Source organism: Rhodococcus sp. NPDC060086 (assembly GCF_042730275.1).
GTDB lineage: Bacteria > Actinomycetota > Actinomycetes > Mycobacteriales > Mycobacteriaceae > Rhodococcus.
Window position 1 is genome coordinate 1 of sequence record NZ_JBHWWZ010000038.1, and the last position, 46,383, is coordinate 46,383.

General features: G+C 66.6%; 45 protein-coding genes. 8 read left to right on the top strand and 37 right to left on the bottom strand.

The genetic code is table 11. The features are described 5' to 3' along the window. Positions 1 to 60: 60 nt before the first annotated feature. From ACFWB0_RS18795 to ACFWB0_RS18805, 3 genes are all read right to left on the bottom strand, one after another. Positions 61 to 1,107 carry an anti-sigma-D factor RsdA gene (locus tag ACFWB0_RS18795; RefSeq protein ID WP_378491978.1) on the bottom strand — a complete coding sequence of 349 codons (1,047 nt, stop codon included), beginning with the start codon at positions 1,105 to 1,107 and terminating at the stop codon, positions 61 to 63. Beyond that, positions 1,100 to 1,678, bottom strand: a complete 579-nt coding sequence (locus tag ACFWB0_RS18800) for a sigma-70 family RNA polymerase sigma factor (protein WP_378491979.1) — start codon at positions 1,676 to 1,678, stop codon at positions 1,100 to 1,102. The genes ACFWB0_RS18795 and ACFWB0_RS18800 overlap by 8 nt, the downstream gene beginning before the upstream one ends. A 122-nt stretch (positions 1,679 to 1,800) precedes the next feature. Then, the gene (locus ACFWB0_RS18805) at positions 1,801 to 2,742 is read right to left on the bottom strand and encodes a hypothetical protein (protein ID WP_378491980.1); all 942 of its coding nucleotides are present in this window, start codon (positions 2,740 to 2,742) and stop codon (positions 1,801 to 1,803) included. A gap of 524 nt (positions 2,743 to 3,266) precedes the next feature. Here ACFWB0_RS18805 and ACFWB0_RS18810 point away from each other — a divergent pair. Next, positions 3,267 to 3,560: a WhiB family transcriptional regulator gene (locus ACFWB0_RS18810; RefSeq protein WP_378491981.1), complete on the top strand. Its 294-nt coding sequence runs from the start codon at positions 3,267 to 3,269 to the stop codon at positions 3,558 to 3,560. Positions 3,561 to 3,705: 145 nt separating this feature from the next. Here the strand turns inward: ACFWB0_RS18810 and groL are convergent, their stop codons facing one another. Further along, entirely contained in the window at positions 3,706 to 5,322 is a 1,617-nt protein-coding gene (gene groL, locus ACFWB0_RS18815) for a chaperonin GroEL (protein WP_378491982.1), read from the bottom strand. A gap of 87 nt (positions 5,323 to 5,409) precedes the next feature. Continuing rightward, a complete protein-coding gene (groES, locus tag ACFWB0_RS18820; RefSeq protein WP_006550071.1) occupies positions 5,410 to 5,712 on the bottom strand; it encodes a co-chaperone GroES in 303 nt (100 codons plus the stop codon). Between the two features lie 316 nt (positions 5,713 to 6,028). On the opposite strand from groES, the gene ACFWB0_RS18825 reads away from it, so the two are divergent. Then, on the top strand, positions 6,029 to 7,696 hold the full coding sequence (locus tag ACFWB0_RS18825; RefSeq protein WP_378491983.1) for an Hsp70 family protein: 1,668 nt from the start codon (positions 6,029 to 6,031) through the stop codon (positions 7,694 to 7,696). A gap of 42 nt (positions 7,697 to 7,738) precedes the next feature. Here ACFWB0_RS18825 and tsaD read toward each other — a convergent pair whose 3' ends face one another. The 8 genes from tsaD to glmS form a co-directional block, all read right to left on the bottom strand. Next, on the bottom strand, positions 7,739 to 8,767 hold the full coding sequence (gene tsaD / locus ACFWB0_RS18830) for a tRNA (adenosine(37)-N6)-threonylcarbamoyltransferase complex transferase subunit TsaD (protein WP_378492017.1): 1,029 nt from the start codon (positions 8,765 to 8,767) through the stop codon (positions 7,739 to 7,741). Positions 8,768 to 8,781: 14 nt separating this feature from the next. Beyond that, on the bottom strand, positions 8,782 to 9,261 hold the full coding sequence (gene rimI, locus ACFWB0_RS18835) for a ribosomal protein S18-alanine N-acetyltransferase (protein WP_378491984.1): 480 nt from the start codon (positions 9,259 to 9,261) through the stop codon (positions 8,782 to 8,784). Continuing rightward, positions 9,258 to 9,929 (bottom strand): tRNA (adenosine(37)-N6)-threonylcarbamoyltransferase complex dimerization subunit type 1 TsaB, encoded by a 672-nt coding sequence (gene tsaB / locus ACFWB0_RS18840; protein WP_378491985.1) that lies wholly within the window; start codon positions 9,927 to 9,929, stop codon positions 9,258 to 9,260. Before tsaB ends, rimI begins: the two co-directional genes overlap by 4 nt. 32 nt (positions 9,930 to 9,961) lie before the next feature. Further along, positions 9,962 to 10,450 carry a tRNA (adenosine(37)-N6)-threonylcarbamoyltransferase complex ATPase subunit type 1 TsaE gene (gene tsaE, locus ACFWB0_RS18845; protein ID WP_378491986.1) on the bottom strand — a complete coding sequence of 163 codons (489 nt, stop codon included), beginning with the start codon at positions 10,448 to 10,450 and terminating at the stop codon, positions 9,962 to 9,964. Further along, positions 10,416 to 11,474 (bottom strand): alpha/beta fold hydrolase, encoded by a 1,059-nt coding sequence (locus ACFWB0_RS18850; RefSeq protein ID WP_378491987.1) that lies wholly within the window; start codon positions 11,472 to 11,474, stop codon positions 10,416 to 10,418. Before ACFWB0_RS18850 ends, tsaE begins: the two co-directional genes overlap by 35 nt. After that, a complete protein-coding gene (gene alr / locus ACFWB0_RS18855; RefSeq protein WP_378492018.1) occupies positions 11,471 to 12,592 on the bottom strand; it encodes an alanine racemase in 1,122 nt (373 codons plus the stop codon). Before alr ends, ACFWB0_RS18850 begins: the two co-directional genes overlap by 4 nt. Positions 12,593 to 12,710: 118 nt before the next feature. Beyond that, the gene (locus tag ACFWB0_RS18860) at positions 12,711 to 14,171 is read right to left on the bottom strand and encodes an NAD(P)H-hydrate dehydratase (protein WP_378491988.1); all 1,461 of its coding nucleotides are present in this window, start codon (positions 14,169 to 14,171) and stop codon (positions 12,711 to 12,713) included. 51 nt (positions 14,172 to 14,222) lie between these two features. Next, on the bottom strand, positions 14,223 to 16,088 hold the full coding sequence (gene glmS / locus ACFWB0_RS18865) for a glutamine--fructose-6-phosphate transaminase (isomerizing) (RefSeq protein WP_378491989.1): 1,866 nt from the start codon (positions 16,086 to 16,088) through the stop codon (positions 14,223 to 14,225). Between the two features lie 139 nt (positions 16,089 to 16,227). Between glmS and ACFWB0_RS18870 the strand changes: the two genes are divergently transcribed. After that, positions 16,228 to 17,076: a hypothetical protein gene (locus ACFWB0_RS18870; protein WP_378491990.1), complete on the top strand. Its 849-nt coding sequence runs from the start codon at positions 16,228 to 16,230 to the stop codon at positions 17,074 to 17,076. A gap of 10 nt (positions 17,077 to 17,086) precedes the next feature. Here ACFWB0_RS18870 and ACFWB0_RS18875 read toward each other — a convergent pair whose 3' ends face one another. From ACFWB0_RS18875 to eccCa, 9 genes are all read right to left on the bottom strand, one after another. Beyond that, positions 17,087 to 18,409, bottom strand: coding sequence for a hypothetical protein (locus ACFWB0_RS18875; protein ID WP_378491991.1), 1,323 nt, complete (start codon positions 18,407 to 18,409; stop codon positions 17,087 to 17,089). Beyond that, on the bottom strand, positions 18,406 to 18,753 hold the full coding sequence (locus ACFWB0_RS18880; RefSeq protein WP_378491992.1) for a hypothetical protein: 348 nt from the start codon (positions 18,751 to 18,753) through the stop codon (positions 18,406 to 18,408). Before ACFWB0_RS18880 ends, ACFWB0_RS18875 begins: the two co-directional genes overlap by 4 nt. Before the next feature lie 110 nt (positions 18,754 to 18,863). Then, complete coding sequence (gene glmM, locus ACFWB0_RS18885; protein ID WP_378491993.1) at positions 18,864 to 20,201, bottom strand: phosphoglucosamine mutase; 1,338 nt, start codon at positions 20,199 to 20,201, stop codon at positions 18,864 to 18,866. Positions 20,202 to 20,371: 170 nt separating this feature from the next. Then, complete coding sequence (gene rpsI / locus ACFWB0_RS18890) at positions 20,372 to 20,905, bottom strand: 30S ribosomal protein S9 (RefSeq protein WP_378491994.1); 534 nt, start codon at positions 20,903 to 20,905, stop codon at positions 20,372 to 20,374. After that, entirely contained in the window at positions 20,902 to 21,345 is a 444-nt protein-coding gene (gene rplM, locus ACFWB0_RS18895) for a 50S ribosomal protein L13 (protein WP_378491995.1), read from the bottom strand. Before rplM ends, rpsI begins: the two co-directional genes overlap by 4 nt. A 284-nt stretch (positions 21,346 to 21,629) precedes the next feature. Continuing rightward, on the bottom strand, positions 21,630 to 21,935 hold the full coding sequence (locus ACFWB0_RS18900; protein WP_378491996.1) for a WXG100 family type VII secretion target: 306 nt from the start codon (positions 21,933 to 21,935) through the stop codon (positions 21,630 to 21,632). Positions 21,936 to 21,979: 44 nt separating this feature from the next. Next, positions 21,980 to 22,321: a WXG100 family type VII secretion target gene (locus ACFWB0_RS18905; RefSeq protein WP_378491997.1), complete on the bottom strand. Its 342-nt coding sequence runs from the start codon at positions 22,319 to 22,321 to the stop codon at positions 21,980 to 21,982. A gap of 133 nt (positions 22,322 to 22,454) precedes the next feature. Continuing rightward, positions 22,455 to 23,912 (bottom strand): type VII secretion-associated protein, encoded by a 1,458-nt coding sequence (locus ACFWB0_RS18910; RefSeq protein ID WP_378491998.1) that lies wholly within the window; start codon positions 23,910 to 23,912, stop codon positions 22,455 to 22,457. Next, positions 23,894 to 27,895: a type VII secretion protein EccCa gene (eccCa, locus tag ACFWB0_RS18915; protein WP_378491999.1), complete on the bottom strand. Its 4,002-nt coding sequence runs from the start codon at positions 27,893 to 27,895 to the stop codon at positions 23,894 to 23,896. The genes ACFWB0_RS18910 and eccCa overlap by 19 nt, the downstream gene beginning before the upstream one ends. A 201-nt stretch (positions 27,896 to 28,096) precedes the next feature. On the opposite strand from eccCa, the gene eccD reads away from it, so the two are divergent. Further along, positions 28,097 to 29,560, top strand: a complete 1,464-nt coding sequence (gene eccD, locus ACFWB0_RS18920; RefSeq protein WP_378492000.1) for a type VII secretion integral membrane protein EccD — start codon at positions 28,097 to 28,099, stop codon at positions 29,558 to 29,560. 98 nt (positions 29,561 to 29,658) lie between these two features. Next, on the top strand, positions 29,659 to 31,026 hold the full coding sequence (gene mycP / locus ACFWB0_RS18925; RefSeq protein ID WP_378492001.1) for a type VII secretion-associated serine protease mycosin: 1,368 nt from the start codon (positions 29,659 to 29,661) through the stop codon (positions 31,024 to 31,026). Here the strand turns inward: mycP and eccB are convergent. Continuing rightward, entirely contained in the window at positions 30,972 to 32,426 is a 1,455-nt protein-coding gene (gene eccB, locus ACFWB0_RS18930) for a type VII secretion protein EccB (protein WP_378492002.1), read from the bottom strand. The genes mycP and eccB overlap by 55 nt on opposite strands. Positions 32,427 to 32,535: 109 nt before the next feature. On the opposite strand from eccB, the gene eccE reads away from it, so the two are divergent. Then, positions 32,536 to 34,179: a type VII secretion protein EccE gene (eccE, locus tag ACFWB0_RS18935; RefSeq protein ID WP_378492003.1), complete on the top strand. Its 1,644-nt coding sequence runs from the start codon at positions 32,536 to 32,538 to the stop codon at positions 34,177 to 34,179. Between the two features lie 8 nt (positions 34,180 to 34,187). Here the strand turns inward: eccE and ACFWB0_RS18940 are convergent, their stop codons facing one another. Further along, the gene (locus ACFWB0_RS18940) at positions 34,188 to 34,838 is read right to left on the bottom strand and encodes an NADPH-dependent FMN reductase (protein ID WP_378492004.1); all 651 of its coding nucleotides are present in this window, start codon (positions 34,836 to 34,838) and stop codon (positions 34,188 to 34,190) included. A gap of 19 nt (positions 34,839 to 34,857) precedes the next feature. Further along, positions 34,858 to 35,436, bottom strand: a complete 579-nt coding sequence (locus tag ACFWB0_RS18945) for a TetR/AcrR family transcriptional regulator (protein ID WP_378492005.1) — start codon at positions 35,434 to 35,436, stop codon at positions 34,858 to 34,860. A gap of 69 nt (positions 35,437 to 35,505) precedes the next feature. On the opposite strand from ACFWB0_RS18945, the gene ACFWB0_RS18950 reads away from it, so the two are divergent. After that, positions 35,506 to 36,648, top strand: coding sequence for an acyl-CoA dehydrogenase family protein (locus tag ACFWB0_RS18950; protein WP_378492006.1), 1,143 nt, complete (start codon positions 35,506 to 35,508; stop codon positions 36,646 to 36,648). Between the two features lie 355 nt (positions 36,649 to 37,003). Here ACFWB0_RS18950 and ACFWB0_RS18955 read toward each other — a convergent pair whose 3' ends face one another. From ACFWB0_RS18955 to infA, 9 genes are all read right to left on the bottom strand, one after another. Then, positions 37,004 to 38,035, bottom strand: coding sequence for an alpha/beta hydrolase (locus ACFWB0_RS18955; RefSeq protein WP_378492007.1), 1,032 nt, complete (start codon positions 38,033 to 38,035; stop codon positions 37,004 to 37,006). A 10-nt stretch (positions 38,036 to 38,045) separates the two neighbouring features. Beyond that, positions 38,046 to 38,954 (bottom strand): tRNA pseudouridine(38-40) synthase TruA, encoded by a 909-nt coding sequence (gene truA, locus ACFWB0_RS18960; RefSeq protein WP_378492008.1) that lies wholly within the window; start codon positions 38,952 to 38,954, stop codon positions 38,046 to 38,048. Positions 38,955 to 38,959: 5 nt separating this feature from the next. Next, complete coding sequence (gene rplQ / locus ACFWB0_RS18965) at positions 38,960 to 39,520, bottom strand: 50S ribosomal protein L17 (RefSeq protein WP_378492009.1); 561 nt, start codon at positions 39,518 to 39,520, stop codon at positions 38,960 to 38,962. 30 nt (positions 39,521 to 39,550) lie between these two features. Beyond that, positions 39,551 to 40,609: a DNA-directed RNA polymerase subunit alpha gene (locus ACFWB0_RS18970; RefSeq protein WP_378492010.1), complete on the bottom strand. Its 1,059-nt coding sequence runs from the start codon at positions 40,607 to 40,609 to the stop codon at positions 39,551 to 39,553. Between the two features lie 123 nt (positions 40,610 to 40,732). Further along, on the bottom strand, positions 40,733 to 41,338 hold the full coding sequence (gene rpsD / locus ACFWB0_RS18975) for a 30S ribosomal protein S4 (protein ID WP_378492011.1): 606 nt from the start codon (positions 41,336 to 41,338) through the stop codon (positions 40,733 to 40,735). Positions 41,339 to 41,364: 26 nt separating this feature from the next. After that, entirely contained in the window at positions 41,365 to 41,778 is a 414-nt protein-coding gene (rpsK, locus tag ACFWB0_RS18980) for a 30S ribosomal protein S11 (protein WP_132471062.1), read from the bottom strand. After that, the gene (gene rpsM, locus ACFWB0_RS18985; protein WP_378492012.1) at positions 41,778 to 42,146 is read right to left on the bottom strand and encodes a 30S ribosomal protein S13; all 369 of its coding nucleotides are present in this window, start codon (positions 42,144 to 42,146) and stop codon (positions 41,778 to 41,780) included. The genes rpsK and rpsM overlap by 1 nt, the downstream gene beginning before the upstream one ends. 207 nt (positions 42,147 to 42,353) lie before the next feature. Continuing rightward, positions 42,354 to 42,467 carry a 50S ribosomal protein L36 gene (gene rpmJ, locus ACFWB0_RS18990; RefSeq protein WP_003938068.1) on the bottom strand — a complete coding sequence of 38 codons (114 nt, stop codon included), beginning with the start codon at positions 42,465 to 42,467 and terminating at the stop codon, positions 42,354 to 42,356. 92 nt (positions 42,468 to 42,559) lie between these two features. Then, on the bottom strand, positions 42,560 to 42,781 hold the full coding sequence (gene infA, locus ACFWB0_RS18995) for a translation initiation factor IF-1 (RefSeq protein WP_006554587.1): 222 nt from the start codon (positions 42,779 to 42,781) through the stop codon (positions 42,560 to 42,562). A 185-nt stretch (positions 42,782 to 42,966) separates the two neighbouring features. Here infA and dtd point away from each other — a divergent pair, with 185 nt between their 5' ends. Then, positions 42,967 to 43,404, top strand: a complete 438-nt coding sequence (gene dtd, locus ACFWB0_RS19000; protein ID WP_378492013.1) for a D-aminoacyl-tRNA deacylase — start codon at positions 42,967 to 42,969, stop codon at positions 43,402 to 43,404. A gap of 84 nt (positions 43,405 to 43,488) precedes the next feature. Here dtd and map read toward each other — a convergent pair whose 3' ends face one another. Genes map through secY form a run of 3 tightly spaced genes read right to left on the bottom strand, consistent with a single transcriptional unit; the run spans position 43,489 to position 46,172 of the window. Then, complete coding sequence (gene map, locus ACFWB0_RS19005; protein WP_378492014.1) at positions 43,489 to 44,286, bottom strand: type I methionyl aminopeptidase; 798 nt, start codon at positions 44,284 to 44,286, stop codon at positions 43,489 to 43,491. Positions 44,287 to 44,316: 30 nt separating this feature from the next. Further along, on the bottom strand, positions 44,317 to 44,862 hold the full coding sequence (locus ACFWB0_RS19010) for an adenylate kinase (RefSeq protein ID WP_378492015.1): 546 nt from the start codon (positions 44,860 to 44,862) through the stop codon (positions 44,317 to 44,319). Beyond that, the gene (gene secY / locus ACFWB0_RS19015) at positions 44,859 to 46,172 is read right to left on the bottom strand and encodes a preprotein translocase subunit SecY (RefSeq protein WP_378492016.1); all 1,314 of its coding nucleotides are present in this window, start codon (positions 46,170 to 46,172) and stop codon (positions 44,859 to 44,861) included. The genes ACFWB0_RS19010 and secY overlap by 4 nt, the downstream gene beginning before the upstream one ends. Between the last annotated feature and the right edge of the window lie 211 nt (positions 46,173 to 46,383).

Genomic DNA, 46,383 nt, shown 5'->3' on the forward strand with positions numbered 1-46,383 from the left:
GCCCGGCAGCGTGTGCTGCCGGGCCTTGTTGCTGTAGTCCGACTGTTTGCCGGCCTGACGTCAGGCGCCGCCGGACGTCGTCTCATCCATCCTCACGTCCGGAGACGAGGACTGCTGTCCGGTGTTCGATCCCTGCGTGTCCGACGCAGTCGAAGTACTCGGGTCCGGCACGGACACCGTGGTCGTCGGAGCGGGTTGAGTCGTGCCGGTCGACTCACCCGGAGTCGATGTATCGGAGGTCGGCGGCACGGTCGGGGAGGTTGTCTCCACCGGCGACGTAGGCGCATTCAAGATCGTCGGGTCGACGGTCGACCCCGGATTCGGCGTCGATTCGACGGGCGGCTGCGGCGTGGCCGACTGCGGCGGTGCGCCCGGGGTGCTCGGCTGCACCTGTGGGACTGCTGCGGCTCCGGGCCCAGGCGGCAGTGGCACGCCCGGAACGAGCGGTCCCGGCAGGGTCGGCACGATGCGGTTCATCTCTTCGGTGAGCCGCTGCAGCCAATCGCCGAGTTCGTTGCGCTGCCCCGCGTTCGTGACTCCCGTTGAACGGACCTCTGCGGATCGGAGCAGTTCGGTCGCGGCCTCGGTCTGGCCTTCTGCGATGAGCTCCTCTGCCCTCTGCAGAGTCGAACTGGTGTCGATCCGCGCCATCGTCGACTCGGCCTGCTCGCTGAACACCACTTCTTTGACGCCCCAGAGAGCGTCGCCCGGTTCTGCGCTGTACGAGACCGTGGCAGCACCGCCGATGGCAGCTGCGATGAGCGCGGCGGCCCCGGCAAGGGGTCGGATGAGTCGAAGCTGCCCCTTGGAACGTGTGGGCGGTTGCGCCGCCAGAGCCTCGCGGGCACCGAGCTCACGGTTGACCGCCGCGACGACCTCGTCGAAATCGGGGCCGACAGGTAGCGGCTCCGCCAGGATCTCTGCGCGCCATCCGGCGAGCATCGTGGCGAGTTCGTATTCTTCGGCCGATCGTGTCTCCACAGGACCGTCGCCCGAGATCGCATCGATGAGGGCATCATCGCGCCGTACCGACGCGATGTCCACGGGGGTGCCGTCGTCGGGAAAATCGTCGGATATGCCGTGCCCCGCGCCGCGCCTCCTACCCATTCCTCTCACCTGCTCTCGTCACTTCCTTCTTGAGTTTCGCGATGGCCCGGTGCTGGGCCACACGGATCGCACCTGCAGTACTCCCAAGTGCAGACGCCGTCTCTTCGGCCGACATCCCCATGACCAGACGCATGATGAGGATTTCGCGCTGCTTCTCGGGAAGCGTGCCGAGCAGCTCTTTCATCTGCCGACTCGCTTCCGAGTTCAACGCGTGTTCCTCGGGACTGTCGTCGAGCGACATCACCTCGGGTACATCGGCCACCGGGTCCGCACGGTTACGTGCAGAGTTTCGGTGCGCATCGGCGACTTTGTGTGCGGCAATGCCGTACACGAATGCCATGAAAGGACGTCCTTGATCCTGGTAACGGGGCAACGCCGTCATCACCGCCAAGCACACCTCCTGCGCCACATCATCTGCCGAAAGCTGTCCGCGCTCGGCAGATCCGACCCGCGCCCGGCAATACCGGACCACGAGTGGCCGAATACTTGCTAGTACTCGAGCGAGAGCAGCCCGATCGCCCTGCGCAGCCGCAGCAACGGCGGAGCCCAACTCCTCACCCATAACAGTCATCGAATGCGCAAGTCCTGGCGTTACAAGTGGCACGGTCCCCCAACCGGGTGTGCTTCCACCTGGCGTGGAACTCCTCCAGAGTAACGACACCCCATGACGAACCGTCGCATCCGGGCACCGAACTATGGTCGGATCGTTGCGAAGCGCCCACCACCGTGCTCCACTGCCGTAGCGCATTCGTTACGCACTCGCTCCGCATCGACGCCTGCCCCCAGCCCGACGAGCAGCATCGACGCCGCCCACCGCAGCGGAATCAACCCGTGAGCAGCAGCCCGATCACATACATCGGCCGCAAGCCCGAGCGCCGGGGCCCGGTCTGCGCCGTCGGTGAGCGCGGCAGCCCTGAGCAGGTCGGATTTCACCTGATGGCGCACCGACCCAAACCTTTCGGAGTCCGCCGCACCACGGGTCGCGAACATGCGCGCGGTCTCGAAATCGCCGGACGCGAGGGCCGTCTCCGCAGTGACCCACGAGAGCCGGATCCGCTGACGCAGCAAACCGCCTTCACCTTGCAGCTCGCCATCACCCGAACGAGACACGTCACCCGAACGAGACACGACGAGAAGATCGGCGCACCGCTCGAGCAACCTGCGCGCCTGTGCAAGCCTTCCGCGACCGAGCGCGTCGGCCGCCAGACCGGTCAATGCGTCGCAGCGCGCCTCGACGAGTCGCGCCCTCAGGTCGGCGGTGCGGTCTACGGAGTCCATTCCTGCGACTGCGGCCAGTGCACGGCCGTCGTGCACGGCAGCCACGCGGTGCCACCCGAGTTGGCGCAGCAACGATGCTTCGGTGCTCTCGGCCAGCGACACCCATACCCCTCGCGAGCCCGAGCGCCGCACCTCGGCCAGTTGTGCCCGGGCAGCGCTGTATCGCCCCTGCCCTCCTAACGCGACCGCGTGCAACCAGCGCTCCTCGAGCCCCTGTGCGGCGCTCCCGTCACGCGAAGGAACCGCCCCCACCCGCACGCTCGCGGGAGACCTGCCGAAGGCTGCTGCACGCAACGACGACGCCGCGGCCGGGGGCGCTGTATCGATTTCGAATTCCGAGTTGCTGAGGATCGACATAGGAAGAATCATTGCACTGGCGCTGCAAAGTCTCCCATTCCGGGAGATTCGAGAATTCGCACTCCGAGCGCAACAATTCCCAAACAATGGATTCAGACAATTCCCCAGCTCCGGGACCGACACCCAGTTGAACAAATGGTTAATTGCATACATGTTGCATGTATGTTCGCCGAACATTACTCGGCAGATCCATGGTCGGATCGCTCAGCATCCACTCCACCACCATCTGTACATAAGACCAGCTCAACGGCCGTTAATACAGCACATCACGGCGCAATCACAGACCTCCGCCACCTGCGAAACACTCGACTGCAATCATGTTCACCCACCAATGTAAATATTTCCGACGTTAATTCTTTCCATTTTCGTTATGGACTATCCCACTGAGCGAAGGCATTGACGGCCAATCGGTAATACTTTTACGGTAGGAGAGCCGGAGATAGTTGGATCCGGCTCGGAAGGATGACTTTCCGAACGATGGTCCGCTCGCCTCTTCGAGGCGAGCACGCTGCGAAGGAGTGCACATGCCCGCACCTCACACCCTGCCCGGTCCGAACACTGACCTCTGGGACTGGCAGATGCACGGCACCTGCCGAGGCGCGGACTCTTCAGTGTTCTTCCACCCGGACGGCGAGCGCGGACGTGCCCGCAGCCAGCGCGAGAACCGGGCCAAGGAGCTGTGCCAGAGCTGCCCCGTCCTCATCCAGTGCCGCGAGCACGCACTCCGTGTCGCCGAGCCGTACGGCATCTGGGGCGGAATGTCCGAGAGCGAGCGTGAGCTGTACACGCGACATCATCGCCGCAAGGTTGCGGTGTGACCAGCGGTCCCCCGCCCCCACTGCAGGGATGACAGCCGACACCGAGATGGACGGCATCGATCTACGACGAAGCCCCGCACGGAGAAATCCGTGCGGGGCTTCGTGCATCGTGGCCACTCGGAGCTGTCCGAGGGGCCTGCGATATCTAGTGGGCGTGTCCGTGCCCGTGGCCTTCGCCCTCGACAGGCTCGGGCTTCTCCACGATTGCGCTCTCCGTGGTCAGAATCATCCGTGCCACAGAGGCAGCGTTGACAACCGCGGAACGGGTCACCTTCACCGGGTCGACGACACCGTCGGCGATCAGGTCACCGTAGGTGAGCGTGGCCGCGTTGAATCCGTGACCCTTGGGTGCCTCGGACACCTTGTTCACCACGACAGCACCATCGAGCCCGGCGTTCGAAGCGATCCAGTACAGCGGTGCGGTGAGCGCGGTCCGCAGTACTGCGACACCGGTGGCCTCGTCGCCGGACAACGAATCCTCGAGCTCGACAAGCGCCAACGAGGCCTGCACCAGCGCAGAACCACCGCCGGGCACGATGCCCTCCTCGACGGCAGCCTTCGCGGCATTGACCGCATCTTCGACCCGGAACTTGCGTTCCTTCAGATCGGTCTCGGTGGCAGCGCCGACCTGAATGACGGCGATTCCACCCGAGAGCTTGGCAAGACGCTCCTCGAGCTTCTCGCGATCCCAGTCGGAATCGGTGTTCTCGATCTCGCGACGGAGCTGAGCTGCGCGGTTCTCGATGTCCTCGGCGGTGCCTGCACCGTCGACGATCGTGGTGTTGTCCTTCGTCACCACGACGCGACGGGCCGATCCGAGCAGATCGAGTCCGGCTTCCTTCAACGACAGACCGATGTCGGAGTTGATCACGGTACCGGCGGTCACGACCGCGAGGTCGTCGAGGAACGCCTTCCGACGGTCGCCGAAGAACGGGGCCTTCACCGCGACAGCCTTGAGGGTCTTTCGGATCGAGTTGATCACCAGCGTCGAGAGCGGCTCGCCCTCGATGTCCTCGGCGATGAGGAGGACCGGCTTACCCGATTCGGCAATCTTCTCGAGCAACGGCAGGAAGTCGGGCAGCGCGCTGATCTTCTCGCGGTACAGCAGCACGAGAGCATCCTCGAGGACTGCTTCCTGAGTATCGACGTCGGTGATGAAGTACGGCGACAGGAAACCCTTGTCGAACTGAACTCCCTCGGTGACGACGAGTTCGGTGCTCAGGGTCGAGGACTCCTCGACCGTGACCACACCGTTCTTACCGACGATGGTGAGTGCTTCGCCCACCATCTCGCCGATCACGGCGTCGCGCGAGGAGACGGTAGCGACCTGCGCGATCGCCTTCTTTCCTTCGACGGGAGTCGCGGCAGCGAGAAGCGCCTCGGAGACCTTCTCGACACCCTGGGCAATTCCCACGCCGAGCGAGATGGGGTTGGCACCCGCGGCAACGTTCTTCAGGCCGGCCTTGACGAGCGCCTGAGCCAGAATCGTCGCGGTAGTCGTGCCGTCGCCTGCGACGTCGTTGGTCTTGGTGGCGACACTCTTGACGAGCTGAGCCCCGAGGTTCTCGAACGGATCTTCCAGCTCGATCTCGCGGGCGATGCTCACGCCGTCGTTGGTCACAGTGGGGCCGCCGAACGCCTTGGCGAGCACCACATGCCGCCCACGGGGGCCGAGGGTGACCTTGACGGCGTCGGCGAGCTGGTCGACGCCGCGCTCGAGAGCGCGGCGCGCGGTTTCGTTGAACTCGATTTGCTTGGACATGTTCTCCGACTACTCCTGGGTTCGGATGATCCCCAACGGATTCCGCCCCGGGTCCGTTATGGAACTCCGGGGCGGAACTGTTGCGGCCTACTTGGCGACGACAGCCAGAACGTCGCGGGCCGAGAGGATCAAGTACTCCTCGCCGGCGTACTTGATCTCGGTTCCGCCGTACTTGCTGTAGATGACGACGTCGCCTTCCTTGACGTCCAGCGGGATGCGCTTGTCGCCATCTTCGTCCCAGCGGCCGGGGCCGACAGCGACGACGGTGCCCTCCTGGGGCTTTTCCTTCGCCGTATCAGGAATGACCAGGCCGGAGGCAGTCGTCGTCTCGGCCTCGTTGGCCTGGACGAGGATCTTGTCCTCGAGCGGCTTGATGTTCACGCTCGCCACGATGCGCCCTCCACTTTCAGGGGTATTTGGGTCCGAGGCTCTCGTTGTCCTCGAACTCGGTTTTGTTCAGTCACCAGAGTGACTCCGCGCGCAGTCCCGTCGTCGCGGGTGCCGGGCCGACGCTCGGTGTCAACTAGCACTCTATACACGCGAGTGCCAGCGCTCAAGGGCTGCGTGTGCTGACACGCGGAGAGCGAACAGAAGGGCCCATATGTTACGGTTCAATAACGGAAACCGAGAGCGTGATCATACGGTGACCATGTGCAGCGAGCGAACCTTGCCGCCCCGGTCGCCGGTCACGCACGAGAGGTGAACAATGCCCACGTCGCTAGGGATCTCCGTCGGCGCCTCCGGCGTCGGCGCCGCCCTGCTCGTCGACACTGCCACCGGGCTCACGTCCGAGTACCGCAGGCTAGCGGTCGATTCCGGTCATCGCCGTGATATCGGCGATCTCGTCTTCGATGCGATCTCGTTGATGACGACACAGGTCGTGGATCAACCTGTCCCCGATGCCGTCACCGTCGCCTACCGCACCGAAGAACAGGCAGACGCGATCCGCACCGCTGCGGAACGTCACGGAAAGCTCGTGCGACTCGTTCCCGAGACCACCGCACTCCTGGCGTACCTCCGAACCGTCGGAGTACGCACCGAACCCGGCGCGATCGCGGTCGCCGACATGGGAGCGTCCGGCACCACCGTCTCGGTGCTGGACCAAGAATCCGGCACCGTACTGCGATCGGCGCGCACAGAGAACGTCAGCGGCAATGCGGTCGGCACGGTGATCTACGACCACGTCCACCGCGCCACCAACCGCATGCGAACGCGCATGCAGGTCGATCCGGCCTTGCTGAAGGCGCGTTGCCAGGGCGCCCAAGAAGTACTCACCACCTCCGAGCGCACCCGGATCGACATCGCCGAAGCGGGGCCCGACGCGTCGGTGACCCTGACACGCACCGATCTGGCGGCGCTTGCCGCCGAACTCTCCGAGACCGCGGCCGCGTTCACCCGCCAGGTCACGACCCAGTCGTTGCCGCGTCCGGGCACGCTCGCCCTCGTCGGCGGTACCGCCGCGGTGCCTGCCCTGGCCGCCGCCGTCACCGACAGTTTCGACGGTCACGTCATCACTGTCCCGGAACCGGCGTCCGCAGCCGCCCAGGGTGCCGCGCACCTGTCCGGCTCCGCGCACTTCGGCGGTTACGACATCGTCGGCTCCGCACGGGCTTCCTCCACCTCGGCGGGAGCGCGCATGTCAGGCGCTGTGGCGGCGGCGCTCGTACTCGCCGCAGTAGTCGCGGGATTCGCCACCGACAAGTTCACCGACCGGACCGCCAGCACGCCGGTGTCTCCAGCCGGGACCAACGGTGCCGTCGTCACGGAAGACCCGTCGCAGCCGTCGTATCGGACAGAGACCGACATCCCGTCGTCCGATCCCGACTCCTCGCTGTCACCGACGCAGACCACGGACGGCGATCTCGACGGAACACCTCTTCCGGCGCCGCCCCCGTCGACGGTTCCGCAGACGGATATCCCGGTGACGAGCGGAAACTCCACTGCCACTCCGACCCCGATCGATCAGGTGCAGACACTCGAGTCGGCGCCCGGCGAGATCCCCGACAAGTGGGGTCCGCACGACTCCGATGAATCGACGACGTCGCCACGACCGACGCCGACGCCCACGAACCCGACTTTCCCCACAGATCCGATCGAGCCCACAGAACCCACGACTCCGACCGAACCGACCGAACCGACCGACCCCACAACCCCGACCGACCCTACCGATCCGACCGACCCCACCACCCCGACCGATCCCACGACTCCGGAACCCGGGCCGGGCATCACACCCGAGCCTTCTGATCCAGCGCTGACCACGTCTCCCGGACTGAACTCACCGACATCGACCATCGGGGAAAGGTCGGTCACCGAGAGCAGCATCAGCGGCGATCCGACGACCTCGGACGACGTGGACACCTCGACGACCCGCTGACGATCCTCGCGCTCGCGGCCAGGGACAGAGTGGAGCCGAGAGTCAGGCCGAGACCTGCGCGACCGAGACGGACAGTCCCGGATCGGTTCCCACGGACAGCGCCGACGGGGTCGCTCCACCTGCAATGAGATGTGCACCCAGGGCTGCAATCATCACACCGTTGTCGGTGCACAGACTCGGTCGAGGCACACGCAGGGTCATGCCGGCTTCGGCACACCGCTCCTCTGCAAGCTCACGCAGCCGCGTGTTGGCTGTCGCGCCCCCGCCGAGCACCAGCGTGTCGACACCGACGTCACGAGCCGCCCGCACCGCCTTCATGGTGAGAACGTCGGCCACGGCCTCCTGGAAACCTGCAGCCACATCCGCGACCGGCACCGGCTCGCCAGCGCGTTCCTTCGCTTCGACGAACCGGGCCACGGCAGTCTTCAGTCCGGAGAACGAGAAGTCGTTGCGGGCATCTCGCGGGCCCGTCATACCACGCGGGAACACCACAGCGGTCCGGTCGCCAACTCGTGCGAGCCGATCGACTTCCGGCCCCCCGGGATAGCCCAGTCCGAGCAGCCGCGCCACCTTGTCGAATGCTTCCCCCGCCGCGTCGTCGACGGTGGTGCCGAGTTCGACGATCGGCTTGCTCAGGTCCTCGACATGCAGCAGATGGGTATGCCCGCCCGAGACCAGCAGTGCAACGCACGGTGGCATCGGTCCGTGTTCGAGCGTGTCGACGGCGACGTGACCTGCGAGGTGGTTGATCGCATAGAAGGGGACGTTCCACGCGGCCGCGTAGGCCTTGGCAGCGGCAACTCCGACGAGGAGCGCACCCGCCAATCCCGGTCCTATCGTCACGCATACTGCGTCGGGTTTGGCGATGCCTGCCGAGGCCAGTGCCCGTTGCATGGTGGGAACCATCGCCTCGAGGTGGGCGCGGGATGCGATCTCCGGGACCACACCACCGAAGCGGGCGTGCTCGTCGACGCTCGAGGCCACCTCGTCGGCGAGAAGCTCGAGGGTGCCGTCACCGACGAAGCGGACGATACCGACGCCCGTCTCGTCGCACGAACTCTCGATCCCCATCACTATCGGTCCGGTCACTGTCGTGGCTCCTCTCGCCGATCCGGGCGGCGCATGGTGTACGCATCGGCCCCACTCGGCTGGTAGTAACGCTTCCTCGTCCCCACGACCTCGAAACCCTCACGTCGATACAACGCAATCGCCGCGTCGTTGTCGGTGCGGACCTCGAGGAACACCGGGCCGCCCCACCGATCCGCGACACGCAGCAACTCTGCCAGCAGCGCCCCACCGACCCCGCGACGCCGCGCGTCCGGGTCGACGCCGATCGTGTGCACCTCGGACTCCGGGTCCATTCCGGTACCGAGTCGTGCCAGTCCGGCGTAGCCGATGAGGCTCCCGGACTCGTCGCGTGCAGCGACATAGTGGTTGTGGGCCGATGCGAGTTCGGAGCGAAACGCGGCAGCGCTCCACGGGTCGTCACCGGGGAACAATACGGTTTCGAGCTCTGCACACCTGTCCACGTCGTCGCCGCAGAGTGCATCGACAAGCACGCTCATGTCCGACGATCCGCGGTCGCGACGGCATCGGGGCGGCGCAGGTACAGCGGTACCAGTGGCTCGGGGATCGTCCCCGCGCACAGATCAGCCGATGCCGCGGCAACCAGACCTGCAGGCGACGGCGAGTACACGGGCACCGCGGGAAGATCGAACAAGGCGGTGTGCTGGGACGATCCCGCGACACGGTGTGACGGCGCGGACGGCACCTCCGCAGGCTTTCGGACGTCGGGGCCCTCGACACGACCCCGGGTTCCGTCGTACCGAGCGAAGTACACCTCACGACGCCGTGCGTCGGTGACGACGAGCAGATCACCCCCGTCGGGCGCTTCACTGTGCGCGTCCTCGGCGATCGCATCGAGGCTGCAGACACCGTGAACCGGAATTCCGAGGGCATCACCGAATGCCGCGGCGGTGACCATGCCGACCCGCAGTCCGGTGAACGGCCCCGGCCCCACCCCTACGACGATCGCGTCGAGGTCGGCCGGAGTGCATCCGGCCTCGTCGAGGCACTCGAGGATCTGTGGGGTGAGGATCTCTGCATGGGCGCGTGGGTTGTCGGTCAGACGCACAGCAACCGTGGTGATGTGGGCTGGGTCTCCCTCACCACCATGCCGGACGAGACCCGAGGTCACGACGGGTGTTGAGGTATCGACGGCGAGCACAAGCACGATTCATCAGGATACCCGGTCCACAGACCTCGTCAGTCCACCCAGGCCCATTCCGCCCGACGCACATCCGACTCGGGATCACGACGCAATCGCACCCGCAGGTGCCGGTCGGTGAGCTTTTCGACAAGTCCTCCGCCCCACTCGACCACCACGACCGCCGCGTCGAGGTCGGTGTCGAGGTCCAGCGCATCGAGTTCGTCGAGGGCATTCGGGCCGTCGCCAAGTCGGTACGCATCGACGTGGACCAGCCCTACCGGTGGAGCGCCTTCACGACTGCCCGGCCGGTGTTCGCGCGCGATGACGAATGTCGGTGACGTCACCCGGCCCTGTACCCCGAGCCCTGCTGCGAGACCTCTCGTCAATGCAGTCTTGCCTGCGCCGAGCGGACCGTCGAGCACCACGAGGTCGCCGGCACGAAGATCCTGTGCAAGACGGCGGCCGAAAGCCTCGGTGTCCTCGACGGTCGGCAGTTCGATATGGGCGGAGTCAGACAATTGCGGCTCGCCTGGTCGAAGCGTCATGCGCGAAACCTCGCTGGATCAGCCGGTCGATCGCACGGTTGACGACCTCCGGGAACTCGAATTGCACAAGGTGCCCACCGCCACGAACCCGCTTGAGCTCGCATCCCGGGAGCGCCTCGGCAAGCTTCTCCGAACTCGAGAACGGAATCACCATGTCGGCGTCGCCGCAGAGCACGAGCGACGGTACCGAACCCAGTACGGGGAGCGCGGCAGATTCGTCGTGCATCTCGAGAGTGCGCAGGAAGTTCACGATCGTCAGCACCGAAGTCTCGTCGAGCATCCGATCGGACAACTCGACGAGGCGCGGGCTGACCACCGTCCCGTACGACGCCGCGCGCAGGATCGGAGTGACGACCGCGCGGGCCATACCGCGCGCTACCTGCACCAACCCGGGGGCCGTGCGCGCGGCGTACCGGAAGGCATCGATGACGGGGTTCTCGAGGTTCCGGCCGATTCCGCTCTTGTCGAGGCCCGCCGCAGTGGTCGCGAGCAGCCCTACCCCCACGATCCGGGACTCGAACAGGTCGGGTCGCTGCGACGCGAGAGCGATCGTCGTCATGCCGCCCATCGAATGGCCGATCACCACCACCGGCCCGCCGGGGGCAGTCTCGTCGATGACTCGGCCGAGATCGCGTCCGAGTTGCGCGATGGTGCACGACTCGAGGGCCGGCATGCCGGACTCACCGTGGCCACGCTGGTCGTAGAACACCATCCGGACGTCGTCGCCCCACCGCTCGAACATGTGCCGATACTGCAGATGCCACGACTGCATGCGCAGACAGTAGCCGTGGACGAAGACGACGGTCAGCGGAGCACGTGCCGGCCCGGATTCACGCACGACGAGCGGAACGTCGTCGTCGGTCATGACGATCCGCTCGGGCAACTGCAATAAGGCGTCGAAGTCCTCTCCCTGGTACATCTCGGTGGCGGGCATCCCGGCGCTCCGCACGGCATACAGCCCCGCGGATGATGCGAGTGTCACCAGGCTTGCGCCCAGCAGACCCATTCGGCCCATCAGCGTCATCGCAACTCGCCTCCTTCGCCACCTACATAGGTGCGGACGGTTCGGCCACCCACCCCGGTCACGATCTCGTAGTTGATCGTGTCCAGGAGATCCGCCCAGTCCTGGGCTCCGGATTCACCGAGACGTCCGTCACCGAAGAACAACGCTTCGTCGCCCTCATGTACTCCCCCGCCGTCCGGGCCGAGGTCGACGACAACCTGGTCCATGCAGACGCGTCCCAGTTGAGGGCGCCGGCGCCCACCCAGCAGCACTTCGATCCGGCCACTGAGATTGCGGCGGATCCCGTCTGCATACCCCATCGGCAGAAGTGCCACGGTCGTGTCGGTCGGGGCGATCCAGCGGTGTCCGTACGACACCCCGGAACCCGCGGAGACCTTCTTCACCAGCGCCACCCTCGTCCGCAGTGTCATCACCGGCCGGAACCCGAAATCGCCTTCCTCGGGGATCGGTGTCAGCCCGTAGATCGCGATTCCGGGCCGGACCATATCGAATCGCAGGTCAGGGCGGGTAACGGTGGCTGCGGAATTCGCCAGGTGGACGACCTCCGGAGTGAGCGACACACGTCGAAGGTCGTGGGTGGCCTGGTGGAGCCTGTCGCGCTGCGAATCGATCTCGGGGTGGCCGAGTTCGTCGCCGTGTGCCAAGTGCGAGAACAACCCCCTCAGCCGCACCGCTCCGGACGCCTGCGCTCGAGCGACGTCCCGCACGAAATCGGGCCATTCGTCGTGTGCGACACCATTGCGGTTGAGGCCGGTGTCGACCTTGGCGGTGATGACGGCGGTGTCACCGGTGGTCTCGGCTGCCGCAACGATGGCCGCGAGGTGCCGCGACGACGACACGCCGAGTTCGATACCCGCCGCGATCGCGGGCGCGAAGTCGGCGTCGACCGTGTGCAGCCACGAGAGCACGGGCGCATCGATTCCTGCGGCACGCAGTTCGAGCCCCTCGTCGAGCGTGGTGACGCCCAGTTCACGTGCCCCCGCCGCGAGCGCGGCGCGAGCGACCGGAACGGCACCGTGGTTGTAGGCGTCGGCCTTCACGACTGCCATGACCGCTGCGTCACCGGCATAGTCCCGAAGGCGCCTGACGTTGTGTGCGACCGCGTCCAGATCGATCATCGCTTCCGCTTGGGGAAGTGCTCGGCGGTCGGTGGACGGGGTGCGTTGTAGGGCGGTCACATGGATTGATCCTGCCACCGCAGCGATCGGCGCCGTCGGGGAGCCCGGGTGTGTCCGATTACGATTCGGATGCGTGGGCCCGCAGGATTCGCACCGCGGGGCGGAGCTGCTCGGCGATGGCGCTCGCCGATACCGGTGCGGTTCCGGCTCCCTCGCCGTCCTCGCCGCGTGCTGCGAGATTCGCGGCAAGTGCGTGCGCACGTGCACCCGCCGCCGCAGCCAGGTCGACCGGCATGCCCGACGACATCAACGCTCCCACGAGCCCGGACAGCAGGTCCCCGGCGCCCGCGGTCGACGCCCACGACCCGCCCGCGTCGTTGACGAACGTGTGTCCGTCCGGTCGGGCGATGAGCGTCGCATGGCCCTTGAGCAGTACGTGCACCTGCCAGTCCGCGGCAAGCGTCCGCGCGGCAGCGACACGATCCGACTGCGGGTCGCCGCTGCCGGTGAGGCGCGCGAACTCCCCGGCGTGCGGGGTCAGCAGTGTCGGCGCGGAACGCCCCCGCACGAGCGACGGGTTGCGCGCGAGGAGGGTCAGTCCGTCGGCGTCGACGAGCACCGGCAGATCGGTCGCCAGAACATCGCGCAGCGTGTCCTCCGCCTGCTCGTCGGTACCACCGCCCGGCCCGACGACCCACGCCTGCGCCCGTCCTGCAGCGTCGAACGTCGGGGCCGCGACGACCTCCGGGTAGCGCGCGAGGACCTCTGCTGCCGCACTGCCGACGTAGCGCACCATGCCGGAGGTCGCGGCCACCGCGGCGCCCGTGCACAGCACCCCCGCTCCCGGATAGTGCCCGCTGCCTGCCACGATGCCCACCACGCCCTGGCTGTACTTGTCGTCGTCGGCGCCGGGCACCGGCCAGATCGCGCCCAGCTCGGCAGGTTCCGCCGACACCAGGTCCGCGGGCGGCAGATCGAGACCGATATCGATCAGTTCCACACGACCGCATCGGGCAGGCGCCAGAACGTGCACGGGCTTCCGCGCACCGAAGGTCACCGTGAGGACCGCGTTCACTGCCGGCCCCTCGACCTCACCGGTGTCGGGGTCGACACCGCTCGGGGTGTCGACCGCGACGATCGGCGCGGTGATCACATCGACGAGAGCGGCGGCTGCCGGACGCAACGGTCCACGACCCGAGATCCCGACGATGCCGTCGAGCACGAGGTCGGGATCACCGAGATGCTCGGGCGTCGCCGGCGCCGTACGGCCCCCGGCAGCGCGCAGCGCTGCGAGTCCCGCAGGGTGCGCACGCTCGGCGTCGAGCAGCAGTGCTGTCACCGCGACCCCGCGCCGACGCAGGAACGCGCCTGCCCACAGCGCGTCGCCACCGTTGTCACCGGAACCGACGAGCAGGCTCACCTTCCGGCCGGCGACAGAGCCCGTGCGTGTGTGGAGTTCATCGGCGACCACCCGAGCGAGCCCGTACGACGCTCGGCGCATCAGCGTGCCTTCGGGCAAGGCCGCAAGGAGAGGCGCTTCTGCGGCGCGTACCTGCTCGCACGGGTAGTAGCTGCGCATGGTGCTCCCGGTCGCTCGGCCTGTTCTACGTGTGACTCATGTGTGCTTGCTCTACTCCACGGTGACGGACTTGGCGAGGTTACGGGGCTTGTCCACGTCGTACCCACGCGACTGCGCGACCTCCGCAGCGAACACCTGCAACGGCACCGTCGACAACAACGGCTGCAGCAACGACGGCGACGCCGGGATCTCCACGAGGTGATCCGCGAACGGCCGCACCGTCTCGTCACCCTCCTCGGCGATCACCACGGTCACCGCACCACGCGCCTGGATCTCACGGATGTTGCTGAGCAACTTGCTGTGCAGAACTGCGCGTCCCTTCGGCGACGGCATGACGACGATGACGGGCAACCCGTCCTCGATCAACGCGATCGGCCCATGCTTGAGCTCACCCGCCGCAAAACCCTCCGCATGCATGTACGCCAGCTCCTTGAGCTTGAGCGCACCCTCGAGCGCCACCGGATACCCCACATGCCGACCCAGGAACAACACCGCAGGCGACGCCGCCAACTCCCGCGCCAACTCCCGCACCGGCTCCATCCCGCCCAGCAACTGCTCGATCTTCGCGGGCATCGCCTCGAGCTCCTGATACTCGCGCGCCACCTCATCGGGATACTTGGTGCCCCGCGCCTGCGCCAACGCCAACCCCACCAACAGGTTCGCCGCCATCTGCGCCAGGAACGCCTTCGTCGACGCCACCCCGATCTCCGGCCCCGTCCGCGTATACAACACCGCATCCGCCTCACGCGGAATCTGCGCACCGTTGGTGTTGCACACCGCCAGCACCCGAGCCTTCTGATCCTTCGCGTGCCGCACCGCCTCGAGCGTGTCCGCGGTCTCCCCCGACTGCGAGATCGCCACGACCAGCGTCGACCGGTCCAGCACCGGATCCCGATACCGGAACTCCGAGGCCAGCTCCACCTCTACAGGCAACCGCGTCCAATGTTCGATCGCGTACTTCGCCACCAGACCCGAGTGATACGAGCTACCACACGCGACGACGAACACCTTGTCGATGTCGCGCAGTTCCTGATCCGACAGGCGCTGCTCGTCGAGCACGATCCGGCCGTCGACGAAATGCCCGCGCAACGTGTCCGCGACCGCGGTGGGCTGCTCCTCGATCTCCTTGAGCATGAAGTAGTCGTGGCCGCCCTTCTCCGCGGCCGCCAGATCCCAGTCGATGGTGAACGGCTGCGTCGGCACATCGGTGTTGCCGTCGAAGTCGGTGACCTCGTACGAATCCTTCGTGATCACCACGACCTGGTCCTGGCCGAGCTCGACGGCATTGCGGGTGAACTCGATGAACGCCGCCACATCCGAGGCGATGAACATCTCACCGTCGCCGACACCGACGACCAGCGGTGTCGAGCGGCGGGCCGCGATGATCGTCCCGGGATGATCGGCATGCACGAACACCAACGTGAATGCACCTTCGAGGCGGCGCAGCACACTGCGGGTGCTCTCGACGAAATCACCGGCCGTGGGCCCCTCTGCGTAAGCACGGGCCACCAGGTGCACCGCAACCTCGGTGTCGGTGTCGGATTCCAGTTCGACGCCGGCGTCTTCGAGTTCGGCGCGCAACGGCGCGAAGTTCTCGATGATGCCGTTGTGGACCACTGCCATCCGGCCGGTGGCATCGCGATGCGGGTGCGCGTTGCGGTCGGTGGGCCGACCGTGCGTCGCCCACCGCGTGTGTCCCATCCCGGCCGTGCCGTCGAATCGGTCCTCGCCGATCTCGTCGAGTTCGGCTTCGAGGTTGGCGAGCCGACCGGCCTTTCGCTCGACAGCGAGGCCACCCTCGCCGTCGAGGACGGCGATACCGGCCGAGTCGTAGCCTCGGTACTCCATCCGCCGAAGGGCCTCCACCACGACGTCGAGGGCACGGCGGTGCCCGACATACCCCACGATTCCGCACATGGTTAGCAGGGTACTTGGCAGTGAGGGCTCATCGACAACGCACTGGTGGCCCGGTGGCGAGCGCTACACAGGACCGCTGCGGCACGCCCATCTCGATCACCACACCCGTCTCCCGACTCGATCGGCTAACGTTCTCGCCGTGGCGGCGAACCCGAAATCCTTGGCTCGGCAACTCTCGAAGCGCGGCCCCCATACGGTGCTCCGCGGCGACCTGGCGCTCGCCGGTCTCCCCGGCGTCGTCTATACCCCTGCGGAAGGCTTCAACCTTCCCGCGGTGGCATTCGGTCACAGCTGGTTGACCGGCATCAGCAAGTACTCGGGACTGCTCGAGCACCTCGCGTCCTGGGGGATCGTGGCGGCCGCACCCGGCACCGAACGTGGGCCTGCCCCCTCCTCGATCGGATTCGCCACCGATCTGCTGACCACCCTCGACATCTGCACCGGGGTGCGTCTGGGCACCGGTCGCATCAGCGTGCACCCACACCGACTGGCCCTCGCCGGGCACGGACTCGGCGCCGGCGCCGCGATCCTCGCTGCAGCACAGCGCAGGGTGGCCGCTGTCGCGGCGCTCTATCCCACCCCCACCACCCCGTCCGCGGCCCAAGCCGCCGCTCGCGTCGAAGCCCCCGGGTTGGTGCTCGTCGGAGAGAAGAGCTTCGGATCGATGAACAGCGACGCGGTGTCGGTAGCCCAGCAGTGGGGTGGGAAGGACGTACAGCTGCGCATCGTCGACGACGCCGACGACCAAGGGCTCGTCGAGGGCCGCAGGCTGCTCGGTGCGCTCGGGTTCGGTGGCGCCGAACGGAAGACCCAGGAACGCACTCGGGCGCTGCTGACAGGGTTCCTCCTGTATCGACTCACGGGCGACAAGACCTACGCGGTGTTCGCCGATCCCACCACCGAGGTGCCCGGCTCCACCGTCATCACGGATCCTTCTCTGGTCGAGCAGGATCTCGGTAGCCGGATCAGCACGCTGCTCAGCTTCTAGACGCAGAGAGTCACAACGGGCCTGCCTCGGCCAGCACGACACCGTCGCCGTCGTCCGTAGGTGGCTCTGTTTCGTCGGAGTCGGTGGTCGCGGCACCCGTGTTCGCTCCCGTACGACGATCGACCCGGACCCCGGCAGGCACCTGAGCGACCACCGGACCCGACGGTCTCGCACCTTCAGACGGCGAACTTTCCGGGGGCAGGAGTTCCGGCTCCGAGGGCAGGGGTCCCGAGGGCAGGGGTCCCGAGGGCAGGGGTCCCGAGGGTAAGGAATCCGGCCGCGGAGTAGGAGCAGGTTCCGCAGGCGATGCCAGATCTGTCGGCGGAGGCAGGATCGGCGGGGACACAGAACCTTCGACGCTCGGCCCGACGATACCGAACGTGACGGCATCCGCGACGGCGGTCGCTCCCTCCACCGCTGCCGTCGCGAAATCGGCCACTGCGCCGGTCAATTCCGCAACGGCCCCGACGAGTTCTCGACCGGCATCCACAAGATCGGTTGCCGCTCGCAGCACATCGGTCGGCCCGTCCGTGATCCCGGCCGTATCCCGGGAGCCACCACCGAGGTACCTCGCGCCCTCGGACGCCGGTGCCGGTGCCGGTGCGTCGAGCAGGTCGAACGCCCGGGCAACTGCAGAGAGGTGGTCGTCGACCGTGTCGTCGGCGATATCGCACGTCGCGATGAACCGGTCGATTCGTTCCTGGATCGTGGGCGCGAACACCTCGTGCAACCATCGCTCACACCACGCGGCCACGCTGCCCGGTCCGGGACTCGGCGTACCGGATTCCGCGCACCAACTTGCCACCTGTTCGAAGGTGGGACCTGCAGCGTCGTCGTCGCGCGCTCCCGCAATGATGACGTCTATGTCCTCCGGTGTCCGGCCATCGACCGACCCACCTGCGAACTGCCCGATCTCATATGCCTTCTCGGCGACCGCACGGGTAATGCCGTCGACCGCACCCGTACATGCTCCGGCCAGGGCATGCACCGCGTCGAACACTTTCGCACCGCGCTGCACCGCTCGGTCCAGGTCGTCGCGGGCAAGGTCACCGGCGTCACCACGCCACGCGGAACGCAACGCGCGCACGCCATCCGTCTGCTCCTCGATGCGACTCGCCAGATCTGCCACGAGTCGGGTGAACACGGCCGCGTCGTCCGCGAGTACCGACACGTCGAGCCCGTTCTGCTCGTCGTAGCGGCTGCCCAGCCCTTCGACGGTGACCCGGCCTGCGATACCGACCTGGTGGGCACGGGGGAGGTACGCGGCGAAGAAGTCCAGACCGAGTGCACCGGCATCGAGCATGTCGCTCAGACGCGCGCTCGGTGAACTCATCGAGGGGGCTCCGTCCGGATGTCGCGCAGTGCGTCGACCGTGGTTCGTTCCTGGTCGTGGTATCCGTCCGCTGCCGCGGCCGCAGCGTCTGCATACCGGTTGGTCGCCGCTGTCCACTCATCCAGCGCACGCCGCAGTCGCATGTAACCGTCTTCGACGGCAACACCGCGCGTCCGATACCTCTCCCCTGCGTACCGGGGCCCGAATTCCAGGGCACCGAGGGCACGGCGGCAGGCTCGGTCAGCGGCCGACGCGGAACACGTCACCGTCGAGGCGACGGCTCTGACCGCTGTGCCGTCGAAATACAACAGGTCATCGGAAAACAATCCGGATCGTGGCTCCACGTCCACTCCTTCACGTGTCGGTCGACACCGTCACAGAGTTGGACGCAGCGCAGGACGATCCGGTTCCCTTTTCGACGAAAAGAATCGACCGCCCCGCAGGCGGCGATCGCTCAGACGCCGGCGACGACCTTGGCAAGGCGATCGGCGACCGCCTGTGCCTGGGCGTCCTCCGCCGCTTCGACCATGACACGTACGAGCTGTTCGGTGCCGGACGGACGCAGCAGCACTCGACCTGTGTCGCCGAGTTCACGTTCGGCTTCCGCGACAGCCTCCGCGACCGCCCGGTTCGCAGCGACCGCCGCTTTGTCGGATACGGCGACGTTGACGAGGACCTGCGGGAGCGATCGCATCACCGCGGCCAAATCCGCCAGGGGCGTGCCGGTCGATGCGATCCGTTCCATCAACCGCAGCCCGGTCAGGACACCGTCGCCGGTCGTGCCATGTGCAGGGAAGACGACATGCCCGGATTGTTCGCCTCCGAGGGAGAATCCGCCACGACGCAGTTCCTCGAGTACATACCGGTCGCCGACTCCGACGGTCACGACCTCGATGCCGGACTCCCGCATCGCCAGGTGCAGACCCAGATTGCTCATGACCGTCGCGACGAGAGTGTCCTCGTGCAGCTCGCGGCGGTCTCGCATGCTCAGTGCCAGCACCGCCATGATCGCGTCGCCGTCCACGACCGCACCGGATGCATCGACCGCGAGGCAGCGGTCCGCATCACCGTCGTGCCCGAGACCGAGGTCGGCACCGTGCTCGAGTACCGCCTGCTGCAGGGATTCGAGATGCGTCGACCCGCAGCCGTCGTTGATGTTGAGGCCGTCCGGTTCGGCGCTGATCGCGATCACCGTGGCGCCGGCGGCGGTATAGGCGGCGGGCCCGACGTGCGATGCCGCGCCGTGTGCGCAGTCGACGACGACGGTGACGCCCTCGAGCGACACGCTCGTCGCGCTCGCGAGGTGCGCCAGATAGCGATCTGCGGCATCGGCGGCGGTTCGGACCCGGCCGACTCCAGCTCCGGTCGGCCGCGCCGGAGTCAGACCGTCGTGCAGTGCCGCCTCGATACGGTTCTCGGCGGCATCGTCGAGTTTGTGACCGCCCGCGGCGAAGATCTTGATTCCGTTGTCCGGCATGGGGTTGTGCGACGCCGAGATCATCACGCCGAGATCTGCGGCATACTCACCGGTGAGGTACGCGACCGCGGGAGTGGGCAACACACCGACCGATACGACATCGACACCGGCTGCGGCAAGCCCCGCGGTGACGGCGGCTTCGAGCATCTCGCCGCTGGCACGCGGATCGCGACCCACCACTGCAACCGGACGACGACCGTCGCGGCCCGGCGCGAGCACGGTCGCCGCAGCACCTGCGAGTTGCATCGCCAATTCCACCGTCAGTCCAGCGTTCGCCATCCCGCGAACCCCGTCGGTGCCGAACAACCGGGCCATGTACACGTCCTTCGCGTCGAGTCTGTCGGGTCTTCGGAAGACAGGCCGCACGAGCTACTGCCCCCGGAATCAGAATGCACGAAAGCAGGCACCGGTAGTAATTCTCTACCGGCGCCTGCTCTCGTGGTCGAACAGGTGCCGAGGCTGACAAGGTCAGCGTCGGCGACACATCAGCGCTTGGAGTACTGAGGTGCCTTACGTGCCTTCTTGAGACCGTACTTCTTACGCTCGGTCGCACGCGGGTCACGCGTGAGGAAGCCTGCGCGCTTGAGCGCCGGGCGGTCCTCGGGGGTGACCTCGATCAGCGCACGCGCGATGGCGAGACGCAGAGCGCCGGCCTGGCCGGACGGTCCGCCGCCGTGGAGACTCGCGTGGATGTCGAACGACTCGCTGCGCTCGACGGTCACCAGCGGCGACTTCACGAGCTGCTGGTGCACCTTGTTCGGGAAGTAATCCTCGATGGTGCGGCCGTTGAGCACGAACTTGCCGGTGCCGGGCACGAGGCGGACGCGAGCGACAGCCTCCTTACGGCGACCGACGGTCTGGATCGGGCGATCGAACACGATCGGCTCGACGGGTGCCTCGGCGAAGTCCTCGGCAGCCTCCTCGACCACGTATTCGTCCGCGGCAACCTCGACGTTGTCGACGTCGACGTTGTCAGCGAACTCTTCGGGATTCACGCTCTGCTCCTCCGGCGCCGTCACTGGGCCACCTGCTTGATCTCGAACGGCACCGGCTGCTGCGCGGCATGGGGGTGGTTCGGGCCCGCGTACACCTTCAGCTTCTTGGCGATGGCGCGGCCGAGCTTGTTCTTCGGGAGCATGCCGGTGACGGCCTTCTCCACGAGACGGTCGGGGTTCTTCTCGAGAACCTCGCCCACGGAACGAGCGCGGAGACCACCCGGGTAACCGGAGTGGTTGTAGAGGAACTTGCCCTCGCGCTTGTTGCCGGAGATGGCGACCTTCTCGGCATTGATGATGATGACGAAGTCACCACCGTCGGCGTGCGGGGCAAAAGTGGGCTTGTGCTTGCCACGGAGCAGGCTTGCCGCCTGTACCGCAAGGCGACCGAGCACCACGTCAGTGGCGTCGATGACGAGCCACTGGTGGCTCAGGTCGCCGGCTTTCGGTGTGTACGTAGACACAGATCTTCCTCGTCTATCGTTTCGCTGCTGGCCCGCCCGCCGCACATAGTCGCCCTCGGCGGCCAGTTGAGACCCGAGAGACGACATTTGCCGCGCACATGGCTACGACAGCGTGCGACACGCCGATCGCACACAATACCCGTCCCGCGGTCGCCGGGTCAAAGAACGGATCCGGGAGCACTCCGGATCGCACCCCTCCAGATCACACGATGTCCCGGTGGCCTCTCCACCACCGGGACATCGCGCGGCGAGTCTCCCCGGTCACTCGCCTGGTGAATGGACCATCACCCGCCGTGCCGGGCCGCGTTCATCCTTTCGGTGATCTGCATCTGCTCATTGCCGCGACCCACAGTCCCGCTGATCTCTGCCAGCACCTGGTTCAGACCGAGTCGGGCCTGGGACCAGCGCCGCTGAGTGTCCGCGTATGCCTCGTTGGCCTTGCCTTCCCAGCTGTCGTCCAGCCGGGCCACCTGGGCCTCGATGCCGTCGAGGATGCTGTTCATCTGCTTCTGGACCCCGGCGACTCCAGCGTTGAGGGTGTCAACGCCTTCGAAGTTCTGGAAGATCTCGCCATTCGAGCCGAACGCCATTGCCTGCTCCTTGAGTGTTGTGTGATTGCCCGCAGTCGGGTCGGTCAGTAGTCGCCGCTGAGTGCACTGGCCGCGCCCTTCAGCTCCGTTACCTGAGTGGCCGCAGCCTCCTCGTAGGACCGGCCGCCGGTGCGGACGGCCTCGGCGATCTCGTCGAGCGCCTGGTTCAACTGGTTCGCATTGTGAGTCCAGCGCTCCATGATGCTCGCGAACTCCGTTGCCCCCTGGCTCTTCCACACCGACGACGTCTCCGACACTCGCGCGCCGAGCGTCCTCACCGCGCCCTCGAGTTCCTCGCGTGACTGCTGCAGCTGAGTCGACGCCACTTCCATTGCGACGACGTCAGCGTTGAGCTGCTGTCCACCACCGGTTCCGCCCTCACTCATCGTGCACCCCTCCATCATTGTGCGTCCCGGTTCACTCGGCCCCCGTTGGTCCGACCGTTTCGCCCCTACACCTGATTCGACGCAGCCCGCACCGGATCGGTTCCGCTCGATCCGAACTACATCGAAGTTTTTTTCACACCGGCTCCACTGTGTGGACGGCCTGCTCACATTCGCTTCTGATTCCGGTCCATTCTTCGGCGAGGAACTGACAACCGATCGAGACCTGCAAGCCCGGCATGACCACGACCGACCACCTCACCGTGGAGAACTCGTCGGGCACCTCTACGTACGAGATGACCGGGCGGTCACCGAAGCGCATGTCCGAGTCCAGCTCTCGGATGACTCCGCTGCGCGCCGTCGCGCGGGCAGCAAGGCTCCTCGCCACCGCATCCGAATCGATCCCGTCCGCGAGAGCGGAGTACACGACCACGATCCTCCGGTCGGGGCCCGAATCCGGTAGCAGCTCAGTTCTTCCCGGCTCCGGCCGGACGGGATCGCGTATGCGCCAATACGACGGGAGGTCGAGACGTACGGGACCGAGCTCGATCGTGGCGAAGTCGGGCGCCTCCTGATCGGACGACGCCGCGACGGGGGCATCGATGGACAGTTCCGGCCGGACGGTCGCCGCACTGTCGGCGACACCCCCGTCCGCGACGGCCCGGTGGAGGTTCGCATCACCCGACAGGAACACCATCGAGGCCACCACGACGATCACGATCATCGCTCCGGCGATCACCCACCCGAAGCTGGGTGCGCGTGACGGCTCGGGCATGGGCGCACGGATGTCCTGCAGCCACTGTGCCGTGGACGATCCGCCTTCGACGCCAGGCGCCGCCTCCCCCACTGCGGTCGGCGCAGGCATGCCTGTGATCGGCGCAAGCATTTCCGAGGCCGCGACCGGCACGACCCGAATTCCACGCCCGATCCGCTCGGCCAGCCTCCCGCACAGTTCGACGCCCGCAGGCTCACCCGGGATCCCCGTCACCAGCAACACATCCGGGTCGCTCCGCCCGGAGACCGATCCGATCAGAGCCTCGAGGCGTGTCACACCGTCGTCGGAATCCGCCGCGTCCGCCGCCAGGTCCGGATCTCTCGCCACACGGTCGATCACGGCCCGTCCTCCGCGACACGGTTCGAGCAAGGTCGCTGTGACCCCTTCCGCCGCGACTTCGAGAGTCACGCATCGCACATCCGCATCCATCTCGATCGCGTCGTATGCAGCGACCGCAATCGGCACCAACTCCGCATTGCGCGCAACATGCCGAGCTGCGGTGTACAGCACGTCGCGGCGCCGCGCGCTCCACTTCGTGGGATGCACCACCACGACAGTTCCGGTGTTCGGGGGCGCACCCACCGCAGCAGCGGCGTAACGCACCAGACCTGTCAGCAACTCGGCGGAGTCGTCTGCTCGGGCGGCAGCGAGGACCTCGGTCACCTCGAGCGACGCCGCGGCGTCTCCGAAGACCCATCCGTCGCCCAGTCTCGCTGCCACGGCAGGCACGTAGCGGATTCGCTCTGCCCGGCGCGCACACACGCTGGACGCTCCGACGTGCAGCCCGAGGACATCCGCGCTCACGACGGTTGCAGCCATGCCGTCTGGATGAGTTCGTTACCGTTGCGTCGCACGAGAATTCCCCGGCCCGGCGGCATCGGGCCGGGTCTTGCCGTGCCCACGAGCGCGCCTTCGTCGCGGTTTCCGCTCATGATCAGGCCCGGTGTGGACAGGTCACGTAGCCGAGCGATGACCGGTTCGTACAGCGCTCGGCCCGCTCCGCCCGCGCGTCGCGCGACGATCAGGTGCAGACCGATGTCCTTGGCCTGCGGCAGATACTCGAGCAACGGGGTCAGCGGGTTCTGCCCCGATGTGGCCACCAGGTCGTAGTCGTCGACGATGACGAACACTTCTGGGCCGGTCCACCACGACCGGTCGCGCAGTTGCTGTTGCGTGGTGTCGGCTCCCGGGAGCCGACGTTCGAAGACCCCCGCGAGTTCGGTCGTCATCGCAGACAGAACCGATGTACCCGGCGCGTAACCGCCGAGATGGTCGCCTTCGACGACCCCGAGCATGGTCCGTCGATAGTCCCCGATGATGATCCGTGCCTGCGCACCGGTGTTCGACTCCATGAGGCTCCGGCAGATTCCGCGGAGCAGCGCAGTCTTCCCACAGCCGGAGTCGCCGAACACCAGCAGGTGCGGGCTCTCGGCGAAGTCGAGGGTCACCGGTGCGAGCTCCGCTTCGTCGATCCCGATCGGCACGCGCAGTCGCTGCGCGACCGGTGCGCTGATCGGGACCGGCCATCCACCGGGAATCGCGGTGAGGACGGCCGCTCGGTCGATTTCCTCGGGAAGCATCCTGACTGCAGGCGCGTGACCACCCGTGGTTGCAGCACCGATGGCGGCGACTGCCGCTGCCACGCCGTCGGCGAGATCGTCGACACCGGAGCTGCCGTCCACCCGTGGCAGTGCTGCCAGCACGTGAAGTCCGTCGCGTTCGATTCCTCGTCCGGGCCTGCCCTCGGGCACCAGCGCTGCCCTCTTACGTCCGTATTCCGAATCGGCCGGGTCGCCGAGGCGGAGTTCGAGGCGGGTGCCGAGATGGTCGCGTAGCGCCGGGCGGACATCCCACCACCGTGGTGCGCTGATCACCACATGAATTCCGTAGGACAACCCGCGTGAGGCCAACACCCCGACGCTCTGTTCGAGTGGTTCGAAGTCCTCCCGGATACTGGTCCAGCCGTCGATCACGAGGAAGACGTCGCCGAACGGGTCGGCGGAGACATGCTGCACTCCGTCGGCGCGCAACCGTCGCAGTTGCGACATCGATTCGATGCCCCATTCGCCGAACTGCCGTTCCCTCCGATGCAGCAACCCCATGAGTTCAGCGACAGTGCGGCGGACCCTATCGGCGGCGAGACGATTCGCCACGGAGCCCACGTGTGGGAGACCTGCGAGCCCCGCAAGGGTGCCGCCACCGAAATCGAGGCAGTAGAACTGCACCTGTTCGGCCGTGTGGGTGGCGGCCATCGACATGATCAAGGTGCGCAGCAGCGTCGATTTGCCCGACTGCGGACCACCGACCACGATGGCGTTGCCCGCAGCTCCCGACAGATCGACGACCAGGGGGTCTCGACGCTGTTCGAAGGGCCGGTCGACGATCCCGATCGCCGTCCGCAAAGTGGACTGGCGCAGGAGATCTCCGGTCAGCAGCGAGTGCGACAGCAACATGTCGAGGCTCGCGGACTCGTCGAGCGGCGGCAACCACACCTCGTGTGCGGGAGTGCCGTGTCCGCGCACTCTGCTGACCACGACGTCGAGGACACTGCGGCCGACCTCGGAGGTGGTCGTGTCGATATCCGGGGCCTGGTCGGTGCTCGGCGGCACGGGCAGAGGGACACCACGATCGACCGGCACCTCTCGTGCGGTGAACACACGAGGGCCAGGAATCCCGGCAGCTGCCGTCCGGATCCGGCGCGCCGGGCGGCCGGGTTCGTACGGCCCCGACACGTAGGCCGCGTCGAAGCGTACGATCTCGGCCGAATCACATTTGAGGTAGCCGGCACCCGGTGTGGGCGGCAGGCTGTAGGCATCCGGAACACCGAGGACACTCCGGGATTCGTTCGCGGAGAAGGTCTTCAAACCGATCCGGTAGGACAGGTGACTGTCGAGGCCGCGCAGTTTCCCCTCGTCGAGGCGCTGGCTCGCCAACAGCAGATGCATGTGCAGCGACCGTCCGAGACGGCCGATCGCTGCGAAGAGATCTGCGAACTCGGGCTGCTGGGAGAGCAGCTCGGAGAACTCGTCGACGACGATGAACAGTGCGGGCAGCGGCGCCAGCGGAGCACCTGAGGCCCGCGCCTTCTCGTAGTCACCGACGTTGGCGAAGTTGCCGGACGCCCGCAGCAGCTCCTGCCGGCGCGTCATCTCCCCCTCGAGTGCGTCCTTCATCCGCTCGACCATCGCGAGCTCGTCGGCGAGATTGGTGATGACCGCAGCGACGTGGGGGCTCCGATCGAGCCCGAGGAAAGTCGCGCCCCCCTTGAAGTCGACGAGCACGAGATTGAGCGCATCGGGTGAGTGCGTCGCGACCAGGCCGAGCACGAGAGTCCGGAGGAACTCACTCTTTCCCGAGCCCGTGGCACCGATGCACAGTCCGTGAGGACCCATTCCGTTCTCTGCGGACTCCTTGAGGTCGATCTCGACCGGAGCGCCGTCCGCACCGACACCGATCGGCACTCGCAGCCGGTCGCGACCGGATCGTGGCGCCCATGCCTGCTGCGGATCGAATCGCGCGATGTCGCCGAGTCCGAGTAGGTCCTGCCATGTCTCGATGCTGTCGTCTGCGGCGCCGTCGTCCGTTGCAAGCTGGGTCGCGGCCCGATATGGGGCAAGTCGTCGCGCAAGTGCCTGCGACTGCGGGGCGCTGATCCCGTCGACCTCCGCAAACGTCTCCACCGAGCTTCCGGTCCTCGCCCCGAGCCGGCCGTTCTCCGCGACGAGCTGCAGCCCACGAAGCGCCGCGAGCCGCGGGGCGAATCCGGAGAGGTCGAGCAGGGTCACCGAGTCGAGCCCGTCGCCGAGCAGCCCGGACCCGGACCCGGAGACCCCACCGTCGATGACGATCAACAACTGCGGAACGCCCTCGACAGCGGGTGTTCCGCGGACGAACCGTCCGCGCGCGGACAGGTGTACGCCGAGGACCGTCTCGAGCTCGAGCACCGAACCGAACAGCATGCGTGCGCTCCCTGCACCGTCGCGCGCATCCGGATGCTGGGCATGGGGAAGCCACTTGACCCACTCCCACTCCGCAGCCGTGTCCGGTCCGCAGACCACCGCTACCTGGAGTACGTCGGGCGCGTGGAACGTGCACAGCTGCGCGAGCATCGATCGAGCCAATTGCTGCGCCGTCTCCCGATCGCCGCCGATCCCGACCGATGCGAAGCCGCGCAGCGATACCGCCGTCGGGAGTGCGGGTACCACCGAGTGTGCGCGGACGAAGCGGCGCAACGACACTGCGGCAACAGGTTCGAGGTCCTCGACCGGACCGGTCTCGGGAGCGATGAGCTTCGTGGCCAGGCGCTGCCCGCCACGGCCCACCCGAACGTGGCAGAAGTCGACGTCGGCCGTGCGGCGTTCCCACATCCGCACGGTCCCCACGAGGGTCCACAACAACGCCGGATCCGGGTGCGTCCACTCGAGGGCCCGCCGCTGCCCCGAACCGGTCTCTGCCACGTCGCGCCGCAGGGTGTCGAGGTAGCGCAGGTAGTCCTTGCGATCCTCGTTCGTCTCGGAGGTTTTCGCGCCCCCACCGCGACCGCCGTTGGCCAGCATGCCGATCATCGACACCATCATCATCAGCGGGAAGATCAGGGCCATCGGGCTGCGCGCCATACCGGAACTGAACATGAGCGCGACCATGCCGATCATCGCCGCAACCATCACCAATGGCAGCAGCTTCATCAGCAGATTGCCCGGTGTGGCTCTCGGAATATCGGGCGGCGCCTGCAGACTCACTTCACCACCGGGTGCACGCGGCGCATCCCGTCGTGTTTTGCGCGCGAACCGCACAGTGCTCAAATTCCCCAACCCCCGTACACACAGGCCGCCGACAACGACCTACCCCCCTCGGTGGTGGAAGAGTAGCGCACCATCGCGACAGTTACATCCGCGACGATGCCGTCAGCGGTTCCGCCGCGATGTCGTAAGGTCTGCGTCGTCGAAAGGTCCGCGCCGCCTTCGGTCGCCGGGCCGGCGCACGAACGACGGGGGAACAATTCGATGACGACTGTACCGACGAGCCCGAACGTACCCGGTGCGGTAGCAGCACCGGAATTGTGTCGTATCACGGTGCTCACCAAACACTCCGAGGTCGACCTGACTCTGCCACTGGGCGTTCCGGTTGCCTTGCTGCTCGCGGGAATCGTCGACCTCGTGGCCGCGCATCGACCCGACAACGAGTTCGACGTCACCCCGGAACGGGTCGAGCCGGAAGCCTGGACCCTCGCACGAATCGGACAGGGCCCGCTCGCGGGTGCACTCGGTCTCGACGAGCTCGGGATCCGCGACGGTGAGGTCCTCGTCCTCGAGCAGTCCTCGGCACCGTCGTCACCGCCGCTGTTCGACGACGTGATGTACAACGTGGCGGTTGCGGGCCGCGACCGGTTGCGCCGATGGTCCGATCGCACCGCGGCCATGGTCGGCGCGGCGGTCGCGTCGGCGTCGATCACGATCGGGTGCGGGTCGTTGCTCCTGCTGCCGTCTTCCGGCGGCGAGCGGGCGGTCGCGGGAATCGTCACCGCGGTGCTGGCACTGCTGCTCGTCGCGGCAGCCGCCGTCATCGCACGGGTCTACCTCGACCGGCCGATCGGGCTGCTGCTCGCGGTGTGCGCGGTCCCTGTCTCCTCGGTCACCGGAATGCTTCTGGTGCCCGGCGACTTCGGTGCACCACATCTGATGCTGGCGACCATCCTCACCGGAGCGGTCGGTGTGGTCGCGGTGAGTGTCACGACCGTCGGACTCGCAACGTTCACTGCGATCCCGACGATATCCGCGGTCGCGACGATCGCACTGGTCATCGGCACGGCCACCTCCGTACCGGTTCAGGCGCTCGGGGCCGGTGTCGTCGTGACCGCGCTACTGCTGGCGACCTTTGCCGCTCGTGCGGCCACGCTCCTCGCGCGTCTCCCCCTGCCTCCGGTTCCCGCACCCGGAACATCCCTGGACCCGGTGGTTCCCGATCCGGACGACGAGAACCCGCCGCCCACGTTCGAGGAGCTCGAGGCGAAGACTGCGCGTGCCCGAGCGCATCTGACCGGGTGGGTGTACGCGGTGGTCGTGCTCGCGACAGCAGGTGCGTGGTGCGCGGCGTGGCCGATGCCGGATGCGGGTATCTCATGGCCCGGGGCCGCGTTGGCCGTAGCGACGGGAATCGTCCTCATGTTCCGGGGACGCACATACATCGGGGCGGAGCAGGCGGCTCCGATGATCGTGGGTGGTGCAGTTCTCGTCCTGGGTCTGGTCGTCGCCGCCGCCCTCGCCGGAACCGTCGCTCCGCAGGCACTCTTCGGGGTCACCGTCGTATTGTTCGTCGGCGCCCTGATCTTCGGGGTCGTTGCGCCGCGGCGCACCTTCACACCTGTGCAGCGCCGGATCAGCGAACTCGCCGAGTACACCGTCATCGCCACGATCGTGCCGTTGGCATGCTGGGTTGCCGGTCTCTACTCCGCGGTCCGTGGACTGTGACGCACCTCCGCGGTCCGCGGACTGTGACGCACCGTCGACGGTCCGTCCCCGCTTCCTTCGTCACCACCCTGGTCGTCTCACTGTCCACAGTCGCCGCTGTGGGTACGGCGTCGGCGACTCCCCCTGTACCGGACAGCGGACTGCTGCCCGCCGGCGGTCTACCCGCGGCTCCGGAACCCACCGAGCAGCGATACCTGTGCACCCGGGCCCAGCCTGTCGCCGACGGCCCGCAACGCCCGCTCGCGCAACGCATCATGGACTTCGAACGAGTGTGGCCGCTGACCCGAGGTGCCGGACAGATCGTCGCGGTGATCGACACCGGGGTGAACCGGCATCCACGACTTCCCCGCATCACCCCCGGCGGCGACTACGTGTCGACGGACGACGGCACGGTCGACTGCGACGCGCACGGAACACTCGTCGCGGGCCTGATCGCTGCACAACCGGTCGAAGGTTCGGGGTTCGCCGGTGGTGCACCGGACGTCGAAGTGATCGCCATCCGTCAATCCAGCCGCAACTACTCCGACAGCTCCGTGGGGGATGAGGAGGCGGCCCAGAACTCCCCCGGTTACGGGGATGTGCGCACACTGGCGTCCGCGGTGCGCCATGCCGCGGATCTCGGAGCCACCGTCATCAATATCTCCGAGGTCGCGTGCATGCTCGCGAGCGACGGGATCGCCGACGGGCCGCTCGGGGCCGCCGTCCAGTACGCCACCGATGTCAAAGACGCGGTGGTGGTCGCGGCAGCCGGAAACACCGAAGTGTGCCGGGCATCGAATCCTCCGGCTGCGAATCCACTCGACCCTGATGCAGACCTGTGGGCTTCGATCACGACGATCGCCTCCCCCGCCTGGTACGACGACCATGTGCTCACTGTCGGCTCGGTCGAGGCCGACGGCACACCGTCCGACTACAGCGTTCCCGGGCCGTGGGTCGATGTCGCGGCCCCAGGGAGCGGCATCGTCTCCCTCGACCCGTTCTCCGACGGTCTCGTCGATGCATACGTGGGCGCCGAAGGGCCGGTGCCGATCGCCGGAACGAGTTTCTCGGTGCCACTCGTCTCTGCAACGGTCGCGCTGGTGAGAGCGCGCCACCCCCACCTCGACGCGCGCATGGTGATGGACCGCATCGAATCGACCGCACATGCCCCCGCCGACGGGTGGAACCCTCGGGTCGGGCACGGCGTCGTCGATCCGTTGGCCGCGGTCACCGCACCGCTGCCCGCCGAACGGGATGTCCCCGCGCCCCCGAAAGAGATCGCCGGACCCACGCCGGTGGATCCTCCCGACCCGACTCCGCGACACGTCGCGTGGGTCGCAGGCGCCTCGGTGTTCGGGATACTGGTCCTCGCGCTGCTTGCGGCCCTACCCTTTCGGGAGCGTGCCCGCCTCCGGGACCGCGCGGGCGGCGGTCATCCACCTGTTCGGAGCGGGGCGGGTCGAGGGTCCGGGGCGACGCCGTCGTGAGCGAGGAGCGCCTCGGCGCGCCCGAGTGAGGGGCCCGGGGCGAGCAGGTCGACGATCTGCCACGGCGCTCGCGCCGGCTCTCCTTCGAGACCGAGTGCCTCGGCCGCGTCCCCATCGGTGATGCCGTACCGGACGCCGGTGTCCGCGACGTAGAACAGGGCCCCTCGGCGTTCGCTGTCGGGGACGATCGACGTCGTCTGCACGAATGCGCCTCGTCCCGGCGGAATGTGGACGACATCCACGTTCGGGCCCGGCCCGTCGGCCTGTGCAGGCTCGACCGGTATCGCATCCTCGGCGATCGGCAGGACGCTGCCCGCCGACAGCACCAGCGCCGAGCGTCGTTGGGCGTCGGAGCCTTCTTCGGGGTTCCATGTCAGACATCCGACGGGTCGGTCCGCCGGATCGACGATCGTGGGTACCACTGCGGGGAAGGTGTCGACAGCGAGGTGGCGCACCGTCGGCGCGTCCTTGAGCGTGTCGGGCGGCACGATCGGAATCTCGGCAACGCCTTGGGAATCCGACGCATGGATGATCTGCGCGGTTGCGCTCGACACCTCCTGCACCCCGTCGCTCAAGACGACGTAGTAGCGCTGGCCGTCCGGTTCCGCGAGTCCGACGACGGATCCGACGCGGACATCACCGACCGGCACTCGTGGTCTGCTCCCGGCGTCCGGGATCACGGGCGCGGTGAGTTTCGGCAATTCGGGGAGTGCCGCGAGCAACCCCGCGCTCACGGGACGTGCCGATCCGACGTCGATTCCCAGGACGCGTGTCAGGGCGCGATCCTGCGGGTCGATCTCCGCCCGGCCACCGCCGTAGGCGAGATGGTACTCACCGTCGAAGGTCATCAGGAGCGCTTCGTCGTCGAGAGGTCGGCCGTCGCCGGTGTACTCGGGCGTGCCTGCCGTCACGGCGGTGGTGACGAACTGCCGTCCGCCGGGGTCGACCGAGTCGCACACCGTCCAGGACATCTCGTGATCGACATGCGCGAGCGACGACGGAGCGCCGGGGATGCCGACCAGCGGCCCCCTCGGCCGGTCCTCGAGTTCCTCATCGGCGACGACCGCGGGTTCGGCAGGCGCATCGAGCACCAATCGTGCGGACGCGAGATTCATCGCGGGATGGAAGGTTCCATCGATCGCGACGTAGAGCGCGCCGGAATCCCTGCCCACCACCAGCGGGGCACTGCCGATCTTGTCCTGTGGCCGGAACAGCGCCAGGGCAGCGCATCCGGCAAGCACCAGGCAGGCGACCACCATCCCCACCATGAGCGAACGCGACTGCGATCGCATCGGGTCGTGGATCATGCGGACGTCGCGACGAACGAGCGCATGCTCCATCCGTCTCATCAGAAATCTGTAACCGCTCACCTGCCATCGAGTGGTGGGCTGCGATGCCATATGTCCTCCCCCGTGCGGCACGCTCACTGCCGCAACACAGTACAGTTGCGCGTTGGGAAGCTCGGGCGGGCACCCACAGGCCTGCCCGATCGGTGTCGGGGGGAGTGCCGTGGATAGAACTGTGTCCGAGGTCGTGCGGGAAAGATCCGGCGTGTACGGACAAGCCCGGGTCGTGTCACGGCTCGTCGTGGCACAGTGCGCGGGTATCGCAGTCTGGATGGCGGTGGCCGCGACCGGCGCACCCGCATGGGTGGCACCGACCGCAGCAGCCGCGTCCGCTGCTCTGCTGCTCATCCGGTTCCGGGGTCGCGATGCGATTGCCGCGACGACGACGCTGCTGCGACACAGGTTTCCGCGCGTGCATGCCCCCGCCGAGGTCCGCGATGCGGCGCAGCCGACCGGCCGCCCGGTGGGTTTGCGGTGGGACGGCACATGCGCCACTGCGGTCGTCGAGGTACTCGCTCCCGCCGGAGTCACCACCCGGCTCGGGCGGGATCGCGCCGACTCGTCACAGACGCTGCCACTCGGCGCACTGTCCGACTGCCTGCGCCGACACGACGTGACGCTCGACGGAATCGATGTCATCGTCCACGGTCGCCGGGTGCTGGACGCGACCCCAGCCGGTCAGGTCTACGCGCAACTCATCGGACCGCTGCCCGCAGCTGCGATGCGCACGGTGTGGCTCGCACTGCGCCTCGACGCGTCGACGTGTCGAGACGCCGTGGACCGGCGCGGCGGTGGCACCGAAGGCGCGACCCGCACGATCATCGCGTCGGCGCGCAGGGTGGTCGGAACGCTGGTCGATTCCGGTTGCGCAGCAAGAATACTGACTGCTTCGGAGATCCACTCGGCCGCACGCCGGATCACTCACGGCGCAGATCCGCTGGCGGCGGAATGTTCCTGGAGCCACGTCCGCCTCCCCGTCGGGTACAGCACCGGGGGGGTGCTCGATCCGCGGCGACTCGACGCGAGCACCCTGACCCACATCTGGACCCACCCGTCGCTGTCGTCGACGGTGTCGGTGCGCATGCGAGCCGGTTCCTACGGTACGACCCGCGTCGGTGGTCTCGTCCGGTACGCGACACGCACGGCGGACGGTCCGGTGACATCCGGTGCTCGCACGGTCCACGGCCGCGAACGTGACGCGCTGCTCGCATCTCTGCCGTACGCGTGGAACGGCCTCGAAGACATCACCGAACTGCGCAGCGCGAGCCGCGACGACCTCGACGGGTTGGCGCTGCCCGTCGCGGGCTGCGGTCAGTTGATCGGGGCGGACGAGTCAGGACAGGCGGTCGCGGTGCGCCTGACCGGTCCGGGTGTGCGCTCTGTCCACGTGGCGGGCGAGTTGTATCTCGCACAGCAGATCGTGTTCCGTGCCGTGGCGATCGGTGCACGCGTGGTGATCCACACCGATCGCGCAGATGCCTGGCGGTCACTCCTGGACGGGGCGGCGTCCCCGGATCGACTCAGGATCGCCGGTGAGCATCCGGGCGACCGCGAGTTCGACACTGTCGTCTTCGATGGGGCCCGGCCGACGACGAGGCCTCACACCGGCGCCATCCACGTACATGCGCATCCCGACCAGTGGCCCCGCGAACGTCCCACCGTCGCCATCGAACAACCGAACGGAGCCGGTGACCGGGTGGTGCTCACCACGCGCGGACAGCGGATGAGGCTGACGCTCGTCACCATCGCGGCCGAGTCCGCGCACATCGGGCGACCACGTGTCGCGCAGGCGGTGCCGGTGCGCTGACCGGCATTTCAGCCCGGGTACGGCGCGAGGTCGCGTCCGGCACGAATAGTGGCCGCCCACCATGCGAGTTGGTCGAGCATGCGTTCGGCAGAATCGATGGCCGCGCCGTCGCTCGTGGTGCCGTCTGAAGCGAAGGCGTACTTGACGCGGTGGAAACTCACCGATTCTCGCACCGGCACCATGTGGACCTCGACGACGACCTGCCGGAGTTGCTCCACTGCGCGTAGGCCACCGGACAGACCGCCGTAGGACACGAATCCGACGGGCTTGGCGCGCCATTCGCGTTTGACGCTGTCGATCGCGGTCTTGAGCGCGGCGGGATATCCGTGGTTGTACTCGGAGGTGATCACGACGAATGCCTCGGCCGCGTCGATCCGCCGGGTGAAGACCTCGACCGCCGACCCTCCCGACAGTTCCTGAGGTAGCGGGACCTCGACGAGATCGATGATATCGACATCGAATTCTGTGGTGTCCGATCCTGTGGTGTCCGATCCTGCGGTGTCCGGCCCTGTCGTGCCGTCGTCGTCAGCGCCGTCCGACACCGTGCGTCGACGCACCGTCTCGGTGAACCAGTTCGCGACGACCGGCGCGACCCGTCCCTCCCGCACGCTCGCCACGATGATCCCGAGCCGGATCGGTTCCTGCCGTTTCTGGTCCATGTTTCCGATCGTAGGGTGGTCAGGGCGTCAAGCCGTGAGTGAGCAGGGCTGCGAGTTCGCGATAGGCCTGTGCGTCGCCGAGGCCGGTCTGCTGAGCCACCTGTCGCTGCTGGATACGCACCATGACGGCCGCGACGACATCGGCGACGAACGCTGCGTGCACGTCGCGCACTTCCCCGGCGGCGACGCCGTCGGAGATCAGCGCCCGGATTCGGTCGGCGGCGAGGCGTGTGTTGCGTTCGTACACCTCCCGCGCGACAGGTGTCGCGGCGATGTCCTCCATGAAGCGGGCCGATGCGGGTTCGAGTTGTCTTCCTACGGATTCGAGGTAGGTGCGGATCCGGATCTCGGCTCCCGTGGCGTCGGCGACCTCGGCTTCGACGCATTCGGTCGCGCCACGGAAGAAATGCACGGTGACCGCGTAGACGAGCCGGTCCTTGTTCTCGGCGAGGGCGTAGAGCGTCGATTTCGAACAGCGCAGCCTGGCTGCAATGTCGTCGAGCGTGAAGTGCGCGAATCCTTCTTTCAGGAAGAGCGCGACAAGTTGGTCGAACAGTTGTGCCTGCCGCGCGGTGCGTCGGACTCCCTCTCTTGCCATACTCGCAACAGTACTGCAGTATCAAAATCAGTACTGTTTTGGTTTCCATCTTCTTCGAGGAGTTCTGCCGTGCCCGTCGAGCGTCTACTGCCCACCCCCGAGGCCTACGACCTGATCGACCTCACGCGCGACGTCGCCGACAAAGTGCTCGCTCCCCGCGTCGTCGAACACGAACGCAACGAGACCTTCCCGGAAGGCGTGTTCCCCGCACTCGGCGCCGCAGGCCTGCTCAGCCTCCCCTACCCCGAGGAGTTCGGCGGAGGCGATCAGCCGTACGAGGTGTACCTGCAGGTTCTCGAGGAACTGGGTGCACGCTGGGCAGCCGTCGCCGTTGCCGTGAGTGTGCACGGACTGTCGTGCTTCGCCCTCGCAACACACGGCACCGACGAACAGAAGAACAAGTGGCTGCCCGACATGCTGGGCGGCGCGACCGTCGGCGCCTACAGCCTGTCCGAGCCTCAGGCCGGCTCAGACGCAGCAGCACTCACCTGCAGGGCACGGGCCGTCGACGATGGATACCGGATCACCGGCTCGAAGGCGTGGATCACCAACGGCGGCAAGGCCGACTTCTACACCCTGTTCGCGCGGACCGCAGACACCGGGAGCAAGGGCATCTCGTGCTTCCTCGTACCCGACGGCACCGAAGGCCTCAGCTTCGGCAAGCCCGAGGAGAAGATGGGCCTCCACGCGATCCCCACCACCTCGGCCCATTACGACGATGCGTTCGTACCCGCCGAACGCCGCATCGGCGCCGAAGGGCAGGGTCTGCCCATCGCGTTCAGCGCACTCGATTCCGGGCGTCTCGGCATCGCTGCGGTCGCAACCGGACTCGCACAGGCCGCGCTCGACGAAGCAACCTCGTACGCCAAGGAGCGCAAGGCCTTCGGCAAGGCCATCATCGATCATCAGGGCCTCGGTTTCGTCCTCGCCGACATGGCGGCCGCAGTCGACTCCGCGCGCGCCACCTACATCGATGCCGCGCGACGCAAGGATGCAGGCCTCCCCTATTCGCGCCAGGCCTCGGTCGCAAAGCTGGTCGCAACAGATGCCGCCATGAAGGTCACCACCGACGCCGTACAGGTACTCGGCGGATACGGCTACACCCGTGACTTCCCGGTCGAACGGTTGATGCGCGACGCGAAGATCACCCAGATATTCGAAGGGACGAACCAGATTCAGCGCCTCGTGATTGCGCGCTCGCTGGCCGGTTGAGCGTGGTCGCCGACTCGATCGCCCGATGGACACGCGCACTTGCCCGCTGAATCGAAGCTCCTCTCTGCAAATCCCGTGCGCTGCGGATGATTAGCTTCTCCGCATCCGGGTAAGCATCCGGTGGGCGGCCGAGGCCCTCACCCCCATCGGGGGCCGAGGTCGCCTCCCTTGCGCCCATTTCGGGCCAGGTCACACGACAAAGGAGGAAACCAGATGGTTCTCGGTTCACTCGGCGCCACCCTGTTCACGCTTCTGGCGGGCCTGGGCATCCTGCTCTGATAAGCCGATCTGCGGCGTGCCATCGTCTCCGAGGGGACGGTGGCACGCCGCAGATTCGCAGCTCTGATCCAGAACCTCAGTCGTCGATGGCGTCCGAGAGCAGGGGCCAGGATTCGTGTAGCGCGTCCTCCCAGTATCCCCACGTGTGAGTCCCCTCGGCTCGAGTCGAATAGGTCGCCTCGATTCGGAGTCCGTCCAACGCGGTGCGTAGTCGGTCCGTGCAGCCGCTCACCGCGGTCTCGATGACCCCGAGCAACGCGACATCGGGTATCACCGCAGGCCCATGCTCTTCCCATGCCGCAACCTCGTGCGAGCCGGGCAGGCCCCCGCTCGACGACACGAATATCGCCGTTCCACGCAATCGCTCCGCGTGACGGATCACGTCCTGTTCGCCCCAGTGCGGGTCCCCGACCGGACCCCACATGTTCTCGACATCACCGCCGCCCAACCCGACAACCAACTCGACGTAGCGGCTGCCCACGTCCGTCGAAGTCTCGGCGCAACCGCTGTACGACGCCACCGCGTCATACAGCTGCGGTGCATGTTCGGCGAGTGCGAGCGCGGACGTGGCAGACATCGAGACACCCGCAATCGCGTTGCGTCCGCTCGCGTCGAGCGCAGCATCGACGATCGGGGGTACTTCCTCCGTGAGGAACGTCGTCCACTTGTTGCGACCCAGTTCCGGATCGTCGGCGAGCCAATCGGTGTAGTAGCTGAATGCACCGCCGATCGGCGTGACGACATTGACATTCTTGTCACCGAAGAAATCGACGACATCGGTCTGTCTACGCCAGGTGGCGTCGTCGACACCACCACCTGCCCCGTTGAGCAGATACAGCACGGGGCGCGACTCGGTGGTGTCTGCGGGACGGATCACCCGAAGTTCGATCGTGCGATCCATCGCCCCGGAATGGACGAAGAGAGACCAATCGCGGTCGGAATGCCGGTCCACGCGTTCGAGTGAGGCGTCGCCGACTTCCGCTTCACCGGCAGCCGGGGCGGGCGGTTCGTCGGCGCGGCCGATACCCGGGGCCGGGCCACCCGTCGCCGTGACCACAGCTGCCGTGATCGCCGCGATGAGTACACACCGTCGTCCGGCCAAGATCATGTCCCCTCCGTCAACCGCAGCAGCCGCGTGCAATCGGCCCGCGCGTCTCCCGCGTCGCCGAATTGCGCGCGGCGAGATCCCCATCGGCAGGGTAGTCGACGCCGACGAGTGAGAGTCCATGCGCCGGAGCCACTGCGACCGACGCTGCCCGTTCGCGCTCGTCGAGAAGGGCAGTCATCCAGTCGACCGAGCGACGCCCCTCTCCCACTGCAAGCGCGGCACCGACGAGGCTGCGGACCATCGACCAGCAGAATGCGTCGGCACTCACATGGGCGGTGAGGATGTCGCCGGATCGGGTCCAGTCGTAGCGCTGCAGTTCGCGGACGGTCGTGGCGCCCTCGCGCCGCTTACAGAATGCGGCGAAATCGTGCAGCCCCAACAGGGAACGCGATGCGTGTTGCATTGCCTCGAGATCGACCTTTTTCGGCCAGGAGACGGTGTCGCGGGCACGCAGCGGGTCGGCTCCGTACACAGCTGCCGTCACCCGATACTCGTAGTGTCGGCGGATCGCGGAGAACCGCGCGTCGAAATGCTCCGGTGCCACCGAGATTCCGGTCACGCGGACATCGCGCGGAAGAAACCGTGCGAGTCGACGGATCCAGCGCGACGGATCGTCCGGCAGCGCCTCGGTCGGCACATCGACGTGCGCGACCTGACCCGACGCGTGCACTCCTGCATCGGTGCGACCTGCAACGGTGAGGAGCACGGGCTCCCGCACGATGGCAGACAGCTTCTCCTCGATCTCGCCGCACACCGTGCGCCGGCCGGGCTGGCGGGCCCAGCCGGAAAAATCGGTGCCGTCGTAGGAAATGTCGAGGCGGAGCCTGGTCCGCTCACCGGTAACTGTGTCCGAAGCGACGAGCCCGCCGTCCCTGTGCAGGGCGGCGGGCTCGTTCGATTCAGCAGATGCCGAAACCAAGTGGACTAGTCCTTCTTGGCCTCGTCCGCCTCGGGCGCGTCGGCGGCCGTGGCGGTGGTGTCTTCGATCGCCTCGACGACAGCATCGGCGTTGTCGACCTGAGCGTCGGTGGCATCGGCCTCGACGGCCTCCACCACGTTCTCCTCGGCAGCCGGTGCAGCCTTCGACGCCGAGACGCGACGAGCGCGGTCGGCCTCGGAGGACACGGTCTTCTCGCGCACGAGCTCGATGACCGCCATGGGCGCGTTGTCGCCCTTGCGCGGCATCGTCTTGATGATGCGAGTGTAGCCGCCGTTGCGGTCCTCGAAGGAGGGACCGATCTCCGCGAACAGGGCGTGCACGACGTCCTTGTTGCGGATGACCTTCAGCACCTCACGACGCGAAGCCAGCGTGCCGGCCTTTGCGTACGTGACGAGCTTCTCGGCGTACGGACGCAAGGCCTTGGCCTTGGCCTCCGTGGTGGTGATACGGCCGTGCTCGAAGAGCGCGGTGGCCAGGTTGGCGAAGATCGCCTTCTGGTGCGAGGCCGACCCGCCGAAGCGGGCGCCCTTCTTGGGCTTGGGCATGATTTTCTCCTAGTAACGGACCGTGAGCTGCTACAGCTGCTCGGTCTCGGCGTAGTCCTCGTTGCCGTCGGTGTCGCTGAAGCCGGCGTCGGTATCGCTCCAGGTGCCGGTGGCGGCGTCGTAGCCGGCCACACTGCTGGGATCGAAGGACGCGGGGCTGTCCTTCAGCGACAGACCGAGCGAGTGCAGCTTGACCTTGACCTCATCGATGGACTTCTGACCGAAGTTGCGGATGTCGAGCAGGTCGGACTCCGTGCGTGCCACCAGCTCACCGACGGTGTGAACACCTTCACGCTTGAGGCAGTTGTAGGACCGGACCGTCAGGTCCAGGTCCTCGATCGGAAGTCCGAAGGAGGCGATGTGGTCGGCCTCGGCAGGCGAGGGACCGATCTCGATGCCTTCTGCTTCGACGTTCAGCTCACGAGCCAAACCGAAGAGCTCGACCAGGGTCTTGCCCGCCGACGCGAGTGCATCGCGTGCGGCGATCGAGTTCTTGGTCTCCACATCGAGGATCAACCGATCGAAGTCGGTGCGCTGCTCGACGCGGGTGGCCTCCACCTTGTACGTCACCTTGAGCACCGGCGAGTAGATCGAGTCGACCGGGATACGGCCGATCTCGGCACCGGATGCCTTGTTCTGGACGGCGGGAACGTAACCGCGACCGCGCTCGACGACGAGCTCGATCTCCAGCTTGCCCTTGTCGTTCAGGGTGGCGATGTGCAGATCGGGGTTGTGGATCTCGACACCCGCCGGCGGAACGATGTCCGCTGCGGTAACGACACCCGGGCCCTGCTTGCGGACGTACATGGTGACCGGCTCGTCCTCTTCCGAGCTGACCACGAGCCCCTTGAGGTTCAGGATGATGTCGGTGACATCCTCCTTCACACCCGGAACCGTAGTGAACTCGTGGAGCACGCCGTCGATGCGAATGCTGGTGACGGCGGCACCGGGGATCGAGGAGAGCAGGGTGCGACGAAGCGAGTTGCCGAGCGTGTAGCCGAAGCCGGGCTCGAGCGGCTCGATGACGAACTTCGACCGGTCGTCAGCGATGACCTCTTCGGTCAGCGTGGGTCGCTGCGAGATGAGCATGAGTTGCCTCCTTGTGGGCGTCCGCTATTTGACGCCCTAGTGGTGGTGTGGTGCCCTCCCCGCCCAACAAGGCAAGGAGGACACCACGCACGAGGTGCTCTGGTGACAGAGCACGAAGCGCTCTTACTTCGAGTAGTACTCGACGATGAGCTGTTCCTGCAGCGGGATCTCGATCTGCGCGCGCTCGGGGAGTTGGTGGACCAGCACCCGCAGACGCGGACCGACGACCTGCAGCCACGGCGCGACAGGGCGATCGCCCTGGGATTCACGCGCGATCTGGAACGGCAGGGTGCTCAGCGACTTCTCGCGGACATCGATGATGTCGTACTGGGAGACGCGGTAGCTCGGGATGTCGACCTTCTTGCCGTTGACCACGAAGTGTCCGTGGGACACCAGCTGGCGGGCCTGGCGGCGGGTGCGCGCGAGGCCTGCACGGTAGACGACGTTGTCCAGACGCGACTCGAGGATGGTCAGCAGAACCTCACCGGTCTTACCCGGGCGGCTCGCTGCTTCCTCGTAGTAACGACGGAACTGCTTCTCCATGACGCCGTAGGAGAAGCGAGCCTTCTGCTTCTCCTGCAGCTGGAGCAGGTATTCGCTCTCCTTGATCCGCGCGCGGCCGTGCTGGCCGGGCGGGTAGGGGCGACGCTCGAAGGCCTGATCGCCTCCGACCAGGTCGACGCGGAGACGACGCGACTTACGTGTAACGGGACCGGTATAACGTGCCATGACTTAGAACCTTTCCTTTCCCGTTTTTAGACGCGACGGCGCTTGGGCGGGCGGCAGCCGTTGTGCGGCTGAGGGGTGACGTCGGAGATCGTTCCGACCTCGAGGCCGGCGGCCTGGAGTGAGCGGATCGCGGTCTCGCGGCCCGAACCCGGGCCCTTGACGAAGACGTCGACCTTCTTGACACCGTGCTCCTGCGCCTTGCGGGCAGCGTTCTCGGCGGCGAGCTGTGCGGCGAACGGGGTCGACTTGCGCGAACCCTTGAAGCCGACGTGTCCCGAGGAAGCCCAGGAGATCACGTTGCCCTGGGGATCCGTGATCGAGACGATGGTGTTGTTGAAGGTGCTCTTGATGTGAGCAGCGCCGTGCGGGACGTTCTTCTTGTCCCTGCGCCGTGCCTTCTGGGTCTTCTTCGGACCGGCGGTGCGTGACTTGGGAGGCATTACTTCTTCTTTCCTGCGACGGTGCGCTTCGGGCCCTTACGGGTACGAGCGTTGGTCTTGGTGCGCTGTCCACGCACGGGCAGACCACGACGGTGCCGCAGGCCCTGGTAGCAGCCGATCTCGATCTTGCGACGGATGTCCGCCTGAACCTCGCGGCGCAGGTCACCCTCAACCTTGTAACCGTCCTCGATGCACTCGCGGAGCTTGGCGAGGTCCTCGTCGGACAGATCCTTGCTGCGCAGGTCCGGGCTGACGCCGGTTGCCTCGAGGATTGCCTTCGAGCGAGTACGGCCGATGCCGTAGATGTATGTGAGTGCGATCTCCATCCGCTTCTCGCGGGGAAGATCAACACCTGAGAGACGTGCCATGTGGCATTCCTATTCGGTGTGTGGAGGTCTGCTCCCAGCCCGTCCCCTGCGTAAGAAACTGTGTGGTGACAAACACAGTGGGGCCCCGGCCTCCGAACCGAGGGTGAATCGCACAGCTCCCCGACGAATCGAGGATCGTAACCGTGCGACTGGTACTGGAAGGTCTTCTTGCTTGTTGCCAAGCAGATCTTCGCGAGGAAGGTCGATCTAGCCCTGACGCTGCTTGTGACGCAGGTTCTCGCAGATCACCATGACCCGACCGTTACGACGGATCACCTTGCACTTCTCGCAGATCTTCTTGACGCTAGGCTGAACCTTCACGTGCGTCCGATCTCCTGTATGTGCGCCCCCGGATACGACGCAAGCCCGTCCGGAGACATGTTTTTCCCCGACCGTTCGGCCGGGGAAGTCTGTTACTTGTAGCGGTAGACGATGCGTCCACGCGTGAGGTCGTAGGGCGAAAGCTCCACGACAACCCGGTCCTCGGGAAGGATGCGAATGTAGTGCTGCCGCATCTTGCCGCTGATGTGGGCCAGCACTTTGTGGCCGTTCTCCAGCTCGATGCGGAACATCGCATTGGGAAGCGGTTCGATAACCCGACCCTCGACCTCGATTGCGCCGTCCTTCTTAGCCATATCCTCCGCGATCCGTTGTTCGACGTGTGGTTGCACCGGCATCCGATACCGTGACGCTCGGCATCCCCGAATCCCGTTGCGAAGACCATGTCGACGCAGACCGACCGGAGCGCAGCGCGCACCATCGAACAATATTACGGGAACTTTCCCACCAGGCCAAATGGCAATGATGTAAGGAGGCACACGTGCGTGCGCTGGTTCAACGGGTCAGTAGCGCAGCCGTCACCGTCGACGGAGCGGAGGTCGCGCGAATCACGCCCCCGGACGGTGGTCACGGGCTGCTCGTGCTCGTCGGCGTCACCCACGACGACGACCCAGCGAAAGCCGCGACACTCGCCCGCAAGGTCTGGACGATGCGGATCCTCGAGGACGAGAAGTCGGCATCCGACCTGAACGCCCCACTGCTGGTCGTCAGCCAATTCACCTTGATGGCGGATACACGGAAGAGCCGACGCCCGTCGTGGTCGGCGGCGGCGCCCAGGCCGGTGGCCGAACCCTTGATCGACGAGTTCGCGTCAGCATTGCGAACACTCGGTGCGCATGTCGAATCGGGAGTGTTCGGTGCCCACATGGAGGTGAGCCTCGTCAACGACGGACCGGTGACCCTACTCGTCGAGGTATGACCGACTCCCCCTCATTGAGCGAATGTATCGTTCGTCTCGTTCAATAGAACGAACGATACATTCGCTCGACGGGGAGCGGAGCGACTACTCGGGACGGAGTGTGAGGATCCGCGGACCGTCCTCGGTGACCGCCACGGTGTGCTCCCAGTGCGCGGCGCGACTGCCGTCGGTGGTCACGACCGTCCACTCGTCCTCGAGAACCACCGTCTCGTAGGTGCCGAGGGTGAGCATCGGCTCGATCGCCAGCACCGAACCCACGACGAGTTGCGGGCCCTTGCCCGGCTTGCCCTCGTTGGGTAGGAACGGATCCATGTGCATCTCACGGCCGATGGCGTGTCCCCCGTAGCCGTCGACGATGCCGTAGGGGCGTCCGTGCAGACGCTCCGCTGCGTGCGTGCCTTCTTCGATTGCGTGGGACACATCGGTGAGACGGTTGCCCGCAATCATCGCGGCGATACCCGCCTCCATCGACAGGCGCGTGGCGTCGCTGAGATCAGAGTCGGCAGCGGACAGCTCGCCCACCCCGAAGCTCCAGGCCGAATCGCCATGCCACCCGTCGAGGATCGCTCCACAGTCGATCGACACCAGATCGCCTTCGACGAGGATGTCGTCGGCCGACGGAATACCGTGCACGACCCGGTCGTTGACCGACGAGCAGATCGACCCGGTGAAGCCGTGATATCCCAGGAACGACGGAACGGCGCCCGCATCACGGATCACCGACTCCGCAACCCGGTCGAGTTCCAGGGTGCTCACGCCCGGCTTTGCTGCATCCCGCACCGCGACGAGCGCGGCCCCCACGATGGCGCCCGCGGCTGCCATCGCATCGAGTTCGCCGGAAGTGCGGAACGGAACCACCTTGCGCTTACGCCCGAAACCCATACCGAATTCCTGTATCTCTGGTCTTGCCGTCTACTTGCCGAGTGCTGCGAGTGCGCGTGCGTTGATCTCCTCGACTTCGCCGACGGCGTCGACGGTGATCAAGACATCTGCGTAGTGGTCGAGCAGCGGCGCGGTCTCCTCACGGTAGACCCGGAGGCGGTTGCGGATCACATCCTCGGTGTCGTCCGCGCGGCCGCGAGCGAGCATGCGCTCGACGACGATGTCCTCGTCGATGACGAACGACAGCACACCGTCGAGAGCGGTGTCGAGGTTCTTCAGGATCTTGGCAAGCTCCTCGGCCTGCTCGACGCTGCGGGGGAACCCGTCGAGAAGGAATCCGTTCGCTGCATCAGGCTCCGCGAGGCGCTCGCGCACCATGTTGTTGGTGATCTCCGCGGGGACGAGGTCTCCAGCGTCGATGTACTTCTTGGCCTCCAGGCCGAGCGCAGTGCCCTGGCCGATGTTGGCGCGGAAGAGATCGCCGGTCGAGATGGCGGGAACGCCGAGTTTCTCCGACAGGATTGCGGCCTGTGTGCCTTTGCCGGCACCGGGAGGACCGAGGAGTACAAGTCTCACTTGAGGAACCCTTCGTAGTTACGCTGCATCAATTGACTTTCGATCTGCTTGACAGTGTCCAGCGCGACACTGACGAGAATGAGCACCGCTGCGCCGCCGAAGATGCTGCTGGCGGTCTGGCCGCCCGACAGGAAGAAGTTCGGAAGCACTGCGATGAGACCGAGGTAGATCGAGCCCGGAACCGTAATGCGGTTGAGCACGTAGCTGAGATATTCAGCGGTGGGCCGCCCCGGGCGGATACCCGGGATGAAGCCGCCGTACTTCTTCATCTCGTCGGCGCGTTCCTCGGGATTGAACGTGATGGCGACGTAGAAGAACACGAAGAACACGATCAATCCGAAGTACAGCGCGATGTAGACCGGGTTGTTCGGGTTGACCAGATACTCGTTGATGATGCGCTGCCACCAGCTCGGCTCGGGATTGGTGGTAGCACCGGTGAGCTGAGCGATCAGGTTGGGCAGATACAGCAGCGACGACGCGAAGATCACCGGGATGATGCCCGCCTGGTTGACCTTCAGCGGCAGGTACGTCGACGAGCCGCCGTACATGCGGCGACCCACCATCCGCTTGGCGTACTGCACCGGGATACGACGCTGCCCCTGCTCGACGAAGACGACACCGACGATCAGAGCCAGTGCGACGGCAAGCACGATCGTGAAGACGAGACCACCGCGGGATTCGAGGATCGTCCGACCCTCGCTCGGCAGCGCAGATGCGATACCGGCGAAGATGAGGATCGACATGCCGTTGCCGACGCCGCGTTCGGTGATCAGTTCGCCGAACCACATCACGACTGCGGCACCCGCGGTCATGACGAGGACGATGACGACCATGCCGAAGACGCTGTCGTCGGCCAGGATAGGTTCGGAACAGCCCTGCAGCAGCTGGCCTCGGGCGGCGAGCGCCACGATGCCGGTCGACTGCAGAACGGCGAGCGCCACGGCCAGATATCGCGTGTACTGCGTCATCTTGGCCTGCCCCGCTTGGCCCTCCTTGCGGAGTTCCTCGAATCTGGGGATCACGACGGTGAGCAGCTGCACGATGATGCTCGCGGTGATGAACGGCATGATGCCGATCGCGAACACCGACAGCTGGAGGAGGGCACCACCCGAGAACAGATTGATCAGGGAGTAGATGCCGGCCTGTTCGCTGCCGGCGAGCTGGTCGACACACGCCTGGACGTTTCCGTAGTCGACGCCCGGGGACGGCACCGAGGCGCCGAGACGGTACAGAGCCACCAGCCCGAGGGCGATGAGGATCTTCCGCCTCAGGTCCGGTGTCCTGAGGGCCGAGACGAAGGCGGAAAGCAAGAATCCTCCTGGCAGGCCGGTCGGGAGCGACAGGCCGGATAGGCCCGTCGGACAGTAGACAACTCTAGAACTCTAACAGTGCACACCCTCGCGGCCACCGGCCAGGATCGCCGACGGGACGACGCGAGGGTGCAACGAGGCTGCGAGTACGTCACAAGCGTACGGCAGCACAGAGATACGCGAACGGCCGCGGTGCAGTCGATGACTGCAC

Coding starts and splice junctions, on each gene's coding strand:
- ACFWB0_RS18900 (WP_378491996.1), bottom strand. CDS start 21,935: ATGGCGTTCGGCTCGAATGGCGAGATCTTCCAGAACTTCGAAGGCGTT.
- ACFWB0_RS18970 (WP_378492010.1), bottom strand. CDS start 40,609: ATGCTCATCTCGCAGCGACCCACGCTGACCGAAGAGGTCATCGCTGAC.
- eccB (WP_378492002.1), bottom strand. CDS start 32,426: ATGGCATCGCAGCCCACCACTCGATGGCAGGTGAGCGGTTACAGATTT.
- glmM (WP_378491993.1), bottom strand. CDS start 20,201: ATGGCCCGGTTGTTCGGCACCGACGGGGTTCGCGGGATGGCGAACGCT.
- ACFWB0_RS18800 (WP_378491979.1), bottom strand. CDS start 1,678: ATGACTGTTATGGGTGAGGAGTTGGGCTCCGCCGTTGCTGCGGCTGCG.
- infA (WP_006554587.1), bottom strand. CDS start 42,781: ATGGCTAAGAAGGACGGCGCAATCGAGGTCGAGGGTCGGGTTATCGAA.
- rpsM (WP_378492012.1), bottom strand. CDS start 42,146: ATGGCACGTCTCTCAGGTGTTGATCTTCCCCGCGAGAAGCGGATGGAG.
- rpsD (WP_378492011.1), bottom strand. CDS start 41,338: ATGGCACGTTATACCGGTCCCGTTACACGTAAGTCGCGTCGTCTCCGC.
- eccD (WP_378492000.1), top strand. CDS start 28,097: ATGACGACTGTACCGACGAGCCCGAACGTACCCGGTGCGGTAGCAGCA.
- ACFWB0_RS18795 (WP_378491978.1), bottom strand. CDS start 1,107: ATGGGTAGGAGGCGCGGCGCGGGGCACGGCATATCCGACGATTTTCCC.
- ACFWB0_RS18945 (WP_378492005.1), bottom strand. CDS start 35,436: ATGGCAAGAGAGGGAGTCCGACGCACCGCGCGGCAGGCACAACTGTTC.
- ACFWB0_RS18810 (WP_378491981.1), top strand. CDS start 3,267: ATGCCCGCACCTCACACCCTGCCCGGTCCGAACACTGACCTCTGGGAC.
- map (WP_378492014.1), bottom strand. CDS start 44,286: ATGGGTTTCGGGCGTAAGCGCAAGGTGGTTCCGTTCCGCACTTCCGGC.
- ACFWB0_RS18805 (WP_378491980.1), bottom strand. CDS start 2,742: ATGTCGATCCTCAGCAACTCGGAATTCGAAATCGATACAGCGCCCCCG.
- glmS (WP_378491989.1), bottom strand. CDS start 16,088: ATGTGCGGAATCGTGGGGTATGTCGGGCACCGCCGTGCCCTCGACGTC.
- tsaD (WP_378492017.1), bottom strand. CDS start 8,767: ATGGGGATCGAGAGTTCGTGCGACGAGACGGGCGTCGGTATCGTCCGC.
- ACFWB0_RS18860 (WP_378491988.1), bottom strand. CDS start 14,171: ATGCGCAGCTACTACCCGTGCGAGCAGGTACGCGCCGCAGAAGCGCCT.
- ACFWB0_RS18910 (WP_378491998.1), bottom strand. CDS start 23,912: ATGGCTGCAACCGTCGTGAGCGCGGATGTCCTCGGGCTGCACGTCGGA.
- rpsK (WP_132471062.1), bottom strand. CDS start 41,778: ATGCCTCCCAAGTCACGCACCGCCGGTCCGAAGAAGACCCAGAAGGCA.
- alr (WP_378492018.1), bottom strand. CDS start 12,592: ATGATCGATCTGGACGCGGTCGCACACAACGTCAGGCGCCTTCGGGAC.
- ACFWB0_RS18955 (WP_378492007.1), bottom strand. CDS start 38,035: ATGATCTTGGCCGGACGACGGTGTGTACTCATCGCGGCGATCACGGCA.
- ACFWB0_RS18905 (WP_378491997.1), bottom strand. CDS start 22,321: ATGAGTGAGGGCGGAACCGGTGGTGGACAGCAGCTCAACGCTGACGTC.
- rimI (WP_378491984.1), bottom strand. CDS start 9,261: ATGAGCGTGCTTGTCGATGCACTCTGCGGCGACGACGTGGACAGGTGT.
- ACFWB0_RS18875 (WP_378491991.1), bottom strand. CDS start 18,409: ATGAGTTCACCGAGCGCGCGTCTGAGCGACATGCTCGATGCCGGTGCA.
- tsaE (WP_378491986.1), bottom strand. CDS start 10,450: ATGACGCTTCGACCAGGCGAGCCGCAATTGTCTGACTCCGCCCATATC.
- rplQ (WP_378492009.1), bottom strand. CDS start 39,520: ATGCCCAAGCCCAAGAAGGGCGCCCGCTTCGGCGGGTCGGCCTCGCAC.
- ACFWB0_RS18940 (WP_378492004.1), bottom strand. CDS start 34,838: ATGGACCAGAAACGGCAGGAACCGATCCGGCTCGGGATCATCGTGGCG.
- groL (WP_378491982.1), bottom strand. CDS start 5,322: ATGTCCAAGCAAATCGAGTTCAACGAAACCGCGCGCCGCGCTCTCGAG.
- ACFWB0_RS18825 (WP_378491983.1), top strand. CDS start 6,029: ATGCCCACGTCGCTAGGGATCTCCGTCGGCGCCTCCGGCGTCGGCGCC.
- ACFWB0_RS18850 (WP_378491987.1), bottom strand. CDS start 11,474: ATGACGCTGATGGGCCGAATGGGTCTGCTGGGCGCAAGCCTGGTGACA.